This window comes from uncultured Marinobacter sp., assembly GCF_947259545.1.
Taxonomy (GTDB): Bacteria; Pseudomonadota; Gammaproteobacteria; order Pseudomonadales; family Oleiphilaceae; genus Marinobacter.
Genome location: NZ_CAMYMK010000002.1, coordinates 1 through 55,899 on the forward strand (window position 1 = coordinate 1; position 55,899 = coordinate 55,899).

General features: G+C 59.4%; 53 protein-coding genes (1 of these 53 only partly in view). 29 read left to right on the top strand and 24 right to left on the bottom strand.

Annotated elements, in window-relative coordinates; translation table 11 throughout:
• The first annotated feature begins 167 nt into the window (after positions 1 to 167).
• Together Q0Y21_RS00150 and Q0Y21_RS00155 are read left to right on the top strand one after the other, a co-directional pair.
• Entirely contained in the window at positions 168 to 803 is a 636-nt protein-coding gene (locus tag Q0Y21_RS00150) for a thiol:disulfide interchange protein DsbA/DsbL (RefSeq protein WP_297790408.1), read from the top strand.
• 53 nt (positions 804 to 856) lie between these two features.
• Positions 857 to 1,717, top strand: a complete 861-nt coding sequence (locus Q0Y21_RS00155) for an endonuclease/exonuclease/phosphatase family protein (RefSeq protein ID WP_297790410.1) — start codon at positions 857 to 859, stop codon at positions 1,715 to 1,717.
• A 63-nt stretch (positions 1,718 to 1,780) separates the two neighbouring features.
• Here Q0Y21_RS00155 and rpmG read toward each other — a convergent pair whose 3' ends face one another.
• From rpmG to radC, 3 genes are all read right to left on the bottom strand, one after another.
• Complete coding sequence (gene rpmG / locus Q0Y21_RS00160) at positions 1,781 to 1,936, bottom strand: 50S ribosomal protein L33 (RefSeq protein WP_007153739.1); 156 nt, start codon at positions 1,934 to 1,936, stop codon at positions 1,781 to 1,783.
• 11 nt (positions 1,937 to 1,947) lie between these two features.
• Positions 1,948 to 2,184, bottom strand: a complete 237-nt coding sequence (gene rpmB / locus Q0Y21_RS00165; protein ID WP_011786975.1) for a 50S ribosomal protein L28 — start codon at positions 2,182 to 2,184, stop codon at positions 1,948 to 1,950.
• A 194-nt stretch (positions 2,185 to 2,378) separates the two neighbouring features.
• Positions 2,379 to 3,053 carry a DNA repair protein RadC gene (gene radC, locus Q0Y21_RS00170; RefSeq protein WP_297790417.1) on the bottom strand — a complete coding sequence of 225 codons (675 nt, stop codon included), beginning with the start codon at positions 3,051 to 3,053 and terminating at the stop codon, positions 2,379 to 2,381.
• Between the two features lie 165 nt (positions 3,054 to 3,218).
• Between radC and coaBC the strand changes: the two genes are divergently transcribed.
• The 7 genes from coaBC (at position 3,219) to argA (ending at position 12,397) form a co-directional block, all read left to right on the top strand.
• Positions 3,219 to 4,406 carry a bifunctional phosphopantothenoylcysteine decarboxylase/phosphopantothenate--cysteine ligase CoaBC gene (coaBC, locus tag Q0Y21_RS00175; protein ID WP_297790419.1) on the top strand — a complete coding sequence of 396 codons (1,188 nt, stop codon included), beginning with the start codon at positions 3,219 to 3,221 and terminating at the stop codon, positions 4,404 to 4,406.
• A 23-nt stretch (positions 4,407 to 4,429) separates the two neighbouring features.
• Positions 4,430 to 4,891 carry a dUTP diphosphatase gene (dut, locus tag Q0Y21_RS00180; protein WP_297790421.1) on the top strand — a complete coding sequence of 154 codons (462 nt, stop codon included), beginning with the start codon at positions 4,430 to 4,432 and terminating at the stop codon, positions 4,889 to 4,891.
• Positions 4,892 to 4,997: 106 nt separating this feature from the next.
• Entirely contained in the window at positions 4,998 to 7,631 is a 2,634-nt protein-coding gene (locus tag Q0Y21_RS00185) for a phosphomannomutase/phosphoglucomutase (RefSeq protein ID WP_297790423.1), read from the top strand.
• Between the two features lie 24 nt (positions 7,632 to 7,655).
• Positions 7,656 to 8,555, top strand: coding sequence for an acetylglutamate kinase (gene argB, locus Q0Y21_RS00190; protein WP_297790424.1), 900 nt, complete (start codon positions 7,656 to 7,658; stop codon positions 8,553 to 8,555).
• Positions 8,556 to 8,627: 72 nt separating this feature from the next.
• Positions 8,628 to 9,869, top strand: a complete 1,242-nt coding sequence (locus tag Q0Y21_RS00195) for an acetylornithine deacetylase (RefSeq protein WP_297790425.1) — start codon at positions 8,628 to 8,630, stop codon at positions 9,867 to 9,869.
• 26 nt (positions 9,870 to 9,895) lie between these two features.
• Positions 9,896 to 11,065: an acetylornithine deacetylase gene (gene argE, locus Q0Y21_RS00200; RefSeq protein WP_297790426.1), complete on the top strand. Its 1,170-nt coding sequence runs from the start codon at positions 9,896 to 9,898 to the stop codon at positions 11,063 to 11,065.
• 24 nt (positions 11,066 to 11,089) lie between these two features.
• On the top strand, positions 11,090 to 12,397 hold the full coding sequence (gene argA, locus Q0Y21_RS00205; RefSeq protein WP_297790427.1) for an amino-acid N-acetyltransferase: 1,308 nt from the start codon (positions 11,090 to 11,092) through the stop codon (positions 12,395 to 12,397).
• On the opposite strand, the gene Q0Y21_RS00210 is transcribed toward argA, so the two are convergent.
• On the bottom strand, positions 12,371 to 13,438 hold the full coding sequence (locus tag Q0Y21_RS00210) for an aminopeptidase (protein WP_297790428.1): 1,068 nt from the start codon (positions 13,436 to 13,438) through the stop codon (positions 12,371 to 12,373). The genes argA and Q0Y21_RS00210 overlap by 27 nt on opposite strands.
• Positions 13,439 to 13,598: 160 nt before the next feature.
• Between Q0Y21_RS00210 and Q0Y21_RS00215 the strand changes: the two genes are divergently transcribed.
• Positions 13,599 to 17,357, top strand: a complete 3,759-nt coding sequence (locus tag Q0Y21_RS00215) for a DUF1631 family protein (RefSeq protein WP_297790429.1) — start codon at positions 13,599 to 13,601, stop codon at positions 17,355 to 17,357.
• Positions 17,358 to 17,376: 19 nt separating this feature from the next.
• A complete protein-coding gene (locus Q0Y21_RS00220) occupies positions 17,377 to 18,243 on the top strand; it encodes a phosphoribulokinase (protein ID WP_297790430.1) in 867 nt (288 codons plus the stop codon).
• A 15-nt stretch (positions 18,244 to 18,258) separates the two neighbouring features.
• Here Q0Y21_RS00220 and Q0Y21_RS00225 read toward each other — a convergent pair whose 3' ends face one another.
• The gene (locus Q0Y21_RS00225) at positions 18,259 to 19,173 is read right to left on the bottom strand and encodes a LysR family transcriptional regulator (protein ID WP_297790431.1); all 915 of its coding nucleotides are present in this window, start codon (positions 19,171 to 19,173) and stop codon (positions 18,259 to 18,261) included.
• Positions 19,174 to 19,360: 187 nt separating this feature from the next.
• Here Q0Y21_RS00225 and trxA point away from each other — a divergent pair, with 187 nt between their 5' ends.
• The 6 genes from trxA (at position 19,361) to Q0Y21_RS00255 (ending at position 25,303) form a co-directional block, all read left to right on the top strand.
• Entirely contained in the window at positions 19,361 to 19,687 is a 327-nt protein-coding gene (gene trxA / locus Q0Y21_RS00230; RefSeq protein ID WP_297790432.1) for a thioredoxin, read from the top strand.
• Positions 19,688 to 19,740: 53 nt separating this feature from the next.
• Positions 19,741 to 19,974 (top strand): hypothetical protein, encoded by a 234-nt coding sequence (locus Q0Y21_RS00235; protein ID WP_297790433.1) that lies wholly within the window; start codon positions 19,741 to 19,743, stop codon positions 19,972 to 19,974.
• A gap of 13 nt (positions 19,975 to 19,987) precedes the next feature.
• Positions 19,988 to 21,520, top strand: coding sequence for a hypothetical protein (locus Q0Y21_RS00240; RefSeq protein ID WP_297790434.1), 1,533 nt, complete (start codon positions 19,988 to 19,990; stop codon positions 21,518 to 21,520).
• Between the two features lie 388 nt (positions 21,521 to 21,908).
• The gene (locus tag Q0Y21_RS00245; RefSeq protein ID WP_297792437.1) at positions 21,909 to 22,781 is read left to right on the top strand and encodes a HAMP domain-containing sensor histidine kinase; all 873 of its coding nucleotides are present in this window, start codon (positions 21,909 to 21,911) and stop codon (positions 22,779 to 22,781) included.
• Positions 22,778 to 23,149, top strand: a complete 372-nt coding sequence (locus tag Q0Y21_RS00250) for a response regulator (protein WP_297790435.1) — start codon at positions 22,778 to 22,780, stop codon at positions 23,147 to 23,149. The genes Q0Y21_RS00245 and Q0Y21_RS00250 overlap by 4 nt, the downstream gene beginning before the upstream one ends.
• 3 nt (positions 23,150 to 23,152) lie before the next feature.
• Positions 23,153 to 25,303: an exonuclease domain-containing protein gene (locus tag Q0Y21_RS00255; protein ID WP_297790436.1), complete on the top strand. Its 2,151-nt coding sequence runs from the start codon at positions 23,153 to 23,155 to the stop codon at positions 25,301 to 25,303.
• A gap of 22 nt (positions 25,304 to 25,325) precedes the next feature.
• Here the strand turns inward: Q0Y21_RS00255 and Q0Y21_RS00260 are convergent, their stop codons facing one another.
• The 3 genes from Q0Y21_RS00260 to Q0Y21_RS00270 all read right to left on the bottom strand — a co-directional run bounded on the left by Q0Y21_RS00260 (position 25,326) and on the right by Q0Y21_RS00270 (position 27,738).
• Positions 25,326 to 26,183 carry a pirin family protein gene (locus tag Q0Y21_RS00260; RefSeq protein WP_297790437.1) on the bottom strand — a complete coding sequence of 286 codons (858 nt, stop codon included), beginning with the start codon at positions 26,181 to 26,183 and terminating at the stop codon, positions 25,326 to 25,328.
• Between the two features lie 136 nt (positions 26,184 to 26,319).
• Positions 26,320 to 27,111, bottom strand: coding sequence for an adenosylmethionine decarboxylase (speD, locus tag Q0Y21_RS00265; RefSeq protein ID WP_297790438.1), 792 nt, complete (start codon positions 27,109 to 27,111; stop codon positions 26,320 to 26,322).
• Positions 27,112 to 27,315: 204 nt separating this feature from the next.
• Positions 27,316 to 27,738 (bottom strand): OsmC family protein, encoded by a 423-nt coding sequence (locus tag Q0Y21_RS00270; protein WP_297790439.1) that lies wholly within the window; start codon positions 27,736 to 27,738, stop codon positions 27,316 to 27,318.
• A gap of 241 nt (positions 27,739 to 27,979) precedes the next feature.
• Between Q0Y21_RS00270 and crp the strand changes: the two genes are divergently transcribed.
• On the top strand, positions 27,980 to 28,621 hold the full coding sequence (gene crp, locus Q0Y21_RS00275) for a cAMP-activated global transcriptional regulator CRP (protein ID WP_007153756.1): 642 nt from the start codon (positions 27,980 to 27,982) through the stop codon (positions 28,619 to 28,621).
• Between the two features lie 18 nt (positions 28,622 to 28,639).
• On the opposite strand, the gene Q0Y21_RS00280 is transcribed toward crp, so the two are convergent.
• The 5 genes from Q0Y21_RS00280 to Q0Y21_RS00300 all read right to left on the bottom strand — a co-directional run bounded on the left by Q0Y21_RS00280 (position 28,640) and on the right by Q0Y21_RS00300 (position 33,588).
• Positions 28,640 to 29,524, bottom strand: a complete 885-nt coding sequence (locus Q0Y21_RS00280) for an alpha/beta fold hydrolase (RefSeq protein ID WP_297790440.1) — start codon at positions 29,522 to 29,524, stop codon at positions 28,640 to 28,642.
• 115 nt (positions 29,525 to 29,639) lie between these two features.
• The gene (modC, locus tag Q0Y21_RS00285) at positions 29,640 to 30,722 is read right to left on the bottom strand and encodes a molybdenum ABC transporter ATP-binding protein (protein ID WP_297790441.1); all 1,083 of its coding nucleotides are present in this window, start codon (positions 30,720 to 30,722) and stop codon (positions 29,640 to 29,642) included.
• Complete coding sequence (modB, locus tag Q0Y21_RS00290; protein WP_297790442.1) at positions 30,719 to 31,432, bottom strand: molybdate ABC transporter permease subunit; 714 nt, start codon at positions 31,430 to 31,432, stop codon at positions 30,719 to 30,721. Before modB ends, modC begins: the two co-directional genes overlap by 4 nt.
• A gap of 127 nt (positions 31,433 to 31,559) precedes the next feature.
• Positions 31,560 to 32,480 (bottom strand): PEP-CTERM sorting domain-containing protein, encoded by a 921-nt coding sequence (locus Q0Y21_RS00295; RefSeq protein ID WP_297790443.1) that lies wholly within the window; start codon positions 32,478 to 32,480, stop codon positions 31,560 to 31,562.
• A 166-nt stretch (positions 32,481 to 32,646) separates the two neighbouring features.
• Entirely contained in the window at positions 32,647 to 33,588 is a 942-nt protein-coding gene (locus Q0Y21_RS00300; protein ID WP_297790444.1) for a sterol desaturase family protein, read from the bottom strand.
• A 130-nt stretch (positions 33,589 to 33,718) separates the two neighbouring features.
• Here Q0Y21_RS00300 and Q0Y21_RS00305 point away from each other — a divergent pair, with 130 nt between their 5' ends.
• Positions 33,719 to 34,717 carry an AraC family transcriptional regulator gene (locus tag Q0Y21_RS00305; protein WP_297790445.1) on the top strand — a complete coding sequence of 333 codons (999 nt, stop codon included), beginning with the start codon at positions 33,719 to 33,721 and terminating at the stop codon, positions 34,715 to 34,717.
• Here the strand turns inward: Q0Y21_RS00305 and Q0Y21_RS00310 are convergent.
• Complete coding sequence (locus Q0Y21_RS00310; protein WP_297790446.1) at positions 34,707 to 35,444, bottom strand: glutathione S-transferase family protein; 738 nt, start codon at positions 35,442 to 35,444, stop codon at positions 34,707 to 34,709. The genes Q0Y21_RS00305 and Q0Y21_RS00310 overlap by 11 nt on opposite strands.
• Positions 35,445 to 35,616: 172 nt before the next feature.
• On the opposite strand from Q0Y21_RS00310, the gene Q0Y21_RS00315 reads away from it, so the two are divergent.
• On the top strand, positions 35,617 to 36,591 hold the full coding sequence (locus tag Q0Y21_RS00315) for an META domain-containing protein (RefSeq protein WP_297790447.1): 975 nt from the start codon (positions 35,617 to 35,619) through the stop codon (positions 36,589 to 36,591).
• Here Q0Y21_RS00315 and Q0Y21_RS00320 read toward each other — a convergent pair.
• On the bottom strand, positions 36,570 to 37,397 hold the full coding sequence (locus tag Q0Y21_RS00320; RefSeq protein WP_297790448.1) for a transporter substrate-binding domain-containing protein: 828 nt from the start codon (positions 37,395 to 37,397) through the stop codon (positions 36,570 to 36,572). The two genes, Q0Y21_RS00315 and Q0Y21_RS00320, sit on opposite strands and share 22 nt — an antisense overlap.
• A 149-nt stretch (positions 37,398 to 37,546) precedes the next feature.
• Between Q0Y21_RS00320 and Q0Y21_RS00325 the strand changes: the two genes are divergently transcribed.
• The 4 genes from Q0Y21_RS00325 (at position 37,547) to Q0Y21_RS00340 (ending at position 40,738) form a co-directional block, all read left to right on the top strand.
• Positions 37,547 to 38,647: a M14 family zinc carboxypeptidase gene (locus tag Q0Y21_RS00325; RefSeq protein WP_297790449.1), complete on the top strand. Its 1,101-nt coding sequence runs from the start codon at positions 37,547 to 37,549 to the stop codon at positions 38,645 to 38,647.
• 2 nt (positions 38,648 to 38,649) lie between these two features.
• Entirely contained in the window at positions 38,650 to 39,384 is a 735-nt protein-coding gene (locus tag Q0Y21_RS00330) for an alpha/beta hydrolase (protein WP_297790450.1), read from the top strand.
• Positions 39,385 to 39,470: 86 nt separating this feature from the next.
• Positions 39,471 to 40,088, top strand: coding sequence for a glutathione S-transferase family protein (locus tag Q0Y21_RS00335; RefSeq protein WP_297790451.1), 618 nt, complete (start codon positions 39,471 to 39,473; stop codon positions 40,086 to 40,088).
• Positions 40,089 to 40,123: 35 nt separating this feature from the next.
• Positions 40,124 to 40,738, top strand: a complete 615-nt coding sequence (locus Q0Y21_RS00340; protein ID WP_297790452.1) for a DUF4202 domain-containing protein — start codon at positions 40,124 to 40,126, stop codon at positions 40,736 to 40,738.
• A gap of 216 nt (positions 40,739 to 40,954) precedes the next feature.
• Here the strand turns inward: Q0Y21_RS00340 and trpC are convergent, their stop codons facing one another.
• The 6 genes from trpC to rpe all read right to left on the bottom strand — a co-directional run bounded on the left by trpC (position 40,955) and on the right by rpe (position 47,022).
• A complete protein-coding gene (trpC, locus tag Q0Y21_RS00345) occupies positions 40,955 to 41,776 on the bottom strand; it encodes an indole-3-glycerol phosphate synthase TrpC (RefSeq protein WP_297790453.1) in 822 nt (273 codons plus the stop codon).
• 79 nt (positions 41,777 to 41,855) lie between these two features.
• The gene (gene trpD / locus Q0Y21_RS00350; RefSeq protein ID WP_297790454.1) at positions 41,856 to 42,884 is read right to left on the bottom strand and encodes an anthranilate phosphoribosyltransferase; all 1,029 of its coding nucleotides are present in this window, start codon (positions 42,882 to 42,884) and stop codon (positions 41,856 to 41,858) included.
• A gap of 429 nt (positions 42,885 to 43,313) precedes the next feature.
• A complete protein-coding gene (locus tag Q0Y21_RS00355; RefSeq protein ID WP_297790455.1) occupies positions 43,314 to 43,892 on the bottom strand; it encodes an aminodeoxychorismate/anthranilate synthase component II in 579 nt (192 codons plus the stop codon).
• 16 nt (positions 43,893 to 43,908) lie between these two features.
• Positions 43,909 to 45,396, bottom strand: a complete 1,488-nt coding sequence (gene trpE, locus Q0Y21_RS00360) for an anthranilate synthase component I (protein WP_297790456.1) — start codon at positions 45,394 to 45,396, stop codon at positions 43,909 to 43,911.
• A 253-nt stretch (positions 45,397 to 45,649) separates the two neighbouring features.
• Positions 45,650 to 46,339: a phosphoglycolate phosphatase gene (locus Q0Y21_RS00365; RefSeq protein ID WP_297790457.1), complete on the bottom strand. Its 690-nt coding sequence runs from the start codon at positions 46,337 to 46,339 to the stop codon at positions 45,650 to 45,652.
• A complete protein-coding gene (gene rpe, locus Q0Y21_RS00370; protein ID WP_297790458.1) occupies positions 46,336 to 47,022 on the bottom strand; it encodes a ribulose-phosphate 3-epimerase in 687 nt (228 codons plus the stop codon). The genes Q0Y21_RS00365 and rpe overlap by 4 nt, the downstream gene beginning before the upstream one ends.
• 96 nt (positions 47,023 to 47,118) lie before the next feature.
• Between rpe and Q0Y21_RS00375 the strand changes: the two genes are divergently transcribed.
• Positions 47,119 to 47,952 (top strand): DUF3530 family protein, encoded by an 834-nt coding sequence (locus Q0Y21_RS00375; RefSeq protein ID WP_297790459.1) that lies wholly within the window; start codon positions 47,119 to 47,121, stop codon positions 47,950 to 47,952.
• Positions 47,953 to 47,966: 14 nt separating this feature from the next.
• Here Q0Y21_RS00375 and Q0Y21_RS00380 read toward each other — a convergent pair whose 3' ends face one another.
• From Q0Y21_RS00380 to Q0Y21_RS00390, 3 genes are read right to left on the bottom strand one after another with little or no spacing between them, the layout of a single operon-like run.
• Positions 47,967 to 48,722, bottom strand: a complete 756-nt coding sequence (locus tag Q0Y21_RS00380) for a molecular chaperone DjlA (RefSeq protein WP_297790460.1) — start codon at positions 48,720 to 48,722, stop codon at positions 47,967 to 47,969.
• Positions 48,709 to 49,407, bottom strand: a complete 699-nt coding sequence (gene murU, locus Q0Y21_RS00385; RefSeq protein ID WP_297790461.1) for an N-acetylmuramate alpha-1-phosphate uridylyltransferase MurU — start codon at positions 49,405 to 49,407, stop codon at positions 48,709 to 48,711. The genes Q0Y21_RS00380 and murU overlap by 14 nt, the downstream gene beginning before the upstream one ends.
• Positions 49,404 to 50,453 (bottom strand): phosphotransferase, encoded by a 1,050-nt coding sequence (locus Q0Y21_RS00390; RefSeq protein WP_297790462.1) that lies wholly within the window; start codon positions 50,451 to 50,453, stop codon positions 49,404 to 49,406. Before Q0Y21_RS00390 ends, murU begins: the two co-directional genes overlap by 4 nt.
• 290 nt (positions 50,454 to 50,743) lie before the next feature.
• Between Q0Y21_RS00390 and Q0Y21_RS00395 the strand changes: the two genes are divergently transcribed.
• The 4 genes in view from Q0Y21_RS00395 to rsmA are tightly spaced (at most 54 nt apart) and all read left to right on the top strand, a layout consistent with a single transcriptional unit that may run on beyond the window.
• Positions 50,744 to 53,086, top strand: coding sequence for an LPS-assembly protein LptD (locus Q0Y21_RS00395; RefSeq protein ID WP_297792439.1), 2,343 nt, complete (start codon positions 50,744 to 50,746; stop codon positions 53,084 to 53,086).
• 54 nt (positions 53,087 to 53,140) lie between these two features.
• Positions 53,141 to 54,475: a peptidylprolyl isomerase gene (locus Q0Y21_RS00400; RefSeq protein ID WP_297790463.1), complete on the top strand. Its 1,335-nt coding sequence runs from the start codon at positions 53,141 to 53,143 to the stop codon at positions 54,473 to 54,475.
• Positions 54,472 to 55,473 (top strand): 4-hydroxythreonine-4-phosphate dehydrogenase PdxA, encoded by a 1,002-nt coding sequence (gene pdxA, locus Q0Y21_RS00405; protein ID WP_297790464.1) that lies wholly within the window; start codon positions 54,472 to 54,474, stop codon positions 55,471 to 55,473. Before Q0Y21_RS00400 ends, pdxA begins: the two co-directional genes overlap by 4 nt.
• A 1-nt stretch (position 55,474) precedes the next feature.
• Positions 55,475 to 55,899, top strand: the 5' portion of a protein-coding gene (gene rsmA, locus Q0Y21_RS00410) for a 16S rRNA (adenine(1518)-N(6)/adenine(1519)-N(6))-dimethyltransferase RsmA (RefSeq protein WP_297790465.1). The gene runs 406 nt beyond the window's last position; only the first 425 of its 831 coding nucleotides appear in the window; the start codon lies at positions 55,475 to 55,477; its stop codon lies beyond the right edge, outside the window.

Sequence of the window (55,899 nt, forward strand, 5' to 3'; positions counted from 1 at the left end):
AAATGCCTGACCACCCCCTGATCGGCTACCATCTTTGGTTATTCTGAGAAGTATGGGTTGGTTTGCGTTATTGCCTTTCCTGTCTTTAATTCGGCGTCGGTGGAACTTTTTGCGTACGCTGGGTCATAATCAGTTCCAGAATTAACTAACAAAACCGGAGACAGTCGATGTTTAGAAGTCTGAGTACTGCAGTCACCTTTCTGGCGGCCTTCGCCATAGCTGGCCAGGTCAATGCGGCCGAGTGGCAGGAGGGCACTCACTATCGGGAGCTGAGTTCTCCGGTCCGTACCGACAGCAGCGAGAGTATCGAGGTGGCAGAGGTGTTCTGGTATGGCTGCCCCCATTGTTATACGTTCAAGCCGATGATAGAGGCCTGGGCTGAGGATCGCCCGGATGACGTTGACTATGTACAGATTCCGGCGGCCCTGGGCAAATCCTGGGTGCCTCACGCCAAGGCGTTCTACGCGCTGGAAGCCATGGGTGAGCGGGACAAGGTTCACGATGCCCTGTTCGATGCCCTGGCCGGCGAGCGGCGGCCGTTGAATTCCGGAGAAGCGCTGGCGGAATTCGTCAGTGGTCATGGCGTGGATGGTGAACAGTTCCTCGAGAACTACAACAGCTTCGGGGTCAACATGCGGATGCAGAAAGCCCAGGCTAAAATCCGCGGCGCGCGTATCACTGGTACACCGACTATGCTTGTTAATGGTAAGTACACGGTCAGTGCCTCCATGGCGGGTGGCCATGAAGCGGTATTGGAGGTCGTTGACTATCTGATCGAGAAAGAGCGCGGCTCCGCAGAGTAAACAGGCGTTGTCGGGGTCCTGGAGTGTGCGTCACAGTCGGATGAGCCGGTAACATGTACAGACACATTCGCAAACAGCTGGATGGGCTTCTCCGACCGACTGGAAAGCCCAGGGGGAGTTGCTCAGGGAGTGAGCATGTGCCCGAGTTTGAGCCTCACCGGCATATCCGGCTGCTGACCTTCAATATACAGGTGGGTATCAATACCTCCTCTTATCGTCATTACCTGACCCGCAGCTGGCAGCATTTCCTGCCGCATCGCAACCGCATCGAGAATCTGGACCGCATTGCTACCCTGCTTCGGAATTACGATGTGGTAGCGCTGCAGGAATGTGATGGTGGCAGTCTGAGGAGTGGCTACATCAACCAGGTTCAGTATCTGGCGGAAGCGGCCGGTATTCCATACTGGTACCAGCAACTGAACCGAAACCTCGGGCAGATCGCCCAACACAGCAACGGTTTGTTGAGTCGGTATCGGCCGCTGAGTGTAACCGAGCACAGGTTGCCAGGACTGATTCCGGGGCGCGGTGCCATTATCGCCCGTTACGGTTCGGAGGATGATCCGTTGGTGCTGGTGATGATGCACCTGTCACTGAGTCGGGCGGCGCAGCAGCGTCAGTTGGGATACATCCGGGAGTTGATCGGTGATTATCAGCATGTGGTCTTGATGGGTGATATGAATAACCATGCGGAGGAGTTACTGACGCAGACGCCGCTGAAGGAAACCGATCTGATTCCGCTGCCGGATACTGCTCACAGTTTTCCAAGCTGGAGGCCAGAGAAAGCCCTGGACCACATCCTGGTGAGTCCCAGTCTGGAAATTCGCCGCTCCGAAGTGGTCAGCTATCCAATGTCGGATCACTTGCCCATTGCCATGGATGTGGCCTTGCCGAAAGGCTATCTTGAGGCCTTCTGAGGTGACTTCCTGGCAATAAAAAACCCGGCACATGGCCGGGTTTTTCAGGTTGCCAGATCGCAATTACTTGATCTTGGCTTCCTTGTACGCAACGTGCTTGCGGACAACCGGATCGTACTTCTTGATCTCGATCTTTTCCGGAGTGTTACGCTTGTTCTTGTTGGTCGTATAGAAGTGACCAGTACCTGCTGATGAAACCAGCTTGATTTTCTCGCGCATGATGCGGCTCCTTAAACTTTCTCGCCGCGGGCACGAAGATCGGCCAGCACAGCGTCAATGCCTTTTTTGTCGATGATGCGCATGCCCTTGGTGGAAACGCGCAGCTTCACGAAACGCTTCTCTGATTCAACCCAGAAGCGGTGGTTCTGCAGATTCGGCAGAAAGCGACGACGGGTGTGATTCATCGCGTGGGATACATTGTTACCGGTGACCGGACGCTTACCGGTAACCTGACAAACTCTGGACATACTTGCCTCCGACCTGAGCAATGGTCTTAATATACGAATTCGTTTAATCGCGCCTCTGGTTGCTACTTGCGCCTCAAAATGCACGCTGCTCGCCAGACGCCGCCAGAAAGGGACGCTTTTATACCAGAACTGGCCCCCCAACGCAAAAAATTGTTGGGAATTTGGCCAGTTTTTTCGATCTGGCCCAGGCTGGCTTACATCAGTCCCCGTTCAGCCAGGGATATTACCTCACCGTGGCCGATAACCATATGGTCAAGAACCCTGATATCCACCAGGCCAAGAGCCTCTTTGAGGCGTCCGGTCAGGGCAATATCTGCCTGACTGGGCTCGGCAACACCGGATGGATGGTTGTGGGCAAAAATGACCGCAGCGGCATTATACTCCAAAGCCTGCCGGACTACCTCCCTCGGATACACTGCGGCACCATCAATGGTGCCGCGAAAAAGTTCGCTGTACTGGATCACGCGGTGCCGGTTGTCCAGAAACAGGCCGGCGAACACCTCATGGGGGTAGGTGCCCAGTCGACTGCACAGGAATCGCCGGGTGTCCGTCGGGGACCGTAGGGGGTCCCCCTGTCTGAGGGGCTCATCCATCACTCTTTGCGCCATTTCCATGGCGGCCTGTACCTGGGCGTATTTCGCCGTCCCGAGGCCTTTGACGTCACAGAACTGGCGCCGGGAGGCAGTCATCAGGCCGCGGAGACCGCCAAAGGTATCAATGAGGTGTCGCGCCAGTTCCATGACCGGCATGCCGGCGGTGCCGGTGCGAAGAAAGATGGCCAGTAATTCGGCATCGGAGAGACTGTCGGGGCCATGGGCCAGCAGCCGTTCCCGCGGGCGCTCGTCCGCAGGCCAGGGATGGGTTGTCATGATTGCGTCCTTGCTGTTTTTAGGCGTTGGCTTGAAAACCGTGGCGGCGCTCCCTGCGCAGGCCACTGAAATCCAGGCGGAAGTCTAGCATGGGATGCAGGCTGCCGGCAGACGTCTGCCGTGCTATCTTATAGACCTTTTATTTTTGCCGGATACGGAGCAATTATGGCCGCGAAACGAATTCTGCTGGGGATTACCGGTGGTATTGCAGCCTACAAGAGTGCGGAACTGGTGCGGTTGTTGAAGAAAGCCGGGCACCAGGTACGTGTGGTGATGACCCGGGGCGCCGAGGCGTTCGTGACGCCAATGACCTTTCAGGCGCTCAGTGGCGAACCGGTACGGACGTCACTGCTGGATCCGGAAGCGGAGCAGGGCATGGGACACATTGAGCTGGCCAAGTGGGCGGATCAGGTGGTCATTGCCCCGGCGACTGCTGACTTTATTGCTCGCCTGGCCCAGGGTATGGCGGACGATCTGCTAACCACGCTTTGTTGTGCTACTGAAGCGCCAATCGTTGTGGCGCCAGCAATGAATCAGGCGATGTGGAATAACCACCGGACCCGTCGCAACATCGGATTGCTGGAATCGGATCCGCAAGTCACGCTCTGGGGGCCGGATCAGGGTTCCCAGGCCTGCGGGGATACCGGGCCCGGCCGTATGCTGGAGCCCCAGGAATTATTTGAACGCATTACTGCAGTCTGCACCGGCCCTCTGTCGGGCAAGCGGGTCGTTATTACTGCCGGCCCGACCCGTGAACCCATCGATCCGGTCCGCTACATCAGTAACCACAGTTCCGGGAAAATGGGGTATGCCATCGCTGCTGCCGCCAGGGATGCCGGCGCTCAGGTGGTGCTGGTCAGCGGGCCGGTGTCGATCCCGGCGCCCACCGGTGTGGACGTGCGTGCGGTGGTTACCGCCGAGGATATGCTGGCGGCCGCCGGGCAGGCGGTAGGTGAGGGCTGTGATGTGTTCATCGCCACCGCTGCGGTAGCCGATTACCGGCCGGATAACTGTGCCGGTGACAAAATCAAGAAAACGAGCGAGGACATGTCACTGGCGCTGGTGCGCAATCCCGATACCCTGGCCACCATCGCGGCCCGTCCCGATGCCCCATTTACGGTGGGTTTCGCGGCTGAAACCCGCGACGTGGAACACTATGCCCGGGACAAGATGCAGCGCAAGAAGCTCAACATGATTGTGGCCAACGACGTATCGGCGCCCGGGATCGGATTCAACAGCGATGATAATGCCGTCACGGTGTTCTGGCGGTCGGGGCAGCAGGCCCTCGGGCCAGAAAGCAAAACGGGCATCGCTCGCCAGTTGGTGGCACTGATTGCCGAACAGATTCAATGACAGACCTTCGCACAGGAAACTCCATGACACGACAAACTTTCCAGGTCCGCATTCTGGACCCACGCATCGGGGACAGCATTGCGTTTCCGGAATACGCCACGACCGGATCGGCAGGACTGGACCTGAGGGCTTGCCTGGACGAGCCGTTAACCCTGAAGCCCGGGGATACCCAGCTGATCAGGACCGGGCTGTCCATCCATATTGCCGATCCATCACTGGCGGCGATGATTCTGCCCCGCAGCGGTCTGGGGCATAAACACGGTATCGTACTGGGCAATCTGGTGGGGCTGATCGATTCCGATTACCAGGGAGAGCTGATGGTGTCCTGCTGGAACCGGGGGCAAAGCGAGTTCACCGTGGATGTCGGGGAGCGTCTGGCACAGCTGGTGCTGGTGCCGGTGGTGCAGGCCGATTTCGAAGTGGTGGAGTCGTTCGATGCCAGCGCCCGCGGCGCCGGTGGCTTTGGGTCAACGGGGACACGCTGACGGGGTAGCGGAGCCGGTAACAGTCTGTAAACGCGGAGACATTGCCCGACGTCTATACTTGGGTGACTCATTGCCGCGGGCGAATACTATAAGTGCAGGATGGACTATGAAGCTGGGTAGGAAGAAATCAGACGAGGCTGTTGCGGAGACAGCGGGTCAGCCGGCTGGCAAACAGAAGCCGAAGAGCCAGGAAGCCAAAGGGCCTCGCTTGAAACGGCTGGGGGCTGTGGCCGGTGTCCAGGCAGTCGCCGTACTGGTGGCTGGGGTACTGTCAGTGGCGCTGCTTTATCTGTTGGTGCTCGAACCCGCGGAGTCGCGTCGCGCCGAGCGGCAGGCCGCCCAGGAAGTTGAAGCCGCCACCACCCGGATCAATCAGCGTCTTGCCGTCTTGCAATCCGCGGTAGAGGGCTTGGCAGCCCAACGCCATGTCCGTGAGGCCCTGGTCAGTCGGGAGGGGATAGAAACGGTAGCTGAGGAGCTTGGCCAAACTCTACCGGGCGTGCGGGCGGTGCATCTTTTTCCCTACGGCGATATCCCGCGCAGCACCAGCGGCTCTGACACCCTGGGCTTTGCCGGCCTGGACCTGGCCCGTCGCGCTGAATCCGGCAAGCCGCTGCACCCCGATGCCTTCCCGCGAGACAGCCAGTGGTATTTCCAGATGGCGGCCTCCATCCGCAAGCCCGGTAACCGGGCCCTGGCGGGGAGCATGTTGGTGGTATTTGATGTGTCCGAATTGCGGCCTCTGCTGGCGGTGATTAATCGTGAGCTGGGCGGCAAAATGGCGCTGGTACAAAGTATCAATGGCTCTTCCCGTGTGGTGGCAAGCAATGGTTCTGGTGGCGGAGAAGCGGTGGAGCGGCCACTGGCTACCCCGGGTTGGTCTCTCAGTTACCAGCCTGCGTCGGTGCCGGCGCCGGTCATTAATACCGTCCTGGCCATGATCCTGGTTCTGACTCCCGCCCTGATTGCCGCCATCGTGGTCTGGGTGTTGCTGGGGAATGCCCAGCGCAGTCTTCGTCAGGATGTATTGGTACTGACCCAGTGGGCCCATAAGGTGTTCGGTGGTGAGCGGCTCAAGCTGCCGGCATTGAAATGGGACCTGGTGTCATCCATCGGTGAGGTAATCCATCGCCTGTCGCGGATGGTGGATAAGCGAGTGGCAAAGGCGGCGGACTCCTCGCGTTCCCGCGTTCCGGCGGAAAATGCCGGTACTGCCGAGGAACCGTTGTTCCAGGAAAAGGACATGCTGGATATCGACATGCTGGACGGTGACGATGATGTCCTGGGGCTCGGAGGCGGTGCTGATGCGGACCAGGCGAGTGGCTCGGAACAATCCCCGGCAGTGGAGGAAGTGGCGCTCCCCCAGGTCGACATACCCGCGGGTATCTTCCGCGCCTATGACATTCGCGGTATTGTCGGCGAAACCCTGTCTCCGGAGATCGTCAACGTTATTGGTCGGGCTATCGGCAGCGAAGCATTGGAGCGCGGCATCGACAGTCTCTGTATCGGATATGATGGCCGGCATTCGAGCCCGGATCTGGCCGATGCCCTTGCCAGGGGAGTTATGTCCGCTGGCTGTAACGTGATTCACGTGGGTGCCGTACCCACGCCGGTCCTGTATTTCGCCACCCATCACCTGCAAACCGGATCTGGTGTGATGGTGACCGGAAGCCACAACCCCGCCAACTATAACGGCCTGAAAATCATGCTGGGTGGTGACACGCTCTCCGGGGACGCCATCCAGAAGCTTTACCAGCGCACCCAGACCGGCGACATGGTCAGCGGTCAGGGTGCGCAATCGTCGGAAGATGTACGCCGTGCCTATCTGGACAGGATCGTCGGGGATATTGCTGTGGCGGCACCATTGAAGGTGGTACTGGATGCCGGCAATGGTATTGCTGGTGAGTTGGCCCCCATATTGGTGGAAGAACTTGGCTGCGAGGTGGTGCCCCTCTACTGCGAGGTGGATGGAGACTTCCCCAACCATCATCCTGACCCCGGCAAACCCGACAACCTGGTGGACCTGATTGAGCGTGTGAAGACCGAACGGGCGGATATTGGCCTGGCGTTTGATGGTGATGGTGATCGCCTGGGTGTGGTCACCAACAGTGGCAAGATTATCTGGCCGGACCGGCTGTTGATGCTGTTTGCCAGGGACGTTGTGTCCCGTAATCCCGGTTCCGATGTGTTGTATGATGTGAAGTGCAGCCGTCGCTTGGCGGGTGTGATTTCCGAAGCCGGTGGCCGTCCCATTATGTGGAAGACCGGGCACTCCCTGATGAAGGCCAAAATGAAGGAAAGCGGGGCGTTGCTCGCCGGGGAAATGAGCGGCCACATCTTCTTTGGCGAACGGTGGTACGGCTTTGATGATGGCCTTTATTCGGCCGCTCGCCTGCTTGAGATTCTGGGCGTTGAGGATCGCCACAGTGATGAGGTCTTCGAGGATTTCCCGGAAGATATCAGTACCCCGGAACTGAATGTCGAGGTCACCGAAGACAACAAGTTCCAGCTGGTGGAGCGTCTCGCCAGTGAGGGTAGTTTCGGCGATGGCAGCATCAGCACCATTGACGGCATCCGGGTGGATTACGCCGATGGCTGGGGGCTTTGCCGCGCCTCCAATACCACGCCGGTTCTGGTGCTCCGCTTTGAGGCGGAAACCGAAGAGGCGCTCGAGCGGATCAAGGGCGTTTTCCAGGATCAGTTGCAGAAAGTGGCACCTGACCTACACACAGATTTTTAATAGACAGATTGTTAAGGCAGCAATATGGCAGCACTGGGTCGTGAAACAGCAATGCAGGTGGCATCCGTTCTGAGCAAGGGATTGCCCTACATTCAGCGCTTTACCGGGAAAACCGTTGTCATCAAGTATGGCGGCAACGCCATGGAAAATGAGGAACTGAAGAGCAGCTTTGCCCGGGACGTGGTGCTGATGAAGCTGGTGGGCATCAATCCGATAGTGGTTCATGGCGGCGGCCCCCAGATCGGTGGCTTGCTGGAGCGCTTGAATATCCAGTCACGCTTCGTCAACGGCATGCGGGTGACCGACAGTGAGACCATGGACGTCGTCGAGATGGTGCTGGGTGGCCAGGTCAACAAGGAAATCGTGTCCCTGATCAATGCCCACGGCGGCACTGCGGTAGGGCTGACCGGTAAGGATGCCAACCTGATCCGTGCCCGGAAGCTGGAGGTGGTCAACCGTTCCGCTGAGCTGGAACGGCCGGAGATCATCGATATCGGCCACGTTGGTGAAGTTGACAGTGTGAATGTCGAAGTGATCGAGATGCTGACCCGCAGCAATGTCATTCCCGTCATCGCGCCGATTGGTGTGGGCCCCGATGGCGCGTCCTACAACATTAACGCCGACCTGGTTGCGGGTAAGGTAGCAGAGGCCATGAAGGCCGAGAAACTGATCCTGTTGACCAATGTGTCAGGGCTGAAAAGCAAGGAAGGCAAAGTCCTGACCGGACTGACGGCCAAGCAGGTCAACGAACTGATCGAGGATGGCACCATTCACGGCGGTATGCTGCCGAAAATTCGCTGCGCCCTGAGTGCGGTGGAAAATGGCGTGCGCACGTCACACATTATTGACGGGCGGGTTGCCCATGCGACCCTGCTTGAGATATTCACGGATGAAGGGGTGGGAACTCTGATTTCCCGCAATTGAAGCGGCCCTCCGTGCTGACATTTGGTGGTTCAGTTCGTCGGGCCAGTCCCGGCCGGACAAAAGGATAAATGAATGAAACGCCTGCTGACCTTTATTGTTGTAGTGGTCCTGCTGGGCTGGCTGTTGTTCAAAGCGGCGGTCTGGTGGCTGGCTGACCAGCGTCTGGCCGAAGCCAGGGAAGCGGTTGAAAGTGTCGGAGTGATTGATCGCGGCACTATTCGTTCCGGAATCGAAGGCCGCTTGTTGCTGGCGGATGCCCGGTATCAGGATTTTCGTCTGGCACAGCCGGTCGAAATTGGGCGCCTGGCTTTTGATGCAGGCTCGCCATTGAACCTCCTCACGGCCTTGATGGACCCTGGCCGCTTGCCCGTGGCCTGGTCCCTGCGGGCGGAAAAGGTCGAACTGAGACTGGAAGCCTCAATGTTTCGCAACTGGGTCACCGCGTCCGGAGAAGCCAGTCAGGCGCTGTTTGCCCCCGTGTGTGGCCCGGACCATCGCCAACAGCTGGGCAGCGGAGACCTGGTTCGCATGGGGGTTGATGGCGTCACCGGTGAGGCGTTGATACGTCAGTATCCTGATCGGCTGTACCTGGAATTGACCACGGAAAGTACCGGCAGTCTGGAGGTGGAGTGGCCCGGGGCGCGGGTGGATATCATGAATCCCGAGCGACTGGTGCGTAGCGGAGAGGGGCCGATGGCGGTGACCATTCGCGACGGTGGTCTGATGCGTCGGATTGCAGCCTACTGTGCCCGTGAATCCTCGGTGGCGATGGATGAATGGACCCGTATCGTCATGGATGCCTTTCGGCAGGGGTTGAACTTGCGTGGCTACGAAGCCAGCGCCCAGTTGCTGGCACTCTACCGGCAGTGGTTGATCGAGGGTGGTGAACTGACACTGATGCTGAATCCCGATCAGCCAGTCTATGGCGTGCCAGTGCAGGGAACTGAGCAGGAGCGCGCCCCTGACCTGATGGTCAGTTACAATGGTCAGAAGGTGCCTGATGTGTATCTGGAGGAGGTTGAGCCGCCGGAGCCGACGGTTTCCGAGAAGTCCCTGCAGCCAGTGGTGCCGGAAGGCACGGACAATCAGGTGGCGGGTTGGTACCCGGCTGAACTGGCGGAAGCCGGACGTTGGGTCGGGCATAATGTGAGAATTACTCTGTCCAACGACAATGTGGTTGAGGGCCGGCTGGCCAGTGTTGGCGAGCAGACCCTGGAGGTTGCCCGAACGGTTGGTGGGGGCGAGATCGCCTACCCGATGACGATTCGTGCAATTGAAACATTTGAGGTCTGGCAGCGTGGCCAGATCCGGTGACCCGGAACCGGGCCAGGAATCCGTTTATGTCTGAGTCCAAGAACAGAGCCGATGTGGTTCCCGGCATCCGCGAGATGCTGACCCGGCTGATTGCTCTGCCATCCATCAGCAGTGCAACTCCGGACTGGGATCACAGCAACGAAGCCGTTGTGCGGACACTGGCCGAATGGCTGGAACCGCTGGGGTTCACGGTGGAGTTGATGGAAGTGCCTGGTATGCCAGGCAAGTTCAACATGATTGCCACCCTCGGCAGTGGGCCGGGTGGGCTGGTGTTATCCGGGCACACCGATACCGTGCCTTTTGACGATAAACGCTGGCAGAGCGACCCCTTCACCCTGACCGAACGTGACGATCGCTGGTACGGATTGGGTACCTGCGATATGAAAGGGTTTTTTCCGCTCGCTATTGCGGCGGCGCGGGAATTTGCGGACCAGGATCTGAAGCAGCCGCTGATCATCCTGGCGACCGCCGATGAGGAAAGCTCGATGAACGGTGCCCGGGCATTGGCGGAGGCGGGGCGTCCGAAAGCCCGGTATGCGGTGATCGGGGAGCCGACCAATCTCAGGCCGGTGCGCATGCACAAGGGCATCATGATGGAACGCCTGGCGTTTGAGGGGCAGTCCGGGCATTCCTCTGATCCGTCCCTTGGCCGCAACGCCCTGGAGGGTATGCATGAAGCGCTGGGAGAACTGTTGGCCCTGCGTTCAGTCTGGCAGGAGAAATACCGGAACCCGAATTTCAAGGTTGAGGTTCCGACCATGAACCTGGGATGCATTCATGGCGGGGATAACCCCAACCGGATATGTGCCAACTGTGAGCTGCATTTTGATTTGCGGCCTCTGCCCGGCATGGATATGGCGTCGCTGCGCCAGGCCATTCTCGATAAACTGCAGCCTGTCGCCGAGCGTCGCGAGCTGTCCATGGTGTTTGAGCCGTTATTCGATGGCGTGCCGCCGTTTGAAACGCCCGCTGATGCGCAACTGGTGAGGGCCTGCGAGAAACTGACTGGTCACACCGCCCACGCTGTGGCGTTTGCAACCGAAGCACCCTGGATGCAGAAGCTGGGGCTGGAAACCCTGGTGATGGGGCCGGGGTCGATTGATCAGGCGCACCAGCCGGACGAGTTCCTGGAACTCTCCCAATTGGAGCCCACTGTCAGCATCCTCAAAGGATTGATTAAACAGTTTTGCCTGTAAGGTTCAGATCATCAGGAGAGACGATTGAAATCTAACGACTGGCTGCATGGATTCCGCCATTCCTCCCCCTATATCAACACTCACCGTGGGCGTACGGTGGTCTTGACCATCGGTGGGGATGCGATAGCCCATGACAACTTCATCAACATCATCCATGACATCGCGCTGCTGAGCAGTCTCGGTGTGCGTCTGGTGGTGGTGTTCGGAGCCAGACCGCAGATTCAGCAGAGACTGGATGAGGCCGGAGTTGAGTCGTCATTCCATCGTGACCTGCGCGTGACTCAGGAATACCAATTGCCCCTGGTGTTACAGGCCATAGGCGGGTTGCGGGCGTACCTGGAAAGTCAGCTGTCCATGGGTCTGGTGAACTCGCCCATGCACAATGCCCGCATTCGTGTCAGTGGTGGCAACTTTGTGGCTGCCCGCCCGGTTGGCGTTCTCGACGGAATCGATTTCGGCTATACCGGTCGTGTACGCCGGGTGGACGTGGCCGGTATAGAAAAACTGCTGGAACTCGGTCATATCGTCCTGTTGCCACCCCAGGGGTATTCACCCACCGGAGATGCCTTCAACCTGTCCTACGAAGATGTCGGCAGCCAGGTAGCGGCAGCCCTGCAGGCCGAGAAACTGATCATGTTTATCGAGGATCAGGGACTGCTTGAGTCCGGTGGCTCGCTGATTCGGGAGTTGTCCGCTAGACAAGCGACGGAGCGGCTGGGAGCAGGTGCCGTAACCGGTCACGATGGAGCATTGCTGAAAGCGGCGTGCGACGCCTGCGTCAAGGGGGTGCGTCGCTCCCACATCATCAGCTACGTGAATGACGGAGCGCTGCTGGAGGAACTGTTTACCCGTGATGGCTCCGGTACGCTGGTCAGTGGTGACCATTACGAACAGATCCGCCAGGCCCGGGTGGAGGATATTGGTGGGGTGCTGGAACTGATTCAGCCACTGGAAGAGCAGGGCATTCTGGTGCGTCGCTCGCGAGAGATGCTGGAAACGGAAATTGACCGGTTTGTGGTCGCGGAGCGTGATGGCACGATCGTCGGCTGCGCAGCACTGTATCATTACCCGGATGAAGGCGCGGGTGAGCTGTCGTGTTTTGCGGTGGATCCGAACTATCGTCGTTCCGGACGGGGGGACGATATCCTTGCGATGGTGGAGAAACTGGCGCGGGGGCAGGGAATTCAGCGGTTGTTTGTACTCACCACCCAGACAGAACACTGGTTCCGGGAGCGGGGCTTCCAGCCCTCGACGGTACAGGCGTTGCCGGGCCCCAAGCTGGCCTCCTACAACGCCCAGCGCAACTCAAAGGTCTTCGTCAAACCGTTGTGACAGGGCCGACAGGGTCAGCGTCCGTTGCTCCCTGTCCAGTTCGGACAGCGCCCTGACCTCGTCAAAAAAGGCGTCAAAACGGTAGTCCTGCTCTTTCAATAATTGTCGGAATCCGGGAACAAACTGATTGTATTGCCGGAACAGGGCGATGTTGGCGTTGTTGAGTGTCTCGATCGCGTTGCCGAACGGGCCGGGCTGGTCCCACTCGCTGGCCATTTCGTTGTAGCGGTCGATCAGCTCTGTAAATATCTGCTCTTTGCGTGCTCTCATGCGCTCAACAGGCAGCTCCTCCCGCCCGTACAGCGCCTCCAGCTCAAGAGACGTATGTTCCACCAGCGCCAGGGTCTGATTTCTTTGAGACAGCCGTTGCAGCGCCGCGGTAAACTGGTCACCTTCACCGCGTTCCTCCAGCCATAGTCGCAGGCCCTCAAGTTCCACAGCCGTTGCAAAGCTCTCGTTGAATGCCGTGTCTTCGTCAACGTAGATGACCTGGTGGGCCAGTTCGTGGAACATCAAGGCCACCATCCGATCATCTGACAGACTGGTAAATCCGCTGTGCAGCGGATCATCGAACCAGCCCAGAGTTGAGTAGGCCGCCACTGCGCCGATGAAGGTATCAAAGTCCCGCCTGTCGAACTGACGTTGCTCCTTGCGCGCATCTTCAAGGCTGAAGTAGCCCCGGTAAGCCTGACAGCCAATAACCGGATAACACCACTGCTGGGGAGTGAGGGAGAATTCCGGTGCTGCCACCAGGTTGACCACCACCCAGGGTCGTTCCAGCTCTGAATAGTCGGTAAAGGCTTCGCCGGCGGGCAGGGCCAACCGACGCTCGGCGAAGTGGCGCGCATCCCGGGCGATGGTCAGTTTGCGTTTCAGCTCATCGTCGGTGGTCGGGGCCGTCAGCAGGTTGTCGACCGGTTGCGAAGCCAGCATCAGCGAGAGGTGACCACTAACCGCCTGGCTGTAGTAGCCAATGGTCGAACACCCTGGAAGCATGGTTACCAGTAGCAAAAGAAGATAGATCTGATTAAGCTGTATCATGGTTCACAATGTGATGATGGGGCTGTCCCGCAACGGGGTTGCCGACTATATTACAGACATGTTCCCCGTATAGTAGCAGGTGGCCCGGGCCACCGTTTCAGGGACGCTGGTCAGGGTGAAAATGTGGATCACCCGGACATTGCCGAATATCAGGTAGTACATGGATCCCAGAGAACGTCGCACAAGCCCCCGACAGCCAATCAAACTTGCGGCCCAGCTGGACCTTGGGGCGGGGGAGGTATGGCCGTGTCAGATTGCGGACTTTTGTGCGGAGGGGCTGTTTATTCGTTACTCCGGAGAAACGTCGCGCAAACTTGAGCGCGCGATAGTAAGCGGTGCCCCCGAAGAAATCACCGTTCGTTTTCGTTCCGCCGACGGTAACCGCCGTCACGAGTTGTATGTCAGTATCGTCCGCCGTATTGAAGGTGCCATGGGGGTTCATTTTGTCCGCGCCAACCCGGAAGCTGTGAGCGCGATGCTGAAGCAGTGTGGTGGCAGCCGTCATCAGGAGAGATCGGCTTTGCGCGCCCCCAGTGATCGGGTGCAGTTTGTCCTTCACCAGTCCGCCCGTGCGGTTGTCCAGTTTATTGAACCTTTGATGGATACCTGCCTGGCACAGATGATCGTGGCACTGAAGCAGGCTGCCCAGAAAGCCGGCAGTGATCAGATGGCCAATGAATTCATGGATGCCTCTGGCCAGCTCCAGGCCCGTCAACGGGTGATCTGGCACCAGATGGCGCAAAGCCTGGAATCACCCCTCAAGCCTGCACGTAAAGGGTTTCCCGGCTCGGAGTTGTCGGTGGTGGACAAGGGCGAGTTTGAGGACTGGCTGACCATCCGGGTGATGGTTACCAAGGCTGATACCCAGTACCGGGGGGAGCTGCTCCAGCTCAAGCTGCGGCTGGATTCATTAGGCATTGCCAATTCCACTGGCCACCACAACCCGCTGGGGCCGTCACTGGTGTGTGAATCGTTTCATGCCGGACTGAGTCACCTGAAAGCCAGTCGTGATGTCGAGAAAGTCTGTTTGAAGGTTTTTGAGCAATCGGTGCTGCAGCAGCTCAGCCCGCTCTATCAGGAGCTGAACAACATCCTGATTCGCCATGGCGTCATGCCGGATCTGGACTTGACCAAATACCTGTCTGAACGATCCACGGTGAGTGATGCTCCGGCCCGGGAAGTGCCTGCCACCGCCACCAGCAAACCCGGCCCGCAGAAGGCGCCAGCCACATCGTCGGCCCCCGCGTCCGGACAGCTGCCCGGGGTTGCCAGTCCCGGTAAAACCGCGCCTGCCGAGTTCCGCACATACGCCAATGCGGCGCAGACAGCCTTTGCCACTGTTCGTAACCTGATCGGCACGCTGGCTGCGAGTCGACTGGCCCGGGGAGATACGGATCCTGTGACCTTCGCTCCCAACGCCCGACCACTGTCGGTCGGGGAGTTGCATCGGGAACTGCAGCAGCTGCAGGTCGAGTCAACGGCCTCATCAGAAGAGCAGGGCACACTCAGGGAGCGTGTGGTCGAGCACATTCGAGGCAGTGGTGACAATGCCCTCAACGGGGAGCAGCAGGAAACCCTGGATGTGGTGGATCGCTTTTTCCACAGTGTGGTGGAGAGCCCAAAGCTCAGCGACTACGCCCAAACCCGTATGCGCCAACTGGAAGTGCCGGTGTTGAAGGTGGTGATGCGGGATCCGTCTTTTTTCGACGATCAGAACAGCCCTGTTCGCGGTGTCATGAACCGTCTGGCTCAGCTCGGTGTCAAGGGGGGGCGTATCAACCCGGTGGTGCAGCGTCGGGTTGACGAACTGGTCCATCGTATTGCCACTGAATTTGATCAGGATACGGGGGTCTTTGAATCCACGGTGCAGGAACTGGACACCCTGATTGACCGTCAGAACCTCGTGTATCGCCGTAATGTGGAGCGGGTCACTGCCGCGGCGGAAGGTGCTCAGAAGGTGTCCGACTCCAAGTCTGCTGTCACTGAGGTGCTCAACCGGAAGTTGGCCGGCCGCAAGGTCCCCCGAGCGTTGTTGAGTTTGTTGGAAGGGGGATGGCGCGACCTGCTGTCATTGACCTGGATTCGCCAGGGGCCGGACAGCCAGTTGTGGCAGGACTACCTGTCTGTGATCGACTTGCTGCTGGCGTTTGCGGATGATCCCCGCGCGGGCATTAATCTGCCGGAATTGTTGCGGGTCATTCAGGATGGCCTGGCCTCTATCTCCAGTAACCATATGCCTTCATCCCAAATCCGGGAGGAGCTGAAGCAATTCCTGGTACGCCGAGAGGATAAACCGCTCGAAATGGTGGAAATGCCTCCTGTCCAGACGGAAGATGACAAGCGTAAGGTGCTGTCCGAGCGGGAGCAGCGCAGTCTGCAGCGCTGGATTCATCGTGCTCAGCAACTGCGTACCGGTGACTGGCTGAGGGACCAGGAAAACCCCGATGAGCCCCAGTACATCCGCCTGGTATGGATTGCCCGGGGCTTCAGTCGCTTTGTGTTTGTGAATCATCAGGGTATGAGGGTGGTGGAGCTGGACCTGGATGCCCTGGCACGCCAGATGCGCAAGGGTATTGTGGTCCCCGACAGTCAGTATGAGCGGCCGCTGGTGGATGAAAGCCTGGATCGCATGGTCCGCAAGGTGTATGACCAGCTGTCCTGGGCCTCCACCCATGACGAACTGACCGGGCTACTGGGGCGCCGGGAGTTCGAGCGGATGCTTGAGCAGCAACTGGCCCGCCATGAAGATGAGCGTGCCCTGGTGCGCCTGGACCTGCGTCAGTTCCGTTTACTGAATGACACCGCCGGCTATCAGGCCGGCGATGACGCCCTCCGCAAGGTTGCGGATATTCTCCGCGCCGGCGTGGGGGACGGCATGCCTCTGGCGCGCCTGGCCGGTAATGAGTTCGCCTGGCTGTTGCCGGCGGAAACAGCGCTGACAACCACCGAGGCCATAATTGCCGAGATCGAGGCCACTGAATTTACCTTTGACGGTCGCGGCTACCAGTTGTCAGCCAGTGCCGGACTGGTGCCGGAATTGCCTGCGCTGACGGCCGCTGAGCGCTGGCTGCGCGCATCCGAACATGCCCTGAAGGCGTCAAAGAAGCAGGGGCACGGCAAGGTCGTCGAATATACCCTGGATGCAACGGACCAGTCCCGACAGGAACAGATTGCCGCGAAAGTGGCGAGCCTGGGAAACCTGGACGAAGAGCGCATGCTGTTGCGCTGTCAGAAGATCATTCCGCTGCATGCCAATACCCGGATGTTGTCGCAGTACGAAGTGCTGATCAGCATGTACGATGACCGTGGTGAGTTGATCACCGGCAGCGATTTTGTGCGCATGGCCGAACGTTATGATCGTATGCAGGTGGTAGACCGCTGGGTGGTGGGGCGCATGCTGGACTGGTTGCGTGACAAGGCCCCGGACCCGGATCACCTTGGTGGGGTCTGTATTAATCTGTCCGGTTATTCCCTCAATGACCAGTCATTGCTGGAATTTATCTATGACAAGCTGAGTCAGAAGGAGGCGCCCATTGAGCGGCTCTGGTTTGAAATTACGGAAGCGACCGCCATCAATGACGTCAATCTCCTGGCGGAGTTCATGTCGGAGATGAAGGAGCTGGGCTGCCGTTTCTGCCTGGGCAATTTCGGTAGCGGTCCGGTGTCGTTCCAGTTGATGCGCAGCCTGCCGGTGGACCTTATCAAATTGGACAGTGCGTTTACCAAACAGGTGGATATCAATGAGACTGACCGGGCGATGGTTCAGTCCATGGTGGATATGGCGCACTATATGAAGCGGGAGGTCATTGCTTCTCAGGTTGAATCCCGTGAAGTTCTCGATATGCTGAGGCTCCTGGGTGTGGACTATGCTCAGGGTTTTGTGATTGAAAAGCCTCGGCTGCTGGACAGCCTACACTAACGCCTGACCACGGTTTGCCATGTCGAAACGTCACCCTGTTATTGCAGTCACCGGTTCTTCCGGGGCTGGCACCACAACCACCGGCCAGATCTTCAGCCGGATTTTCGCCAGTGAAGGGCTGCGGGCCGCCATGGTCAGTGGTGACAGCTTCCACCGTTACACGAGGGAGCAGATGGCTCGCCTGGCGGCCAAAGGCCAGTTCGGCGAGCGTAACCATTTCGCCCTCGCCGCCAACCACATCGACAAGCTCGAGGCCCTGCTGTATGACTATGGCCACACCGGCCATGGTCAGTTCCGACAGTATGTCCATGATGAGGACCAGGCGCTGGTGGCTGCGGGATACAAGCCCGGCACCTTTACCCCCTGGGGGCCGCTACCGGCGGATACCGACTTGCTGTTCTACGAAGGATTGCATGGTGGTGTGGTCAGTGACACCTACAACATCGCCCAGTACGTCGACCTGCTGATCGGCGTGGTGCCGATTGTGAATCTGGAGTGGATCCAGAAGATTCACCGTGACACCAACCGGCGGGGGTATTCCCAGGAAGCAGTGGTGGAAACCATCATCAACCGGATGGATGACTACGTCCACGATATCGTGCCGCAGTTTGCCCATACCCATATCAACTTTCAGCGGGTGCCGCTGGTGGACACGTCCAATCCCTTTGTCGTGCGGGATGTGCCTTCCGAGGATGAGAGCATGGTGGTGATCCGGTTCCGCGACGCATCGGAAGTGGATTTTCCCTATCTGTTGCGAATGATCGCCAACAGCAGCGTGTCCCGGCCTGACACTCTGGTCATTCCGGGCCCAAAGCTCGGGCTTGCCATGGATCTCATCCTGAGACCCATGGTGTTGAGGTTGATGGCGCAAAAACCCTTTGCGTGACCAGCAACCGGGGAACTAGTCAGAGCATTCCTTCCAGCACCCCTTGGCAATCCGTTCGATCCGCTCCCGCATCCAGATAACACCGGGGTCCCGATCGTGCCGGGTGTGCCAGATCAGGTACAGGCTGAGGGGATCAATTGCGATTGGCGCTTCGGTGGACCACATGCCTTCGTTGATACCGGTGTCATTGGTGGCTATCCGGGGCAGGGTGGCAATCATGTCTGACTGGCGCAGCAGCCGGGGGACTGCGGGGAAGTGATTGACGGTGACGGCCACCCGGCGCTTGAGCCCCCGGCGTCCCAGGGCCTGGTCGACGAAGCCATTCACCTCCCCGGACAGGGACACCATCAGATGACGAGCATCGACGTAGTCGTCCACCGTCAGCGGTCGGCCCGCCAGAGGATGGCCGTGCCTCATGACGACAGTATGGCTGCTGTCGAACAGCCAGTGACTGCGAAGGCTGCGATCGTGTTCCGTCAGCATACCAAGGGCAAGGTCCACGTGCGCTTCGCGGAGCTGAGTGAGGGCGTTCTCCGCGGTAAACGGCACCGCGTGCAGGTCCACGCCGGGGGCTTGTTGCTCGAGTTCAGCCACCAATGGCTGCCAGATCAGTTCCAGCATGGCGTCGGTGACCGCGACCCGGAATTGTCGCCGGGCATGGGCCGGTTCGAATCGGGTCACATTCACCGCATTGGTCAGGTCGTGCATGGGGCCGCGAATCTGGTCCCAGAGACTGCGGGCGTAGGAGGTCGGTCTGATGTTCCGGCCCTGCTTGACGAACAGCGGATCGTGCCAGGTATCCCGCATGCGGGATACCGCATTCGAGACCGCCGGCTGGGTCATCGCCAGCCGCTCGGCAGCGCGGGTTATCGATCCTTCAGTCATAATGGCATCGAATACATAGAGCAGAGTTAACTCCTGGTTCTTCACCCGCCTAATCTCCCTGAAAGCCTGGCATTGAGGCTCCACCCTATGCCAGGTTTTTCTGACCGGCAAGGGATGTTTCTGACATACATCATTTCAGATGATGTGAAGTATGCAAGGAAACCATTGGTCGTTCGACCGGGTGAGTGGGCATTCTGTGTTTGTCCAACCCACCGAAATGAGGGAGAGAGCTATGACCAACACCATTCAACACCTGGACGACAGCAATTTTAACGACACTATTCAGGGCTCGGCCAAGCCCGTCCTGGTGGATTTCTGGGCCGAGTGGTGCGGACCCTGCCGCGCCATCGCCCCGTTGCTGGAGGAACTGGCGGACGAGTTCGCGGATGAGCTGAGCGTGGCCAAGGTGAATGTGGACGAGGATCCAGACCTGGCGGCAGCCACCGGTATCCGGGGCATTCCGGCCCTGGTGATCTATCGCGACGGCAAGCCCGCGGCGCAGCACACAGGCACGGCGGGACTGGGCCAATTGCGGAGTTTCATTTCCGGGGCGCTTTGAGCCATTGGGGAAACGCCGGGCCCCGGAGTCGATAAACAATGGATTAGCGAGCCATGGACTACACTTTCCTGAGGGAGGTGAAGTCCATGGCCAATCGCACATTGTGGGCCCAGCGGCTGGTGGCGTTGTTTCTGCTCGGCTGTCTGCTTTTCAGCTACCCATTGTTGGCATTGTTCGATAGCCGCGGTGAGGTATTCGGTATTCCGCTGCTGTTTGCCTACCTGTTCGGGGCCTGGTCGCTGCTGATCGTTCTGATGGTCTGGGTTATCGAAGGCTCCAGGCGATGAGGGAGCGTTTTCCATGCCGCTGTCCATGCCCCTGGGTGGCCTGATACTGCTAACGTCCTGCGCCTACCTGGGCGTACTCTTCGCCATTGCCTATTGGGGCGACAAGCGGGCTGACGCCGGTCGTTCAATCATCGCCAACCCATACATCTATGCCCTTTCCATGGCGGTATACGCCACGTCGTGGACCTTCTATGGCAGCGTCGGCCGGGCGGCGGTCAGCGGTGTCGGCTTTCTGCCCATCTACCTCGGGCCAACCCTGATGGCGGCTCTGTTCTGGCTGGTGCTGCGCAAGATGATCCGCATCAGCAAGGCCAATCGCATAACCTCAATTGCCGATTTCATCGCCGCGCGCTACGGCAAGAGTGCGTTGCTGGGTGGGCTCGTCACCCTGATCGCGGTGGTCGGGGTGATTCCCTACATCGCCCTGCAGCTCAAGGCGGTGTCCAGCAGCTTCCTGATATTCTGGCAGTACCCCGCCATCCAGATGCCCAACCAGGGCGAGGCCATGAGCCCGCTGCAGGATACGGCCCTCTATGTGGCATTGCTGCTGGCACTGTTCACCATTGTGTTCGGTACCCGCCATCTGGATGCCACGGAGCGCCACGAGGGCATGGTGGCTGCCATTGCCTTCGAGTCCCTGGTCAAGCTGCTGGCTTTCCTCGCCGTGGGGATTTTTGTCACCTTCGTTCTTTACGACGGTTTCGCCGATATCTTCGATCGGGCCGCGGAGTTGCCCAATATTGACCAGTTGCTGACCCTCGGCGGTCCGGCCGGCACCTATGGCTCCTGGGCGGCGCTGATTTTCCTGTCGATGCTGTCGATCCTGTTTCTGCCGCGACAGTTCCAGATCAGTGTGGTGGAGAACGTCAACGAGAACCATCTGGCCAAGGCGATCTGGCTGTTTCCCCTGTACCTGCTGGCGATCAATATCTTCGTGCTGCCAATCGCCTTCGCCGGACTGATGCATTTCTCCGCCGGAACGGTGGACGCCGACACCTTCGTGCTGACCCTGCCCATGGCCCATGGCCCATCGCCAGGAGGCCCTGGCGCTGCTGGTCTTCGTTGGTGGCTTGTCCGCCGCCACCGGCATGATCATCGTCGAAACCATCGCGCTCTCTACCATGATCTGCAACGATCTGGTCATGCCATTGCTGCTGCGATGGAAAACGCTGGGGCTGGCCCAGCGCCGGGACTTGTCGCGGCTGCTGCTGGGCATCCGCCGTGGCGCCATTCTGTTGCTGATGCTGCTCGGCTACGTGTATTACCGGGCTGCCGGAGAAGCTTACGCGCTGGTTTCCATCGGCTTGGTGTCCTTCGCTGCAGTGGCCCAGTTCGCCCCGGCGATGCTCGGGGGGATGTACTGGAAGCTGGGGACTCGGGCTGGCGCCCTGTGGGGCCTGTCTCTGGGTTTTCTGCTATGGACCTACACCCTGCTGCTGCCAGCGTTTGCCAAGTCCGGCTGGCTGCCGCTGAGCTTTATCGAGCTGGGACCGTTCGCCATAGGCTGGCTCAAACCAACGGCGCTGTTTGGTCTGGATGGCGTTGACGAACTCGGCCATTCGTTGTTCTGGAGTCTGCTGGCCAATCTGGGGGCCTATGTCGGGGTGTCGCTTTTCGGACACCAGAGCAGCCGCGAGCATGCCCAGGCGCTGCTCTTTGTTGATGTTTTCAAGTCGGTTGGACGGGGCGCCAGCCTGTGGCGCGGCGGGGCTTCCATGACCGAGGTAATCGCCCTGGTGGGGCGCTTCCTCGGGCCGGAGCGTGCCGCGAAAGCCTTTGCCGACTACGCCGCCCGGCAAGGCCTGCGCTCCAGTGCCGAACTGGTGCCGGATGCCAACCTCGTGCACTTCGCTGAGCAACAGCTGGCCGGGGCCATCGGCGCGGCCTCGGCGCGGGTAATGCTGGCGTCGGTGGTGCAGGAAGAACCATTGGGTATGGAGGAGGTCCTGGGTATTCTCGATGAGACCTCCCAGGTGATCGCCTACAGCCGCCGTCTGGAGCAGCAGTCCCGGGAACTGGAGACCGCCACTCGTGAGTTGCGCGCGGCCAACGAACGGCTGCGGGAGCTCGATCGGCTGAAGGATGACTTTATCTCCACCGTAACCCACGAGCTGCGTACGCCTTTAACCTCCATCCGCGCCTTCTCCGAGATCCTGAACGATAATCCGGATCTGGAGCAGGCGCAGCGGTCGCAGTTCATTGCCATTATTGTCAAGGAGAGCGAGCGTTTGACCCGCATGATCAACCAGGTACTGGACCTGGCTAAACTGGAGGCGGGGCGGGTGGAATGGCACGCCACTGAAATTGACCTGGCGGAAGTGATCGACGATGCCCTGGCCACCACCAGCCAACTGGTGCAGGAGCAGGGCGTGGAGGTGCAGCTCGACCTGCCTCGGAGGGTGCCTCCGGTCATCGCGGATCGCGACCGGCTGATGCAGGTGCTGCTTAACCTGATCACCAACGCCATCAAGTTCTGCGACCGCGGGGCGGGCCGCATCGGTATTGCGGTAAAGGTCTTGCCGGAGGTGCTGCAGGTGGATGTGCGCGATAATGGTCGTGGTATCGACGTGGCGGACCAGGACACCATCTTCGAGAAGTTCCGTCAGGCCGGGGACAATCTGACGGAAAAGCCCCAGGGTACCGGCCTGGGGCTGCCGATCAGCCGGCAGATCGTCGAGCATTTCGGCGGTCGGCTCTGGGTGTGCAGTGAGCCCGGCGAGGGCGCGACGTTTTCGTTTACCTTGCCCCTGGGGCAGTCCGATGTGGCCACGGCGGACCCTGGCCACGAGAGGGAGGACAGGACATGAGCAAGACCGTGTTGATCGCCGACGATGAGCCAAACATCGTCATTTCTCTGGAGTTCCTGCTCAAGCAGGCCGATTATCGGGTGGTGGTGGCGCACGATGGCGAGGAAGCGCTGGATGCGATCCGTCGCGAGACCCCGGACCTGGTGCTGCTCGATGTCATGCTGCCGCGCCTGAGCGGCTTTGACGTATGCCAGAAGATTCGCGAGAACCCGGACTGGCGGGACATGCGCGTGCTGATGCTGACCGCCAAGGGCCGTGAAGTGGAGGTCAGCAAGGGCCTGGCCCTGGGCGCCGATGCCTATATCACCAAGCCGTTCTCGACCCAGGAATTGCTGGCGGAGATCGAATCGCATCTGGGGGGGCAATAGCCGATGCGTCCGAGAGTGCGTCTGGCGCTCTGGTTGCTGGCACTGATCACGCTGCTGGCGGGCCTGCTGGTGCTTGCCGGGGGCTTCGTCTGGGCCGACCTGAATACGGCGGAACGGGCAGCGCTGAGTGACCTGGTATCCGGGCGCGGCATGCTAATGGTTGTGCTGGGCGTGCTGGTACTGGTGCCTTTCGGCGTGCTCGTTCGGCAGTGGCTGGTGGCCTATCCGGAGGCGGTGATCCGTCTTCGCGAAGACGTTGATATCATTCATCGGGCCCATCCCGAGCACCGCGTCACCCTGACCGGCAGCCGTGATATGCGTCGTCTGGGGGAGGCGGTGAACGCCTTTGCCGAGGCCCACTGCGCGTTGCAGCGTGAGGTGAAAGGCCGCATCGAGGAAGCCAACGTCCGCCTTGAGCAGGAAAAGAACCGCCTGGCGGCGCTGATGTCGGAGCTGTCACAGAGTGTGCTGATGTGCAACAGCGAGGGCCGTATCCTGCTTTACAACGGCAGCGCCAGCCAGCTGCTCGAGCCCCACGCCGGAGGCCCGGCACGGGCACCGGTAGGCCTGGGCCGCTCGATTTTCGGCATACTCGACCAGCGGCTGATCGTACATGCCCTGGAACGGATCCGGCGGCTTCTCCGGCAGAACTCCCCGGATCCGGTGGCCCACTTTGTCACGGCCCGTGGTGACTGCCTGCTGCGGGCGCAAATGGCCCCTATGCAGGATCATCAGGGCGAGTTGATCGGATTCGTGCTGATACTTGAGGACATCACCCGTGAGGTGGCCCTGGACAGCCGCCGCGATGCGCTGCTGCAGCAACTGACCGAAGGCACCCGGGCGGCACTCGGCAATATCCGCGCCGCCGCGGAGACGATGGAGCGTTTCCCGGAAATGGATCCCGGGCACCGGCGCCGGTTTGGCGAGGTCATCAATGACGAGGCTCAACGGCTTTCCCGGCACCTGGAACAGGCACTGAGCCGGCATGCGGACCTGCTGCACCCACAGTGGTTGCTCGAGGACATGCTGGCCAACGATCTGATGGTCGCCCTGCAACGCAGCTTTGCCACAGTGGGCGTCATGGCCCGCTATCCCTCCGATAACAACCGTTACCAGGAGAGTGACGAGTCACTCTGGTTGAACCTGGACAGCTACTCCCTGGTCCAGGCGATGACCCAATTGATGGCAACCCTGGCCGATGCCCTGGACATTCGAGAGGTAACATTTGATTTGGCCGCCGACGGTCACTTTGCGCGCTTTTCGATCGGCTGGCGGGGACCCGCGCCGGAGCCTGAACACCTGCATGAGTGGGAGCAGCGACCGTTCAGGGCCGTCGCCGAAGGCCCCGCGGCGTCGTCCCTGCGAGAGGTCCTCGAGAGTCATGGCGGCGAGATCTGGTGTCGGGGCGATACCGTGGCCGGATACAGCCAGCTGTGCCTGCAATTGCCGGCGACCCGGTCAGAAGCGCAGGTCCACGAGCCCGCGCGGGTTCCGGGGCGGCCGGTGTACTACGATTTCGACCTGTTCAACCAGCCGGGGCAGAGTACCGAGCTGGACGAGCGGCCGCTGCGGGAGTTGACCTACACGGTGTTCGACACCGAGACGACCGGACTGTCGCCCTCCGAGGGTGATGAAATCATCTCCATTGGCGCGGTCCGAATCGTTAATGGGCGGCTGCTGGTGCAGGAATGCTTCGAGCAACTGGTCGACCCGCACCGGCCGGTGTCACGTGAGTCACAGATGATCCATGGCCTCACGCCGCAGATGCTCAGTGGGCAGCCGGACATAACCGAGGTGCTGCCACTGTTCCAGCGCTTCGCCGAGGATACCGTGCTGGTGGCCCACAACGCCGCTTTCGACATGCGCTTTCTGCAGCTCAAGGAATCGCAAACCGGTACCCGCTTCATTCAGCCGGTGCTCGATACCCTGCTGTTGTCAGCCCTGATACAGCCGGCTGAGGGTCACAGCCTGGAGCAGATTGCCGCTCGTCTCGGGGTGCAGGTGGTGGGCCGGCACACAGCATTGGGGGATGCCATGGTCACCGGCCACGTACTGCTGAAGCTGATTCCGCTGCTTGAAGAGCTTGGTGTCCATACCCTGAAGCAGGCGCGGGAGGCATCCCGCAAGACCGCCTACGCCAAGCTCGACTATTAGCACGCCAGTCTGATCGACCAGCTCAGGCGGTCAGGCGCCCATCCCGGTAATCCCGCAGGGTCTGCTCGATTTCCTCGCGGGTATTCATCACGAATGGGCCGTACTGGACAACCGGCTCGTTGATCGGCTTACCGGCGATGAGTAGCAGTCGGGCGCCGTCGCCACCTGCCTCAATCCGTAGCTGATTACCCTCGTCGAGGATGGTGGCCGCTGCCAGCCTCAGAGAGGTGTCTGTGTTTTCGTGCTGAAGCCTGGCGTCCCCCTCGTACAGATATACCATGGCATTCAGCTGTTCGCTGACAGGCAGGGTGATGGCTTTGCCCGGCTCCATGTGGATATCCATGTATAGCGGGCGTGTACTGCCGCCGGCAACCGCGCCGGCGATGGTGACACCATCCACCTCGAGTTCACCGGCAATCAGCTTCAGCCGGGCTCCGTCCAGATGAACATCGGGAATCTCCTCCGGCTGGATGTCCCGGTATCCCGCCGGTTGCTTTTTCTCGGCCGCCGGCAGGTTCAGCCAGAGCTGGAAGCCGCGCATCTGACCCGATTCCTGTTGGGGCATTTCCGAGTGCACAATACCGCGGCCAGCGGTCATCCACTGCACGCCACCGTTTTTCAGGTTGCCCTGATTGCCCAGGTGGTCCTCGTGAAGCATGTGGCCTTCAATCATGTAGGTCACTGTCTCGAATCCGCGATGGGGGTGAGACGGGAAGCCAGCAATGTAGTCCTGGGGCTGGTCGGAACCGAACTCGTCCAGCATCAGGAATGGATCCATACGAATATTCTGGTGCTGGCCAATGGAGCGCCTGATGCGTACGCCGGCGCCGTCAGACGTTTCCAGGGCCGGAATGATCTGTTTGATGGCTCGTAAAGTCATGATGTCCTCCTAGTGCGTTAATAAGACTATTAAACGCCGGAGGTTGCGGAGAATAAAACGGAGATTTTCGGGGAGGGGCATCAAAAAAACTGAATGACCGGCAGACGCCGTCTCGCCGGTCATTGGGGGGTATCGTTTACTGCACGTTGCGGGAGTAAAAAATCTCCAGCATCTCACGGCGCAGACGGTCCTCGATGGACTGTGCTTCCTGTGGGTCCAGATCGCTGGCGTTCACGCCGAAGACGTAGTTATCCAGCTTGAAATTCTTCAGCATCATCTTGGTGTGGAACAGGTTCTCCTGGTACACGTTGACGTCGATCATCTGATAGGCGTTCTGGGTATCCTCGGTCAGGTAGTTCTGGATCGAGTTGATGTCGTGATCGATGTAATGCTTGGTGCCGTCCACGTCGCGGGTAAATCCGCGTACACGGTAGTCCACCGTCACCACATCGGAATCGAAGCTGTGGATCAGGTAGTTCAAGACCTTCAACGGTGAGATCAGGCCGCAGGTGGACACGTCGATATCAGCGCGGAAGGTACTGATGCCTTCGTGGGGGTGACTTTCCGGGTAGGTGTGCACTGTCACGTGACTCTTGTCCAGGTGCGCCACGATGGCGTCTGGCAATGGCCCCGGAGACTCCGCGTTATCCGGCTCACCGGAGGTGAGCTCATGCTCGGCGATCAGCATGGTCACGGAAGCGCCATGGGGCTCATAGTCCTGACGGGCAATGTTGAGAACATTGGCGCCAATGATCTTGACCACATCGGTCAGGATCTGGGTCAGCCGCTCGGCGTTGTACATCTCATCGATGTAATCGATGTAAGCTTCCCGTTGCTCTTCCGTCTGCGCGTAACAGATATCGTAAATATTGAAGCTCAGGGATTTGGTCAGATTATTGAAACCGTGCAACTGGAGTTTGGTTTCCATGCTCAGCCCCTCCGGACAATGGAGATGAATGACTACAGAAGGCCCGATCGGACATTCTGCCGAGGCCGCCACCGACTACTGACCGGATTGTTTACCATTTGCGCAGACCGGCGGAGAAGGGTGCGTATTATGCACACCGCGAATGTGGTTGGGTAGCCTTCGCAACCACATTTTAGCATCCGTAATTTCCGTGTCCCCTAAAGGCTAGTCCGCCTCACGGATTTCGTGGCTGTGGGTGATTTCCACGCCAGCTTTTTCGAGCATGATCGAGGCAGAACAGTATTTTTCCGCAGACAGGCTCACGGCACGTTTGACCAGGTTTTCTTTCAGTTTGTGACCGGTTACCACAAAGTGTAGATGTATGCGGGTAAAAACGGCAGGGATGGCGTCGGCCCGTTCCGCTTCCAGCTCGGCGTGACAGGCGGTCACGTCCTGTCGGCTCTTTTTGAGAATGCTCATGACATCAAAGGAGGAGCAGCCGCCAAGTCCCATCAGCAGCATTTCCATCGGGCGCGGTCCCAGGTTTTCACCGCCGTGATCGGGGGGGCCGTCCATCTGAACGGTGTGGCCGGTAGCGCTGGTGGCCTTGAAACTGGCATTTCCTGCCCAGTCTACAGTTGCTTTCATGTCAGTAAACTCCGCAATACATCAGGGATCTGGCACGGATGCTAGCACATAGAGCGGCACCCGGCAGCAACACCCGGCCCGGGCCGGTTAAGCACATCCCGTCGGTTTCAGGTTGCCGAACCCGGGCCTTCTTGTTATAAGTTGCGCTGATTTTGAAGAAAAATGACTAAACCCGCATGGAAAGCCGGGTACATAATAAACATCGGGACCCGCCAGTTTTTGAGGAGGCACGACTCGCACTATGGCCACTATCGTCAAGCCGGTTGAGCAGAAAACCAAGCATCTGGATTATTTCCTGTCGCAGTGTCACCGCCGGCGCTACCCCGCCAAGAGCACCATCATCTATGCGGGCGACAAGAGCGATTCACTGTTTTATATCGTCAAGGGCTCCGTTACCGTCATCATTGAAGACGATGATGGTCGTGAGATGATCATGGCCTACCTCAACGCCGGTGACTTTTTCGGCGAGATGGGGCTGTTTGACAACATGGATTCCCGCAGCGCCTGGGTGAAGGCGAAGACCGAATGCGAAGTGGCTGAGATCAGCTATACCAAATTCCGGGAGATTGCCCAGCAGGATCCACGGGTGCTGTATTTCATTGGTGAGCAGATGGCCTCTCGCCTGCGCCAGACCACCCGCAAGGTCGGCGATCTGGCCTTCCTGGACGTTACTGGCCGTGTTGCACGGACCCTGCTGGACCTGTGCAAGGAACCCGATGCCATGACCCACCCGGACGGCATGCAGATCAAGATCACCCGTCAGGAAATCGGTCGCATTGTCGGTTGTTCCCGGGAGATGGTTGGCCGAGTCCTGAAAACCCTGGAGGACCAGGGGTTGGTCCGGGTCAAGGGCAAGACCATGGTGGTCTACGGTACCCGCTGACCACCGGCCCGTGCTTGTCTATGCGCGGGCCGCCTTGCTGGCAAATCCGTCAATCCAGCCGGCAATGGCGTCGGGCTGGGTCAGCAGCACCCAGTGCGGCGCATCAACCTCCTGCCGGCTCAGTTTCCCTGCCCACTTCTCCAGCCCTTCAAATAGCTGCTCTTTCACGTAGTTGTCCTGCCCAGGCACGATCAGTTGTACCGGGCATTGTGCCTGCCTCGGCTCTGGCCTTAACAGTTTGGGCATGAAGTTGGCCCGGTAAAGCTTCACGCCGTAACGGCCGTCATTGCGCTGAAAACGGTTGTATTCGGCGTCGGACACCTGTTCCCTGTTCTTCAGGTAGTTTGGCCATAGCTTGTCGAGACCGGCACGCCAGGCGGTCTCCGGCAGCAGTGGCAGCTGAAACATGGCAACGTACCAGGAGCTGGCGAGCTGATTGATTACCTTGCGGGTGCCCCCTTCACTGATCCGGGTGACGTTGTTGCGTAACCAGAAGCCGACATGGTCCAGGCACGGCCCGGAAATCGTGGTATAGGACAGGATCCTCGATGTCAGCGGGCCAGTGGTCACCGATTCCCAGCTCTGTATGGACCCCCAGTCGTGGGCTGCAAGGTGGAAAGCCTGATCGGGTATGACTGAGTCCACGACCGTTGCCAGATCCGCAGCAAGGTGAGTCATCCGGTATGAACGGGTTTTGGCCGGCTTGTCGGAACGACCTGCACCGCGAACATCATAGCGGATAACGAAATAACGGTCTTTCAGTTGCTCGGTCACCCGGTCCCACACGGTATGGTTGTCCGGATAGCCGTGCACCAGCACCAGTGGCGGGGAATCGGGGTTGCCGTCGGTGGCGACATACAGGTTAACGCCGTTGCTGTTCACCCACTGATGTTGTGTTGTCATTGCATGCTCCTGTCGGCCGGATGGCACTGTGATACCTTCACAGGTTACCGGTCGGACGGAGTGCTGGCCCGTGCCAAGCGGGCCAGAGTATTGCGCAAGTTGTCCTCGTGGCAGTTCAGTCAACAATGGCGACGGTTTTGATCTGCAGCCAGACCTCCATGTCCGGTGCCAGCTGCAACTGGTGGGCAGCCCTGCTGGTTAGTCTGGCCAGGAAGGGAGTGTCGCCGGACTGCAGTCTGACCAGGGTGGTTCCGGGACTTTGCTCGCTGGCGATCTGCTCCACCCGCGCGGGCAGCAGGTTCTGGATGCTCTGCTCGTGATTGGGGGCCAGCGCGATGCTGACGTCCCGGGCGAGAATCTGAAGCCTCACGTCCCGGCCGGTCATCAATTCCGGCTCGTCCCGTACCCAGAAACTGCCGCCTTCAAAATCGGCGCGGCACAGGTGCCATTGGGCGTCACGCTCTCCAATGACGGCGTTGACGATGACCCCGGCATCCTCTTCCAGTGCAAACGGCTGATCTGTGCGAGCCAGGGTTTCCTGAAGCGGTCCCTCGGCTACCACGCGACCGCTATCCATCATCACCACATGGTCAGCCAGCCTGGCCACCTCAGACACTGCATGCGAAACATACACCACCGGAATATCGAGGGTATGATGCAGGCTTTCCAGGTAGGGCAGGATGTCCTGCTTGCTGTGGCGGTCCAGTGCGGACAGGGGTTCGTCCATCAACAGCAGGCGCGGGCTGGTCAGCAGTGCCCGGGCAATGGCTACCCGCTGACGTTCACCGCCGGACAGTTTCGCCGGCATTCGGGGCAGTAAGTGTGACAGTCCCAGCCAGTCCACGGCCTGATCGAATCCGATCTTTCGTTGGTCGGAGGGAATGCGATGGTAGCCGTAGGTCAGGTTGCGATGGACCGACAGGTGGGGGAACAGGCTGGTTTCCTGAAATACATAAGCCAGGGGGCGCTGATGAACGGCCAGGCGGCGGTGGCCATCCTGCCAGCACTCACCGTTCACGGACAGGTAACCCTCTGCCTTCTGCAGCCCGGCCATGCATCGAAGCAGCGTGGTCTTGCCACAGCCGGAGTGACCAAACAGGGCGGTAACGCCCTGTCCGGGGAGTTGCAGGTCCACGTCCAGCTGAAAACTCTCGAAGCCGCACTGGAAACGGGCGAGAATGCCTTTGCCCTGGTTCATTTAACGACCCCACCTGCCAGCCGTCCATTGATGGTGTACAGACATACCAGCACCAGGAAAGCGAACAGCAGCATGCCTCCGGCCAGCCAGTGCGCCTGACCGTATTCCAGGGCCTCGACGTGATCGTAAATGGCCACGGAGAGCACCCGGGTTTCTCCGGGAATGTTGCCGCCAATCATCAGTACCACGCCAAATTCGCCGATGGTATGGGCGAAGGTCAGTACTGCGGCGGTCAGAAAGCCCGGCCGGGCCAGGGGCACGGCGATGGTAAAGAAACGATCCCGTGGCGAGGCCCGTAAGGTTGCGGCCGCTTCCAGCATCCGATCGTTCAGGCTGGCAAAGGCATTCTGCAGGGGCTGCACGGTAAATGGCATCGAATAGATGATGGATGCCAGCACCAGACCCTCGAAAGTGAACGGCAGCGTGCCGATACCCAATCGTTCAGTCAGTTGGCCAATAAAGCCGTCGGGACCGAGCATCATTAACAGATAAAAGCCCAGAACTGTTGGCGGAAGCACCAGTGGCAGGGCAACGACGGCGAACACCGGTTGACGCAGCCAATGCCGGCTGCGGGCAAGCCACCAGGCAATCGGGGTGCCGATGATCATCAGCAGTAGGGTGGTGATGCCGGCCAGTTTCAGGGTGAGCCATACCGCTTGCCATTCCGGGCCCATAGTTGCTCCGTCGGATTCACCGGGTGTGCCGGTCATTATGTCAGGATCTGACGGTTATCCTAGCGGTCTTTGCCGATGATTTCCCGGGCTTTTTCTATGGTTGGCGGCATGCTGTCGGGTGTGGAGGCGCATCGGCCCGCATGGAGGCGGGCCGATGGAGGGCTTACTGATGCTTCCTGCGACGGGATAAGCCTATGCCTGTCAGTCCCAGGCCCAGCAAGGCCAGCGTGCCGGGTTCCGGAACCTCGTTGGGCAGGTCGACGGTATCCAGGGTCTCACCCATGACGTAGGAATAGCTCAGGTTCACCAGTTCCCCGGAAAACAGCGAGCCGATGTCGAACCCCAGGCCAATGACATAGTCCCCATCCCCATCATTGACTCCGGCCAGGTAATCGTCCGGGTTGGTAGACCAGGGCGCGGAGATCCCGGTGTTGTGGGTGATATCGGATTGCGTGTAGAGACCGAGGGTCAGCCCGGTCATACCGCCCTGGGAATTGACAAAGTCTTCCTCTGCCACACCGGTGGTGCCCCTGGTGTTGGTGGTGTCATAGGAGCCGAGGGTGTTGACGTCCGGATCGGGATCAATGGCGCGAAGGAATTTCAGATCGCTCAGATCCTGGAGTGCGGTGATCGTGGTCAGCACATCAATACGCTCGTAGTCGTCATTGAAGGAATAGCTGTGGCTGATGGTGAACAGGTCGCTGTACTGGCCCTCCCAGGCCACCTGATTGTCAGCGCTGCCACCGGAAAGATCGGTTGGGCCGGTCAGGGTGTTGATGTCCGCGGAGGAGCTGGCGTTGTTGTTTCCAACAGTGCCGCTCTGGGCTGATTTGACACCAAACCATTCCCACGGAGTGCCGGGAGTCAGGTAGTCCTCCGGACCCCAACTGCGGGTGCCGCTGGTGTCGTGGATGATGCCCGGGTCGGCGCTGCCACCAGCACCGAGGGTACCATTGTCACTGACTGCAGTGCGGACGAAATCACCTTCCATTACGATAGGAGCCGCAACGGAGGAACCCGTAACCAGGAGCCCTGCAGCAGCCAGCGTGTGTGGAAGAAAGCGGGATAGGGTACTAAAGCGCATGTGTAACTTCTCCTTGTCATAGTAAGTGCGTTTCATGCGCCGTCCGCAAATGCAAGTACCACGCCGGTGCCTGTAGAAAGCATTTAAAACAATGGCTTATCTATGAAATGGCTCGGCGTCACCGCTCAGCATGTAAAATGGTCTGACACTCGGTTATTGGTTGTCGTTATTCCGATGGGTTCCGCTGACGGTCCGCCCGTTGCCACTCGGGCGGGCGCCACAGGTGCTGGAGTCGGGTCTGCAACGCGCCCGGGTGCGTCATATCCCGGAACATATCCCGGTATTCATGGGTCCACAAAACAATCAGGTTGTTGGAGTACACGGGGCGGGTAATGCCGTACTCGGGGGGATTGTGGGCATCTTCCGGTGTAAAGGTACCAAACAACCGGTCCCAGATAATGAGGATGCCACCGTAGTTACGGTCGATGTACTCCGGGTTGCGGCCATGGTGCACGCGGTGGTGACTGGGTGTGTTGAAAATCAGTTCCACCCAGGAAGGTAGCTGCCTGACCAGCGTGGTATGGATAAAGAACTGGTACACCAGGGACAGGGCATAGGCGACACCGATCCATACCGGGTTAAAGCCAATGAACGCCAGTGGCAGGTAGAACATCCACCCACCGTTGAAAATATTGGTGGCATTCTGGCGCATGGCGGTGGAAAAGTTCATTCGCTCCGAGGAGTGATGGACCACGTGGGCGGCCCAGAACCAGCGTATGCGGTGGCTGGCCCAGTGCATCCAGTAGAAGCAGAAATCGACCCCCAGAAAGGTCAGAAATCCGCTCACCCAGTTCAGCTCCAGATCCAGCAGCCGGTAGTGGTAAAAAAACGCGTAAACCGGAAACGCTATGATCCCGGCAAACAGTAATTCGGTCGCCTGGTAGCCGGCACCGAGGGCAAAGTTGCGGACGGCTTCCCGGGTATCCATCAACTTCGGGTTATGACGAAGTCTCAGGTATTCCCAGACGGTGACGGCGATAAACACCGGCGTTGCGATCATGAAAATGAGTTGTCGTTCATCCAGTGCCAGCCAGGGCGCCACCAGGTTCCAGAGTGGCAGCAGGCCGCTGTTCTCCAGTACGGTCAGCATCATGTCAGTAATGGCCATAATCAGATCCGGTTGTCCGTTATCGTGTGTTGATTATTCTTGCCTGCCTGTGGCCTTAAAAATTGACGATATACGCCACTAAATTGATAATCCATGCCAATATCGTGGGCATTGGTCGGGAGTTGTCCCCATGGCAAGAGTGTTAAGGGTAACCGGAGCCTGGACGGGGTTGTTGAGCGACTGGCTGGACCAGCAGCACCTTGATGCGGGGCCACTGCGCCCGGAGCTGGCACGCTGGTCTGCGCAGGATAATGTCCCGGTCGCAGTCTGGCGTGACCTGCTGGCGAGGGGGCTGGCTCTGCGCCCGGACAGTGCCGCGCCGGAGCTGGAGGTGGGTAGCTGCGTGCGGCCGGGCCACGTGGGAGTTCTGGGTTACCTGGTACTGGCGTCAGATACACTGGGTGAAGCCATGCTGGCCTACCAGCGATACGAAACTCTGTTCTATGGCACCACGCTGGCGGAAATAGATATTGGCGGTGGTCAGGCGGAAATGCGCTGGCCGCGGTCGGACAATGAGCTGGGGCAGCAGGCAGACGGAACCGCTATCGCGGCCCTGGTGACTTTCCTGCGCCGCCAGATCAATAACCCGCCACCCCCTTCGTCGGTCTCCTTTCTGGAATCCGTGGACCCGGTAGCTGCCCGCGCCTATGAAGCTTTCTTTGGGTGCCCTGTCACATGGAACGACAGCCACGTGCGGGTTCGGTTTCCGTTGGAATACCTGAACATGCCCATGCCACGGCGGGATCCTACGTTGCGGGAGCTGCTGGACCGTCAGGCCCAGGCATTGCTCCGGGCTCTGCCGGGTAGCTCGGAAACCGAGCGACAACTGCAGCAGGTGCTTTTAAAGTTGCTGGCCGATGGTGAGCCCACCCTGGAGCGGGCTGCCAAGGCAATGTACATGTCCCCCCGCACGCTCCAGCGCCGCCTGGCCCGCCATCAGCTCAGCTGGCAGCAGTGGCTGGATCGCAGTCGTGAGCAGTTGGCGCGGCAGTATCTCGCGGATGCCTCACTGAGCCTGACCGACATTGCCCTGTTGCTGGGGTTTTCGGAACAGAGCGCCTTCACTCGTGCTTATCGCCGCTGGGCGGGTGTCTCCCCTGGCCGCGATCGCAGACGGCTCAGCGGTTAGCTTGGTAGATTTTTTCCAGGACCTGCAGCTGCGGTTGCCATTGACTCAGCCAGTCCTGAATGTCCCGCGGGATACGTTTTTCCCTGGGCCATGGCACGGGGTACTGTTCCGGCTGGAACATAGGGGCGAACATGCTGGCTGCCGTCAGATCGGCCCGGGAAAAGGTATCGCCCGCCAAAAAGTCTTGTTGGCGGTAGGTGTCGGCGAGTTCCACTAGCAGTGTTTCCATGGTCCGGCGCGACGCCTCAGCGGTTTTCTCGTTGATCTTCATCCACTTGCGCATAATCTCGTCAACCCGGCTGAAGGTCAGCTTCAGCAGGATGCTGTTGTAGAACGGCGTTTGGGCCGCGAGTAACGGCACCACGACCTTCGGGCGCTTTAGGAAATGATGATAGGAGTAGCAACGTACGGCCGGTCCGGCTTCGTCATCCAGGCGTTTTTCCCAGGCGAGTGCCGCCGCTTTTGCCTCGGGATCGGCCGGCGTTAACGGCCGCTCGGGAAAAGCCTCATCCAGGTAGTCCAGAATGGCGGCAGAGCCCTGGACAACGTGACCGTCATGATCCAGAACCGGCACTGATGTTGCCGCCCCGGTGAGCTTGCGAATGGTATTGATGTGCTGGCCTGGCAACAGGCTGTGAGTCTGGTATTGCAATCCTTTGAAATCCAGTGCCCAGCGTACTTTTTCGCAGTAATGAGAAATGGCGAACTGGTAGAGCCTGATGGCCATTGCTAATGTCTCCTTCTGTAAGTGATCCAAGGATAATGGGGTTGCCGCGAGATAAGAAGCCCATCCGGGTCAAATTGCGCTGGCCGTCAACATGTCCTCAGCGTAATGAAGGCTTTGGGCAATTTCACTTTAGAATTCAATGTTCTTGAAGACTGATATCAGGGAAGGAGTTATGACATTGCAACACATCGGAGTGATCAGCCTGCTGGGTGCCGCCTCCTTAATGGCGGTCGGTTGTGCGTCTACCAGTGATGCCCCGGGTGACATCGAGATCCCGGCGGACCGTATGTTCTGCGGCCAGGCCGCTATTGACCTGGATTACCGGGAAGATTCGGGGCAGCTTGTGCTGACGCACGAGGGCACCCGTTACACTCTTGCACCGTCCAGAAGTGCCTCAGGGGCGCGTTTCACCGATGGTGACGATACGGACACGGTTTTCTGGAGCAAAGGCAACTCGGCAAACCTGACCTTGAACGGAAATGAATTTCCCGAGTGCCTGGCCGTCGGATCGCTTTCTACGCCTTTCGTTGCCAGAGGGAACGAGCCGTTCTGGCACGTCACGCTGGTGGGCAGGGAATTGACGCTGAGCCGTATGGGTGAGGCAACAGAAACTCTATATTCCAGAGTGGTGGCGCAGGGAGAGAGCGGACAGACGATTCGCGCTGAGCGCGAGGGGCTGGCGCTAACGCTGGATGTTGCCCCCCAGCTGTGCATGGATTCGATGTCCGGTATGCCACACCCAAACCAGGTGCGGCTCACGGTCAATGGCGAGACATGGGCCGGTTGCGGGGGTAATCCGGAGCGCCTGCTGCGTGGTACCGAGTGGGTGGTGGAAGACATTGACGGGGGCGGAATCATTGACCGTTCCCGGGTAACCATCCGGTTTCTGGCAGACAACCGGGTAGTCGGTCGATCTTCCTGTAACCGCTACATGGGGGAATGGAGCCTGACGGGGGAGGGGCTTGAGTTTGGCCAGATGGCCGGCACCCTGATGGCCTGTGCGCCGGCATTGATGCAGCAGGAAGAGCGCTTCCTGAGCGTGTTGTCAGAGGTGCAGCGTTTCAAGATCGGGCCGCACGGTGAGCTGATACTGACTACGGCGGATGGTGACGCCCTGCGGGCTGTTCAGTCCTCCGGTAAGCCATAGGTCGCCATGATCTCCCGGATTCGGCCACTTTCCCGGAGTCTGGCTGTTCCCTCGGACAACAGGGCGGCGAGGTGTTCGGAACGTTCTTTTTCCGGTGAGAAGGCGACATAGGTATCGGATTTCTTGAGCAGGCCGGCATTGCGGGGAGGGGCTGATCCGGTGTGGTCTTTCAAAGCCCAGGTCATGACGTAAACATCCTCCGGATACACATCGGCGCGATGTTGGTTCAGCAGGTAGATGGCCCTGTTCAGGGGAGATGGACCTGAAATTACCCAGACTATTGAGGGTTGGTCCGCGTGGGTCCGGATATAATCATCCAGTTCCTTGGAATAGGAGTAGCCATTGATGGCGAGCAGGGTCTGATCTGTCAACGACTCCAGCCCTCGATAGAGCCATGGGCTGTCAGCCGGTGTGTACAAGGCGATGTGTGAGCGCCCCTGGGGTTCATCCGGGAATACGAAGTCCGGGGCGTCGGTGGTGAACGCGCCAACCACGGCATCCAGCAATCCCTCGCGGGTCATCTGCAATGCCCTTGCCCAGCTGACGTTCAGGTATTCCACTTCATACCCGGACGCTTCGAATACCTCCCGGGTAATATCAATCATATAGCCTTCCTGCTGTTCGCCCGCCAAGCAGTTGTGGGGGCACCAGGGATCAGCGCCGATGGTGATGACCTTTTGCTCGGTGCTGAGCATAGGCGTGCCCTGGGTGCTCTGATCCAGCGTGTCGGCGGCCTTGGGGGCCTCGGAAGGAGAGCAGGCACTCAACAGCATTGTCAGCGTTAACACGAAAACAGTCTTGAACATGGTAGCAGACCGTAAACACCGCAAACGGCGGCCCTGTTTTCATCATAGTCCTTTCCGGTTTTGTTGTAATGGGGAGCGTGAGGGGCGCTGTCAAACAATTGCAGCATAACGCTGTCATGTTGGAGGGTCGCCAGAAAACGGAGCCCCACATGACTGAGCTGAAAAATCTGACCCCCCATGCTGCGATTCCGCAGGAGCAGCTAACCCGGGATGCTCGCCAGCGTCGCCTGCTGAGAACGTTTCTGCCGGAGCTGGTGTCACTTGAACGTCTGCTGGCGGAGGCGCCCGAGCAAGTGACGACCGAGGTGATCGAGCGGACGCGGGTGGGGGCAATGACGTTGCCAATCTACCGCGTGGACCTGGGAAGTACATCCGCCGATGCTCCGGTCATGGTCCTGGTAGGCGGCGTTCATGGCCTGGAGCGGATCGGCAGCCAGGTGGTCATGGCCTGGCTGCGTAACCTGCTGGCCAGGCTGGCGTGGGACGACCATCTCAAGGAACTACTGGGGCGGGTACACATCACCATCCTGCCGATACTGAACCCGGGCGGCATGTACCTGAACCAGCGCAGCAATCCCAATGGCGTCGACCTGATGCGCAATGCCCCGATCACCGCTCAGGACCGGAGTGCCTTCCTGCTCGGTGGGCAGCGGCTGTCGCCACGTCTGCCCTGGTATATTGGTGGCCCTGAAAAGGGCATGGAGCTGGAAAACCGGGCGCTGGAATCGGTGATCAGCGGCCTTCTTCCCGGTCGCCCTTTCAGTGTTGCGCTGGACTGCCACTCGGGCTTTGGCTGGCAGGACCAGATCTGGTTTCCCTATGCTTACCGACGCCGCCCCATGCGCAAGATTGCCTCGGTACTGGCGCTGAAGCTGATCTGGGAGCAGGCTTATCCGGATCACAATTACAGGTTCGAGCCCCAGTCCCGTCACTACCTGACTCATGGGGATCTGTGGGATTATTTTTATAAGAGGGTGAATCGGGATAATGCCGGGACTTTCTTGCCACTTACCCTGGAAATGGGATCATGGCGATGGATTCGTAAACGTCCCCGTCAACTCCTGAGACTGGACGGTTTTTTTAATCCACTGGTGCCCCATCGGCATCAGCGGGTGTTGCGCAGTCATCTGGCCTTCATGGATTTTCTGCTCAGCGCCACGGCCAGCCATGGCAACTGGTTGCCGGATGGTGCCGACGAGTCCATGCTGAGGGAGGCAGCGATTATGCATTGGTACAGGAAAAGCGAGTAAATATGCACTGGATACTTCTGCGCGGGCTGACGCGGGAACAGGCTCACTGGGGGGACTTTCCTGACAGGCTCCGGCAGGCGTTCCCCGGCCATCGTTTTCACCTGGTGGATTTTCCGGGGACCGGCGTGCATTATCGCGAACCCTGCCCGGCGACAATAACCGCCATCCGCGAGAAAGTGCAGCGGCAGATCAGTCATATTCCCGGGCCATACAGTATTATGGCGTTGTCCATGGGAGGCATGGTGGCGCTGGATTGGGCCCAGCACGCCTCAGAAGGGGAAATCCAGAACCTGGTGCTGATCAACACCAGCTCGGGTTTCAGTCCGCCTTGGCACCGAATGCGGCCAGCAGCCTGGCCGAGGATTGTGCGATTGCTGGCGCGGCGGGAACTGTTTGACCGCGAGGCGGATATCCTTCGGCTGACCTCTAACAGAGAGCCGGACTTACAGATCATGAAGCACTGGTACAGTATTCAGCGCCAGCGCCCGGTCTCCCTGCAAAACGCATGGCAACAGGTGAAGGCGGCGGCCTCGTATCAGCCGCTGAACCGGCGACCATTGCCTGAGGCGCTTTTGCTGGCCAGCAAGAAGGATCGCATTGTTCACTGGAAATGCAGCCAGAAGCTGGAACAGCGTTGGCAATGGACTCTGAAAGTGCACCCGGAAGCGGGGCATGATTTGCCCATGGATGACCCTAGATGGGTGATTGAGCAAGTGCGGCACTGGTTGATTGTCTGATATCGGTTGCTTGACGCAACCGTTCTTTCACGTCAGTCTCTTGGGTGATTATGACGCGTCCAATTTCACTGACGGAGCCAAGAACAATGAAGATCTTCGAGACGAAAACCGCCCCTAATCCCCGCCGTGTCCGTATGTTTCTGGCGGAAAAAGGCCTGCTGGATAAAGTCGAATTTGTGGAGATCGATATCCAGAAAGGGGAAAACCTGACCCCCGAGTATGTCGCCATGAACCCGATGAAAAAGGTGCCGGTGATGCAGCTCGATGACGGGACCAGCGTGGCGGAGACCATGGCCATTTGCCGATACTTCGAAGAGAGTTATCCGGATACACCGACGCTGCTCGGTGATACGCCTCTTGAAAAGACCATGATCGAACAGTGGCTGCGTTGGATTGAGCTGTACTTTTTCGTGCCGACCGGCATGTGTTTCCAGCACACCAGTGGCTATTTCAAGGATCGCATGAACCCCATCAAGGAATGGGGGGAAGAGTGTGGGGTTGGCGTTGAAAAATTCATGCACTTCCTCAACAAGCACCTGGAAGGCAAAGAGTACATTTGTTGCGACCGTTTTACCGCTGCTGACATTAACGCTTTTACCACCGTTGCTTTTGCCAAGGTGGTGCAAATTCGCATCAAGCCAGAGCAGACTCACCTGCAGGCCTGGTTCGACCGCATCAAGGCCCGCCCCTCAGCCCAGGTCTGAGGGGAGGATAACGAAGAACCCATGGTACCCAGTCAATGAGCCAATCCGAACACCTCGACTGCGCCCTGCGCGCTATCGACGACGCGAACCGTGAAGACCCGAACCGGGAACAGGTGGGAGACGATCTGCTCCCGCGGGAATACGCCTACAGCCTGCACATGACGCGGTGGCTGTTCGCACTTGAGCCGGAGCCAAGTGAGCGGATGCAGATCGCCTGCCGGGCCCAGCACATTGAGCGCTGGACCATGCCCCGCAAGGAGTATCCGGAAGGACGAAAGGGTTATTACGAGTGGCGTCAGGCCTGTGGCCGTATGCATGGCCGGCGGGCGGCGGAGATCATGTCGGCCTGTGGTTATCCGCAGGAGGAGTGTGATCGGGTTGAGACGATTCTCACCAAGCGGGAATTGCGCAAGGACGCGGATACACAGCTGCTGGAGGATGTTGCCTGCATGGTGTTTCTGGAGCGTTATTTCGCCGATTTTTATGAAGAAAAGGCGGAGTACGATCGGGAAAAGTGGTTGCGGATTGTCCGCCGCACCTGGGGCAAAATGTCGCCACGGGGGCATGAGGCGGCGCTGAAGCTGGCCGGTGATCTGCCGGAGCATCTGCTGGCATTGCTGCAGGAGGCATTGGCGGAGCCTGAGGGCTGAACCGTGCCTCAAGTCAGCGGATAAGTCGTGTCAAAATACGCTGTGAATACTTCCCTGTACGCTCGGCTCCGCCCCTCAGTGCTTATTGCTCCTGCGTCGCACTGAGGGTCCTGGGCAGGCCGTCCTTGGCCTGCCCGTGAAGAGCTTCTCGCTCTTCACCCATGGCTCCGCACGCTTTTGGCACGACTTGTCCGCTGGCTTGGATAAGCCTTTGAGTCAGCCGGCTCGGAAAAACAGTTCCTGCAATTTCTGACCAGGTTCCTCGGCTCGCATGAAGGACTCGCCTACCAAAAATCCGTAAATGCCCCGGGAAGTCATGGTCTCGACGTCATCACGGGTCATGATGCCGCTTTCGGTGATCGTCAGTCGGTCTGCGGAAATACGCTCGTGCAGGTTGAACGTGGTGTCCAGGGACACCTCGAAGGTGTGCAGGTTCCGATTGTTGATGCCCACCAGCGGTGTCTTCAGGGTCAGCGCATCGTCCAGTTCCTCGCCATCATGGACTTCCACCAGTACATCCAGTCCGATTTCGTGGGCGATGCCTTCGAGTTCCTGCATCTGGTCTTTGGTCAGACAGGCGGCGATCAGCAGGATGCAGTCGGCGCCAATGGCCCGGCTTTCATAGACCTGATACGGAGCCACCATGAAGTCCTTGCGGATCACCGGCAGGCTGCAGGCAGCGCGGGCGGCCTTCAGATAGTCCTCGTGGCCCTGGAAGAAATCCCGGTCTGTCAGGACGGACAGGCAAGCAGCGCCGCCCTGTTCATAGCTCTCGGCAATCACTTCCGGTTCAAACGGATCACGAAGAATGCCTTTGCTGGGTGAAGCCTTTTTTATTTCGGCGATGACCGCTGGGGTTTTGGCCTCAATTCGGGTGCGCAGTGCATCGGCGAAGCCTCGTGCTGGCGGTTGGTCACCAGCCATGGCTTTCAGGTCGGAAACAGAAAGCTGGGGCTTCCGCTCGCCAATTTCCTCCCATTTCCGATCAACGATCTTTCGAAGGATGGTGGGAGTCTTGTCTAAGTGTCGGTCAGTCATATCGAGCCCGTAAAAAGTTTGCGAGAGCCGGAAGGGATACCCCACCGGCTCGTCCGGCTGCAATGTCGGCAGACCGGTATTAAAAGCACTGCGAAAAGTCAGCCAGCTCGGACATCTTGCCCGCTGCCAGGCCCGAACCCATAGCGTCCAGGGCCATCTCGACACCCGCTGTCGGGGTGTCGGCCAGGCCGGCTACGTAGATGGCCGCGCCGGCGTTCAGAGCGATCAGGTCACGGGCCTTTTCGGCCATTTCGTCGTGGCCGCGGCCGAAAGCGGCGCGGATCAGTTTCAGGGATTCCTCGGAGGAATCCACGGCCAGACCGACCAGAGACTGACTCTTGATGCCCAGATCTTCCGGGGTGAGATCGTACTCGGTGATCTCACCGTTCTTCAGTTCCGCCACATGGGTGGGGCTGGCCAGGCTGATTTCGTCCAGGCCGTCTTTGGAGCACACCACCATGATATGTTCGGCCCCCAGGCGATGAAGCACTTCCGCCATAGGACGGCAGAGCTCACGGGTGAACACGCCCACCAGCTGCCGCTTCACGCCCGCCGGGTTGGTCATCGGACCAAGAATATTGAAGATGGTACGACAGCCCAGTTCCTTGCGAGGGCCTATCGCATGCTTCATCGCGCCATGATGGGCGGGCGCGAACATGAACCCGACACCGATCTGTTCGACGCAGCGGGCCACTTCCTCCGGTTTCATGTTCAGGTTGATACCGGCTTTTTCGATCAGATCGGCACTGCCGCTTTTCGAGGACACGCCCCGGTTGCCGTGCTTGGCGACAAAGCCGCCGGCCGCGGCCACCACGAAAGACGCGGCGGAGGACACGTTGAACAGGTTGGCACCATCGCCGCCGGTGCCGACAATGTCTACCAGTGGTTCGGCGTTGACCGTGACTCCGGTAGCCAGTTCGCGCATGACTTCGGTGGCGCCGGTGATTTCATCGATGGTTTCACTCTTCAGGCGCAGCCCCATGAGAAAGGCCCCAATCTGCGCATCGGTGGCTTCGCCTTTCATGACAATGCGCATGACGTCCTTCATTTCCTCCCGTGACAGATCCAGGTTGGACGCAATGCGGTTCAGTGCTTCTTTCATGTCCATTAATGGGCCCCTTGGGTCAATCTGCGTTTTGTGTTCTGTGCTTTGGTCTAGCTTAGCAAGTTCCTGTTTGGTGTAGGACCTGTTGTTCGGTTGGCCCTTTGACTGGGAGCATGGCCGACGGCTGGAGTACCTGCTTCGCAAAAGCGCCTCAAGACGTCCCTGTGCGGCTCGGGCTCCGCCATCCATGGCTCCGCACGTTTTGCGAAGCAGGCACTCCAACCATCGACCCTAGAGCTTGGGGAGAGCTTACCCAATGTTCAGTTCTTCAACGCTCTTTTTTCGTTCCAGTCTTGAGTGAAGAACATACTGGAACAACATGCTCAGAGGGCAGCGAGGGGGAGAGCCTTCCCCAAATGCAGGCGTGTTTTGGGAAGGCTCTCCCCCTCGCTGACCGGGCTCAGAACCAGACCCCAGGACCACCCAAACAAACTAGCTTCTCAGAAAGTTCCGCAACAACTCATGCCCCTGCTCAGTCATAATCGACTCCGGATGAAACTGAACCCCCTCAATGGGCAACGTCTTGTGACGAACCCCCATGATTTCTTCCACCGAACCATCCTCATTGCGGGTCCACGCAGTCACCTCGAGGCAATCCGGTAAGGTGTCCTTGTCGATCACCAGGCTGTGATAGCGGGTCGCCTGTAACGGATTGCTCAGGCCACGGAACACGCCCTGATCCTTGTGATACACCGGTGACACCTTGCCGTGCATCACCCGCCCAGCGCGGATTACATCGCCACCGTAGACCTGGCCGATGGCCTGGTGGCCCAGGCAAACACCCAGGATCGGCAGTTTGCCGGCAAAGTGGCGGATAGCGGCCATGGAAATGCCCGCCTCATTGGGTGTACAGGGCCCCGGGGAGATCACCAGGCGCTCCGGTTTCAGCGCCTCGATTTCTTCTACCGTGATTTCGTCGTTGCGGTACACATGAACATCCGCACCCAGCTCGGCCAGATACTGCACCACGTTATAGGTGAAGGAATCGTAGTTATCGATCATCAGCAACATAATCTGTTCCTCCGCCTCAGTGGTCGAAATCGTTGTAAGTCATGGCGACCGCCCGGAAAATCGCGCGGCCCTTGTTCATGGTTTCCTTCCACTCAAGGCGAGGCACCGAATCGGCTACCACGCCGGCACCGGCCTGGATGTGCAGGGTATTGTCCTTGATCACCGCGGTGCGGATGGCAATGGCGGTGTCCATGTTGCCGTTGAAGGACAGGTAGCCCACGGCGCCGCCATAAACGCCCCGTTTCACCGGTTCCAGCTCGTCGATGATTTCCATGGCGCGGATCTTGGGAGCGCCACTGAGGGTGCCGGCGGGCAGGGTGGCGCGCAGGACATCCAGGCAACTGGTGTTTTCTTTCAGGCGACCGGTGACGTTGGAGACGATGTGCATGACGTGGGAGTAGCGCTCCACGATCATCTTGTCGGTCAGTTTCACGGTGCCGGTCTCGGACACCCGGCCGGCGTCGTTGCGGCCCAGGTCGATCAACATCAGGTGTTCGGCGATTTCCTTGGGGTCGGCCAGCAGTTCCGCTTCCATTGCCCGGTCCTCGGCCTCGGTGGCGCCGCGCTTGCGGGTGCCGGCGATGGGGCGAACCGTGACTTCCTCGTCTTCCACCCGTGCCAGTATTTCCGGTGAGGAGCCGACGATGTGGAAGTCGTCCAGATCCAGGAAATACATGTAGGGGGAGGGGTTGAGCACCCGCAGTGAACGGTACAGGTTCAGCGGTGGCGCCTCGAACGGAATCGACATGCGCTGGGAGATGACCGTTTGCATGACATCACCATCAAGCACGTATTCCTTGATCTTGCCCACGGCGGCTTCGAAGTTTTCCTGATTGAAACCGGAGATGAAGTCGCTTTCATCCACGGTCTTGCCGCGCAGACTTTCCGGGGTGCGGGGTGCATCCGCGGTTTGCCGGTGCAGTCGTGATTCCAGATCGTTAATACGTTGCTGGGCCTGTTCGTATGCGCCCTTCACCGCGGGGTCGGCGTGTACGATCAGGTGCAGCTTGCCGCGCAGGTTGTCGAACACCACGATCTCATCGGACACCATCAGCAGGATGTCGGGAGTGCCGATCCTGTCCGGCGGGCAACTCTGGCGCAGGCGCTTCTCGATGTAGCGCACAGTGTCGTAACCGAAGTAGCCGACCAGTCCACCGTTGAAGCGGGGCAGCTCTTCCAGGTCCGGCGCGTTGAATCTCGCCTGGTATTGCTCGACAAAGGCCAGCGGATCATCCGCTTCGACTTCCTCGATCACCTGGTTGTCTCGGGTAATGGTGACCTGGTGATCGCGAACCTTGAGGACGTCGCGACAGGGCAGGCCGATGATGGAGTAACGACCCCATTTTTCACCACCCTGAACGGATTCAAACAGGTAGGAGTAGGGACCGCTGGCCAACTTGAGATAGGTGCTCAGTGGGGTGTCCAGGTCGGCCAGGACTTCACGGTATACCGGGATGCGGTTAAAGCCGGCCGCGGCGAGCTCGGCGAATTGCTCGGGTGTCATGTAACGGTTTCCTGAAATCTGATCTGCTTGTTAGCTGGCGCTGTCCCCGGTTTCTGTCCGTTCACAGCCCAGCCGATGGTTGCGGTCATCGTCGGGGCACAGCCCGATTGACCGCTGGCCTGAATCAGCCAGTGCGCCATCGCCACCATCGTGTTGCGCGGGTTGTCAGGATGCCTCGCGCTGCAGTCAGATTCAGTCCCTGCACGGCAGGAATCTCCCGAAATGAAGTGATCAACGTAATATCCTTGTGAGATTACAAAAGCTCAGCCAGTGAATCAACCACTGTGTCCGCACCCAGGGAGTCCACGGGCGGGCCGTAATTGTAACCATAGCGTACGGCCACGCATGGAATGCCCGCTGCGAGGGCAGCGCTGATGTCTGCTGCCGAGTCGCCCACCATGACCGTGGTGCCCCGGGTTCCGTTGAGGGCCTCCATGGCATGGAGCAATGGGGCCGGATCGGGTTTCTTGACGGTCAGGGTATCACCGCCAATGGTCAGATCGAACCAGTGTTCCAGGCCCATCTGTTCGAGTAGTGGCGCCACGAACTGTTCCGGCTTGTTGGTGACCACAGCCATCCGGCAACCCTGTTCGGCCAGATGGGCCAGGCAATCTTCCACACCATCGTAGACCACTGAGTGCTGGCCGTTAATCTCGGTGTAGGCATGGTAGAAAATGGCGAGGGCATCATTGAACAGGGCCTCATTTCTGGAATCGACCGGTTCCCAGTCAATGGCGTCTGCCAGTGCCCGTCGTACCAGGATCGCAGCGCCATTGCCGACCCACTGCCGCACCTTGTCGATGCCGGCGGCAGGCCGGCTGAGGTGTTCCAGCATCTGGTCAACGGCGGCTGCCAGATCCGGCGCGCTGTCCACCAGGGTGCCGTCAAGGTCGAACAGGGCAACGCCGGGCCAGCGGGCATTGAACAGACCATTCAGGCTCATTGGTCTATGCTCTTTCTGGCCAGTTCCAGCTCGGCGCGCATCTGGTCGATGGTGGCCTTGTAATCGTCGGTGTTGAAGATGGCGGAACCGGCGACAAAGGTGTCGGCGCCGGCTTCCGCGATCTCGCGGATATTGTTCACCTTCACGCCGCCGTCGATTTCCAGGCGGATGTTATGGCCGCTGGCATCAATGCGCTTACGGGCTTCCCGCAGTTTGTCGAGTGTTCCGGGGATGAAGCTCTGACCACCAAACCCCGGGTTCACTGACATCAGCAGGATCATGTCGAGCTTGTCCATGACGTGGTCCAGGTAGTGCAGCGGGGTGGCCGGGTTGAACACCAGACCAGCCTTGCAGCCACCGTCCCGGATCAGTTGAAGGGACCGGTCAATATGGGCGGAGGCTTCCGGGTGGAAGGTGATGTAGCTGGCACCGGCGTCAATGAACATGCGGATCAGGTCGTCCACCGGAGATACCATCAGATGCACATCGATGGGGGCGGTAACACCGTGCTTGCGCAGGGCTTCACAGACCATCGGTCCGATGGTCAGATTGGGAACGTAGTGATTGTCCATGACATCGAAGTGCACAATGTCCGCTCCGGCTGCGAGAACGGTATCGACTTCTTCCCCCAGTCGTGCAAAATCCGCGGACAGGATCGATGGGGCAATCTGATAAGGGTTCATGACGGCTCTCTCAATGACATTGATAATGGCGTGGTCAGTCGGGACACTAGTCTAACAGTTTGATGATGTTTTTTCGCTGCGGAAGAGAAGGTGCATGTGAGCAATTGGTACAAAATATGGGTGCTGCCTCTAGCGTTATTGTTCATGGCCTTTTCAGGGCCTGTGTTTGCGCAGGAGGTCGTTCGGCTGAGTCTGGACGGTGACGGGACCGGGCAGGCGTTGTTCGAGTCGGAGCTGCGGGTGCCGGCCAGGGGAGCACTGTTGATACTGTCGGACGAGGGCCAGTCGGCACGAGCCAATCTGTTGGTCGCCCTGGGAGCATCGTTTACCTCATCGGGCTGGGCGGTGATGACGCTGGGGCTTGATGCGCCACCATACGAGGTCCAGCAGGCCCGGCAATACAGTGTTGACCCCAACTTCGGAACGGGTGCTGGTGGTATGGCGGATAAGGGCTCAGAGGCGGTGATGATCGATGTCATGGATGATGGCAATCTGGCGGACCTTGAATCCAGATACATCGCCCGAATTCAGAGTCTACTGGGTGCGGCGCAGGCAGACCTTCAGCGGCGTGGTTACGACCGGGTGGTGCTGGCGGCGGTGGGGCAGGGAGCTGTCCATATGGCCCGCTTCGCCGGCGGTAGCGGCTTTAATGGCGAGATGGTGTGGATTGCTCCGCGCTTTTATTCCGGTGACGAGTCTGCATTGAGTGAAGCCCTTGCCGGTATGGATGACCTGTCCGTGCTCCACCTCTACAGTTCCCGACAGGATCCGGAGCTTCTCTCCATGGCGCCAGAGAGGCGCATGGTGCGCCTGAAAAAAGCCGGTGTTGGTCGTTATCAGACTCAGGCTGTCGCTATGGCGGTGCGCCCTGAGGTCCGCGATGCCAGGGCACTGGCGAACCGCATGCAGGCCTGGTTAAAGGTCGACTGACCCCGCCCCTTACGCTACCGGGCGTGGTGGCGTCTGATCAGTTCCCATGCTTGTTGGTAGCGCAGCAGGCGATCTTTTGCCCGGGCTGTTTCAACGGCGTTCAGGGCTTGCTGCGCGAGCTTGTCAGGGTGGCACTCTGAGACCTTCCTGCGATAGGCCCGCTTGATTCCCTCCAGGGGCTCGCGGCGGGTGACCCCCAGCAACTTGCAGGCCTGCTCGTAGCTGGTGGGTTGAGGCTGGCTTTCCGGTTGGGTGATCCAGACCTTGCAGGCATAGCTCTCGAGGATGTCGTCACTGACTCTTACCGGCAGTCCGAGCCGGTCGATGGCGTCCTCGCAGCGATAGCGTCTGGGTTTGCGGGGTTTGCCCTGAAGTTGCGCTGCGTGGCACAGGCAGATGGCGACCCGCAGCGCCGGTGATGGCCACAGGTAGTGCACCAGTCGCATCTTCAGCGCACTCAAGGTTGGCAACTCGCTGGTATTCTTGCCCTTCTGGAACCATTGGATGGCTTTTCGACGCTGGCGCCGGGACAGTTTCAGTGCCTTCATCAGGGATTCGGCGAACCCGACATCGGCTTCGGTGACGCGCCCCTCAGATTTTGCGATATAGCCCAGAAAGAAGAACAGACTGCGCCGGCACCAGCCGGGCAGGCTGGTGCGTGTGATCAGTTCGCTGGCCTGGTGTCCACAGGAGGACAGCTCCTTCAGCAGCTCGGAAAACTCGGCCTCAAGCCGGGCCGGGAGCATGTTGTCGCCATCATTCGCTGCCATGGTTTACCCCTGGTCCCGAATGGAGCAGGTTGTCCAGTTGGCGCAAGCGGTCGGGGGTGCCGATGTCCATCCAGTTCCCGTCATGACGCATGCCACGGACCCGGTTCTCCGACATCGCTGTGCGCAGGATCGGTGCCAGTTTTCGTGGCCCTTGGGGTAACCCATCGAACAGGCGTCGATGGAGCAGGCTGATACCGGAGAACGTCAATTTGTCGCGACCTTCGGAGGTCACATAGCCATTGTCACGAAGGTGGAAGTCTCCTGCAGGGTTATGGCCGGGATTGTCGGTGAGTACCAGCAGGGCGTCGGCGTCCCCTGGAGGGGTCAGGGAAGCCAGGTCAAAGTCGCACCAGATGTCACCATTGATCACCAGGAACCAGTCATCACCGCCGGCGACCAGCATGGGCAGGGCCTGGATGATGCCGCCGGCGGTTTCCAGTGGCGCGGCTTCCCGCGAGTATTCGAGGCGCAAGCCGAACCGGTCACCGTCTCCGAGAGTGTGTTCGATCTGATCGCCCAGCCAGGCGTGGTTGATGACGACCTCGTTAAAGCCTGCACGCCGCAGATGTTCCAGGTGGTGAACGATGAGCGGCTTTCCACCAGCTTCCAACAACGGTTTGGGGGTGGTGAGTGTCAGTGGTCGCATACGTTCGCCCTTGCCGGCCGCGAGGATCATTGCCTTCACGGTAACTCCTTCTCCGTGGCGTTCGAGGGGGCAGGCCCGATCACCTGTTCGATTCTCGGCATGACGGTGTCCGCTAGCCATTCGTGGAAATGTCGAAGGGCTCCCTGCCTGGCACTGGCCTCAATCAGGTAATGGACCGTGCGGGGAATGTCGGCCAGGTAGCCGTCCTTACCATCGCGGATGGACAGGCGTGCGAAGATGCCGGACGCCTTCAGGTGCCGTTGCATGCCCATCAGTTCAAACCATTGCCGGAAGGTATCCGGGTCTGCCTTGTGCAGGCCGGCCGCCAGGCTGATCTGGCGGTATTGTTCCACCCAGCGGGCAATGTCCCCCTCGGGCCAGCGGATGTAACAGTCCTTGAGCAGGGAAACCAGGTCGTAGGTTACCGGTCCGCGTACCGCATCCTGGAAATCGATGACCCCGGGAAGATCGGTGTCAGCGCGAACCAGGAGATTGCGGGAATGATAATCCCGGTGCACGGTGACTTCCGGTTGGGCAAGGGCGGATTCACGCAGGTAGGCGAAGGCGGTATCCAGCATCGCCCTTTCCCCATTGGACAGGTCAAAGCCCAGCTTTCGGGTCAACAACCAATCGGGGAACAGCGCCATCTCGCGGTCAAGCAACGCAGTGTCGTAAGGCGGCAGGGGATAGTCCGCTGCCTCCGTGAGCTGCTGGATACGTAGCAGTTCCGTCAATGCACCCTGGTACAGCTGGTCCGCGGTATCGGTTGTCAGCTCATCCAGCATGAGCCGGTCGCCAAAATCCTCCAGCAGCAGGAACCCCTGTTCCAGATCGTCTTCTATCACGTCGGGTACGGCTACGCCCCGCGCATGCCAGTGGCGGGCAATGGCCACGAACGGGCGGCAGTCCTCATGCTCCGGCGGTGCATCCATAACAATAAACGGGCGCTGACCAGTGGCCGTGTTGCCGATGACGCGGAAATAACGGCGGAAGCTGGCGTCCCCCGAAACCGCTACGGGGTCGGCCTGTTCGAGGCCGGGGATCTGTCGGACCCACTGGGTCATTTTCTGCAGACGGGTATCCATGAAACAGGCGACTGTCCTGACAAGGTGAATGTTATTTCAGAAGCTTCCGAAAAGAGCTGGAAGTTAGCAGCTCAGTATAGAGAGGGTAAAACGGTTTTGCAGCAAAGTCGGGTTTCCGTTAACAAGGTGGGGAGCCCCGTGTAAACTAGGCGGCTGTTAAAAATCCCTGAGCCCTCAAGCCAATTGTAAGGAACCCGACCACCGTGCCAGTCCCAGCAAGGAACCTGCGAATACCGGCCAATCGGTTGCGGCACCCACCGGGGCTGGGACTGGTGTCCGCAGCGGGCATCATGTTCCTGGTGTCATCGTGGTCCTGCGCAGCAGCTGGAGCCGAGGCAGCTCCCACAGCTGCGGAAATGGACTGGCGTCCCAGGTCCGAACTGCCGGAGTCGGTCAGAAACACTCTGCCGACATTCTGCGAGGGCGGATACTTGCCCTCGGAAGCGTCGATGGCGGTTCCCGGGAGTGGAAACGGGATGCTGGGAACCATGCCGGATTCGGAGCAGCCCCTGCATGCCAGTGGTCTTTCCGCCCGATACGAACTGGATTCCGAACTGTACCTGAAGGGCGACGTGCAGCTGCGTCAGGGGCGGTTCTCGGTGACTGGTTCCGAAGCCCGTTATGACCAGGTGGGTGGCTCTGTCTCTGTGGCGGGACCTCTGGTCAGTCGTGGCGAGGCGTTTCTGCTGACCGGTGAGTCCGCGGACTACGACGTCAACAACGGTCACTTCGACATCAATACCGCGACCTTCCTGCTTCACAGCGCAGAGATGCGCGGCTCGGCGAGCACCCTGTCGCGCATTGCCGAAGACCAGGTATTGATCCGTGATGGTGCCCTGACCACCTGTGCGCCCAACCGGAACGACTGGTCCATCGTCGCCTCCGATATCCATCTTGATCAGGGCGAAGGTTTCGGTACCGCCAAACATGTGCGTCTGGAGATCAAGGACGTGCCGGTATTCTACTGGCCTTATGCCAGCTTCCCCATTGATGATCGCCGCAAGACCGGTTTTCTGTACCCTTCATTCGGGACCTCGAATACGGGCAGTGGTGCCTATCTGTCCGTACCCTATTACCTGAACCTGGCCCCTCACTACGACGCCACCCTGACGCCGCAGTATATTCACGGCCGGGGCCTGTTTAACGAAGTGGAAGGCCGTTACCTGAGCCCGTGGGGCGAATCGGTTCTGCAACTCGGTTACATCAGCAACGACCTGGAATACCAGGACGAGTTTCCGGGCGAGGACGGCGAGCGCTGGGCGCTGGATTTCACCACTCGTGCCGACCTTGGTGATGGCTGGAATGCCTATGGTGATTACTCCGTGGTCAGTGACGAGGATTACCTCAGCGATCTGAACCAGAACCTGGAAATCAATCAGGCCACGCACCTGCAGCGTCGCGGTGGAGCCCGCTACCAGGATGGTTGGCAGTATTTCGAGGTCTATGCCAACGGCTACCAGACGATCTCCGAACGTATTGCCGAGCGCAACAAGCCTTATGCCCAGTTGCCGGAAGTAATCTACGGCATGACGACAGACCTCGGGCCGGTAGAAACCAATCTCGAAAGCCAGTACACCTATTTTTACCGGGATAACGCCGAGTTGACCGGGCTGGACCGGGCCAATGGTCAACGCCTGCGGGCCATACCGGAAGTGGCGCTGCCGCTGCGGGCGCTGTGGGGCTTTACCCGCCCGTCCGTCAGCCTCGATTACACGCGCTATGAACTGGAAGACTACGAGCTGAACAGTGGCGGTTTCGATCGCACCGTACCCGTGTTCGAGTGGGACTCGGGGCTCTATTTTGATCGTCAGTCCAGTCTGTTCGACATTCCCTACAACCAGACGCTGGAGCCCCGCCTGTATTACGCATGGGCGGACGCGGAAGCCGATCAGGATGATATTCCCGATTTTGATACCGCGCTGCGTTCATTCAGTTTTGACCGCTTGTTCCAGCGCAACCGGTTCACCGGCGGCGACCGGGTCGGGGACGCGAATCAGTTGACGGTGGCCCTGACCAGTCGTTTCAATGACCTGATCAGCGGGGCGGAGCGGGCCCGGTTCAGTATCGGCCAGGTACACTATTACGACGACCGGGAAGTGACGCTGATGGGGCAGGGGGCGGATGACCGCAGCGATTCTCCGTTGGCGGGGGAAGTGCTGTTGCGGCCACTGGAGACCCTGGATATCCGCAGTGCCGGTCTGTGGGACCCGGACACCCAGAAGACAGAGGAGGGGCGCAGCCAGCTGATCTTCCATTCGGAGGATTATCGCTACCTGGCCAGTCTGGGGCACACCTACAGCCGAAACGAATTGGAACAGTCGGATATCGGGGCGGTTTTTCCTGTCACAGACCGTGTTAGTCTGATCGGCCGCTGGGTCTATGATTCCCAGCTGGATCGCACCGTCGGCTCACTGGCGGGCATTGAATACAATAATTGTTGCTGGAGCGTTCAGGTGGTCCACCAGAACTACCTGACCGACGATGAGCAGTTGGAAAGCCGCATGCTGTTCCAGATCCAGCTCAAGGGGCTGGGCGGCAGTGGCGGTTCGTCCGACCGGATCTCCGAAGCCATCTATGGATTTGATGAGCGGGAACGCCGTCGCTTTGGCGGCACGGGTACCAGGTACGATTAAGTCAGCATGTAGCGGGCGTTCCGCAGACAGAATGTTCATTTATCAGAGGTGATTATGAAGGCGAACCTTCGCCATTGCGCAAAAACATTGTTGGTCCTCCTGGCGGTGATGATGGCCTCGGTCGTCCAGGCTGAGCGTCAGCCGCTGGATCGGGTTGTGGCCATTGTGGACGATGGCGTGATCCTGCAGAGCGAGCTGGATAACCGCATTGATACCATTGTGGGGAGACTGCAGGCCCAGGGGACCGGATTGCCACCAAGGGATATCCTTGAGGAACGGGTGCTGGATCAGTTGATCACCGAGTCGATCCAGTTGCAGATGGCGGAACGTGCCGGCATGCGGATCAGTGACAACGAACTGAACGAAACCATGGCCGGTATTGCCCAGCGCAATAACATGACCCTGGCGCAGTTCGAGCAGCAACTGGCGGCGGAAGGCGTCAGTTACCGTGAGGCCCGCGAGCAGATTCGCAACGAGATGCTGGCCAGCCGGGTGCAGCAGCGCCAGGTGGGGAATCGTGTGCGTGTCACCGACCGCGAGGTGGAGAACTACCTGCAGACGCTCACCGCTCGCGAGCCTAGCAACGAGGAATATCGGCTGGCCTATATCTATGTAGAGGTCGACAATCCGAACGATGACTCGGCCGTTGCCGCAGCCCGCAAGAAGGCCGAACGCCTGCGCTCGGAGATCGTCGGCGGTCGTGACTTCCGCGAAGTCGCGGTGGCTGAATCCGATGCCGCCAATGCGCTGGAAGGCGGTGATATGGGCTGGCGCAGAAGGAGCCAGCTGCCTTCGCTGCTGGAATCCGTGGTACCGGAACTGGAAACCGGCGTGCCGTCGCAGGTGCTGGGGAACAAAAACGGCTTTCACCTGGTGATGGTCCGCGATCGTCGTGGTGGTGAAAACAACCAGGTGATTGAACAGTCCCGTGTGCGTCATATCCTGGTGCGGACTAGCGAGACGGTTTCGGAATCCCAGGCCGAAAGCACCATCCGTGACCTGTACCAGCAGATTCGTGACGGCGCCGATTTTGCCGCACTGGCGCGGGAGCATTCCGACGACCCGGTGTCCGGTTCGGATGGTGGCAATCTGGGCTGGGTCAGCCCGGGTCAGATGGTGCCTGAGTTTGAACAGGCCATGATGGCGGCGGATGTCGGTGAGCTGAAAGGGCCATTCCGGTCCCAGTTCGGGTGGCATATCCTGGAAGTGCAGGAACGCCGTCAGAAGGACATCAGCGGTGACGTCCGCGAGTCGGAAGCCCGTCAGGCGATATACCGTCGCAAGTTCGATACCGAGCTGCAAAACTGGCTGCGGGAGATCCGTGACGAGGCATTCGTTGAATTCAAGGATGAGTACGCGCAAGAGAACGAGGAATCCCAGCAATCATGACCGACCCGGTAACCCTTGCCCTGACCGCCGGTGAGCCGGCGGGTATCGGCCCGGAACTTTGCCTGCAGCTGGCAGCGGAAGCCCGTCAGCCGGGCGTTGTTGTGGTCGCTGCTAGGGAACTTCTGGAGGCGAGGGCAAAGAAACTTGGTATCGAGGTGATTCTGGAGTCGTGGCAGCCCGGTGAAGCAGCGACCAGAGAGCCGGGACACCTCTCGGTGTATCACGTTGACGGGCTGGCCAGTACAGAAGCCGGTCAATTGAATGCCGGCAACAGCCAATACGTGCTCGAGACCTTGCGGATTGCCGCTCAGGGCTGTCTGGATGGACTGTTCGATGGCATGGTCACCGCACCGGTCCACAAGGGTGTGATCAATGACGCCGGTATCGCTTTCAGCGGCCATACCGAGTTCCTGCAGGAGCTCTGTGGTGTTGAGCGGGTCGTGATGATGCTGGCCACCGAGGAGCTGAGGGTGGCGCTGGTCACCACCCATCTGCCCCTGAAGGACGTCGCCGCAGCGATTACGCCGGAGCGTCTGACCCAGGTGACCCGGATTCTCGACGCCGATCTGCGCACGTTCTTTGGTATAGAACACCCGCGCATTCTTGTTGCCGGTCTCAATCCCCACGCCGGTGAGGGCGGTCACCTGGGCCGTGAAGAGCTGGAGGTCATCGAACCAACCCTCGACAACCTCCGTGCCGAGGGCATGACCCTGACCGGCCCGCTGCCGGCGGATACCCTGTTTACACCACACTGGCTGGACAACGCCGATGCCGTCCTGGCGATGTACCATGATCAGGGATTACCCGTCCTGAAATTCCAGGGGTTTGGCCGCGCGGTTAATATTACCCTGGGACTACCGATCGTCCGGACCTCGGTTGACCACGGTACCGCCCTGGATCTGGCTGGTACCGGCAAAGCGGACGCGGGCAGCCTGCAGACCGCCATCAAGGTCGGTGAGCAGATGGCGATTTACCGAAAGTTGGCAAAAGAGAGCTAGCGTGAGCAACAAACCAGGCCATCAGGCCAGAAAGCGGTTCGGACAGAACTTCCTTCACGATCCGGGCGTGATCGAGCGCATCATTCGCGCCATCAATCCCAAGCCCGATGACGCCATCGTGGAAATCGGCCCCGGCCTTGGCGCCATTACCGAAGAAATCCTGGCGGTGAACCCGGCGTTGCAGGTGGTGGAGCTTGACCGTGATCTCATTCCGGTTCTACGCACCAAATTCTTCAACTACCCGGATTTCAGGATCCACGAAGCGGATGCCCTGAAGTTCGATTTCAGCCAGCTGGCCGGCGACAAGCCGCTGCGGATTATCGGCAACCTGCCATACAACATCTCCACGCCCCTGATTTTCCATCTGCTCAGCTACTCCGGTGTCGTCCAGGACATGCATTTCATGCTGCAGAAAGAAGTGGTGCA

What these genes read in the sequence shown, in the direction of transcription:
- Q0Y21_RS00150 (WP_297790408.1), top strand. Translation starts at nt 168, where the DNA reads ATGTTTAGAAGTCTGAGTACTGCAGTCACCTTTCTGGCGGCCTTCGCC.
- Q0Y21_RS00155 (WP_297790410.1), top strand. Translation starts at nt 857, where the DNA reads ATGTACAGACACATTCGCAAACAGCTGGATGGGCTTCTCCGACCGACT.
- rpmG (WP_007153739.1), bottom strand. Translation starts at nt 1,936, where the DNA reads ATGCGCGAGAAAATCAAGCTGGTTTCATCAGCAGGTACTGGTCACTTC.
- rpmB (WP_011786975.1), bottom strand. Translation starts at nt 2,184, where the DNA reads ATGTCCAGAGTTTGTCAGGTTACCGGTAAGCGTCCGGTCACCGGTAAC.
- radC (WP_297790417.1), bottom strand. Translation starts at nt 3,053, where the DNA reads ATGACAACCCATCCCTGGCCTGCGGACGAGCGCCCGCGGGAACGGCTG.
- coaBC (WP_297790419.1), top strand. Translation starts at nt 3,219, where the DNA reads ATGGCCGCGAAACGAATTCTGCTGGGGATTACCGGTGGTATTGCAGCC.
- dut (WP_297790421.1), top strand. Translation starts at nt 4,430, where the DNA reads ATGACACGACAAACTTTCCAGGTCCGCATTCTGGACCCACGCATCGGG.
- Q0Y21_RS00185 (WP_297790423.1), top strand. Translation starts at nt 4,998, where the DNA reads ATGAAGCTGGGTAGGAAGAAATCAGACGAGGCTGTTGCGGAGACAGCG.
- argB (WP_297790424.1), top strand. Translation starts at nt 7,656, where the DNA reads ATGGCAGCACTGGGTCGTGAAACAGCAATGCAGGTGGCATCCGTTCTG.
- Q0Y21_RS00195 (WP_297790425.1), top strand. Translation starts at nt 8,628, where the DNA reads ATGAAACGCCTGCTGACCTTTATTGTTGTAGTGGTCCTGCTGGGCTGG.
- argE (WP_297790426.1), top strand. Translation starts at nt 9,896, where the DNA reads ATGTCTGAGTCCAAGAACAGAGCCGATGTGGTTCCCGGCATCCGCGAG.
- Q0Y21_RS00210 (WP_297790428.1), bottom strand. Translation starts at nt 13,438, where the DNA reads ATGATACAGCTTAATCAGATCTATCTTCTTTTGCTACTGGTAACCATG.
- Q0Y21_RS00215 (WP_297790429.1), top strand. Translation starts at nt 13,599, where the DNA reads ATGGATCCCAGAGAACGTCGCACAAGCCCCCGACAGCCAATCAAACTT.
- Q0Y21_RS00220 (WP_297790430.1), top strand. Translation starts at nt 17,377, where the DNA reads ATGTCGAAACGTCACCCTGTTATTGCAGTCACCGGTTCTTCCGGGGCT.
- trxA (WP_297790432.1), top strand. Translation starts at nt 19,361, where the DNA reads ATGACCAACACCATTCAACACCTGGACGACAGCAATTTTAACGACACT.
- Q0Y21_RS00235 (WP_297790433.1), top strand. Translation starts at nt 19,741, where the DNA reads ATGGACTACACTTTCCTGAGGGAGGTGAAGTCCATGGCCAATCGCACA.
- Q0Y21_RS00240 (WP_297790434.1), top strand. Translation starts at nt 19,988, where the DNA reads ATGCCGCTGTCCATGCCCCTGGGTGGCCTGATACTGCTAACGTCCTGC.
- Q0Y21_RS00245 (WP_297792437.1), top strand. Translation starts at nt 21,909, where the DNA reads ATGGAGGAGGTCCTGGGTATTCTCGATGAGACCTCCCAGGTGATCGCC.
- Q0Y21_RS00250 (WP_297790435.1), top strand. Translation starts at nt 22,778, where the DNA reads ATGAGCAAGACCGTGTTGATCGCCGACGATGAGCCAAACATCGTCATT.
- Q0Y21_RS00255 (WP_297790436.1), top strand. Translation starts at nt 23,153, where the DNA reads ATGCGTCCGAGAGTGCGTCTGGCGCTCTGGTTGCTGGCACTGATCACG.
- Q0Y21_RS00260 (WP_297790437.1), bottom strand. Translation starts at nt 26,183, where the DNA reads ATGACTTTACGAGCCATCAAACAGATCATTCCGGCCCTGGAAACGTCT.
- speD (WP_297790438.1), bottom strand. Translation starts at nt 27,111, where the DNA reads ATGGAAACCAAACTCCAGTTGCACGGTTTCAATAATCTGACCAAATCC.
- Q0Y21_RS00270 (WP_297790439.1), bottom strand. Translation starts at nt 27,738, where the DNA reads ATGAAAGCAACTGTAGACTGGGCAGGAAATGCCAGTTTCAAGGCCACC.
- crp (WP_007153756.1), top strand. Translation starts at nt 27,980, where the DNA reads ATGGCCACTATCGTCAAGCCGGTTGAGCAGAAAACCAAGCATCTGGAT.
- Q0Y21_RS00280 (WP_297790440.1), bottom strand. Translation starts at nt 29,524, where the DNA reads ATGACAACACAACATCAGTGGGTGAACAGCAACGGCGTTAACCTGTAT.
- modC (WP_297790441.1), bottom strand. Translation starts at nt 30,722, where the DNA reads ATGAACCAGGGCAAAGGCATTCTCGCCCGTTTCCAGTGCGGCTTCGAG.
- modB (WP_297790442.1), bottom strand. Translation starts at nt 31,432, where the DNA reads ATGACCGGCACACCCGGTGAATCCGACGGAGCAACTATGGGCCCGGAA.
- Q0Y21_RS00295 (WP_297790443.1), bottom strand. Translation starts at nt 32,480, where the DNA reads ATGCGCTTTAGTACCCTATCCCGCTTTCTTCCACACACGCTGGCTGCT.
- Q0Y21_RS00300 (WP_297790444.1), bottom strand. Translation starts at nt 33,588, where the DNA reads ATGGCCATTACTGACATGATGCTGACCGTACTGGAGAACAGCGGCCTG.
- Q0Y21_RS00305 (WP_297790445.1), top strand. Translation starts at nt 33,719, where the DNA reads ATGGCAAGAGTGTTAAGGGTAACCGGAGCCTGGACGGGGTTGTTGAGC.
- Q0Y21_RS00310 (WP_297790446.1), bottom strand. Translation starts at nt 35,444, where the DNA reads ATGGCCATCAGGCTCTACCAGTTCGCCATTTCTCATTACTGCGAAAAA.
- Q0Y21_RS00315 (WP_297790447.1), top strand. Translation starts at nt 35,617, where the DNA reads ATGACATTGCAACACATCGGAGTGATCAGCCTGCTGGGTGCCGCCTCC.
- Q0Y21_RS00320 (WP_297790448.1), bottom strand. Translation starts at nt 37,397, where the DNA reads ATGTTCAAGACTGTTTTCGTGTTAACGCTGACAATGCTGTTGAGTGCC.
- Q0Y21_RS00325 (WP_297790449.1), top strand. Translation starts at nt 37,547, where the DNA reads ATGACTGAGCTGAAAAATCTGACCCCCCATGCTGCGATTCCGCAGGAG.
- Q0Y21_RS00330 (WP_297790450.1), top strand. Translation starts at nt 38,650, where the DNA reads ATGCACTGGATACTTCTGCGCGGGCTGACGCGGGAACAGGCTCACTGG.
- Q0Y21_RS00335 (WP_297790451.1), top strand. Translation starts at nt 39,471, where the DNA reads ATGAAGATCTTCGAGACGAAAACCGCCCCTAATCCCCGCCGTGTCCGT.
- Q0Y21_RS00340 (WP_297790452.1), top strand. Translation starts at nt 40,124, where the DNA reads ATGAGCCAATCCGAACACCTCGACTGCGCCCTGCGCGCTATCGACGAC.
- trpC (WP_297790453.1), bottom strand. Translation starts at nt 41,776, where the DNA reads ATGACTGACCGACACTTAGACAAGACTCCCACCATCCTTCGAAAGATC.
- trpD (WP_297790454.1), bottom strand. Translation starts at nt 42,884, where the DNA reads ATGGACATGAAAGAAGCACTGAACCGCATTGCGTCCAACCTGGATCTG.
- Q0Y21_RS00355 (WP_297790455.1), bottom strand. Translation starts at nt 43,892, where the DNA reads ATGTTGCTGATGATCGATAACTACGATTCCTTCACCTATAACGTGGTG.
- trpE (WP_297790456.1), bottom strand. Translation starts at nt 45,396, where the DNA reads ATGACACCCGAGCAATTCGCCGAGCTCGCCGCGGCCGGCTTTAACCGC.
- Q0Y21_RS00365 (WP_297790457.1), bottom strand. Translation starts at nt 46,339, where the DNA reads ATGAGCCTGAATGGTCTGTTCAATGCCCGCTGGCCCGGCGTTGCCCTG.
- rpe (WP_297790458.1), bottom strand. Translation starts at nt 47,022, where the DNA reads ATGAACCCTTATCAGATTGCCCCATCGATCCTGTCCGCGGATTTTGCA.
- Q0Y21_RS00380 (WP_297790460.1), bottom strand. Translation starts at nt 48,722, where the DNA reads ATGGCAGCGAATGATGGCGACAACATGCTCCCGGCCCGGCTTGAGGCC.
- Q0Y21_RS00390 (WP_297790462.1), bottom strand. Translation starts at nt 50,453, where the DNA reads ATGGATACCCGTCTGCAGAAAATGACCCAGTGGGTCCGACAGATCCCC.
- Q0Y21_RS00395 (WP_297792439.1), top strand. Translation starts at nt 50,744, where the DNA reads ATGTTCCTGGTGTCATCGTGGTCCTGCGCAGCAGCTGGAGCCGAGGCA.
- Q0Y21_RS00400 (WP_297790463.1), top strand. Translation starts at nt 53,141, where the DNA reads ATGAAGGCGAACCTTCGCCATTGCGCAAAAACATTGTTGGTCCTCCTG.
- pdxA (WP_297790464.1), top strand. Translation starts at nt 54,472, where the DNA reads ATGACCGACCCGGTAACCCTTGCCCTGACCGCCGGTGAGCCGGCGGGT.